The organism is uncultured Bacteroides sp. (assembly GCF_958445495.1).
In the GTDB taxonomy this organism is placed as follows: domain Bacteria; phylum Bacteroidota; class Bacteroidia; order Bacteroidales; family Bacteroidaceae; genus Bacteroides.
In genome coordinates this window covers 1-55,215 of record NZ_CAUCSQ010000029.1, presented here as the reverse complement: position 1 = coordinate 55,215, position 55,215 = coordinate 1, and the positions used below count along the sequence as shown (strand labels likewise).

42 protein-coding genes and 1 pseudogene are annotated in these 55,215 nt (G+C 44.6%); 29 read left to right on the top strand and 14 right to left on the bottom strand.

What is annotated here, in order from left to right:
* Positions 1 to 806 precede the first annotated feature (806 nt).
* Together nagA (Q5076_RS11205) and nagA (Q5076_RS11200) are read left to right on the top strand one after the other, a co-directional pair.
* Complete coding sequence (gene nagA, locus Q5076_RS11205) at positions 807 to 1,973, top strand: N-acetylglucosamine-6-phosphate deacetylase (RefSeq protein ID WP_303013262.1); 1,167 nt, start codon at positions 807 to 809, stop codon at positions 1,971 to 1,973.
* Positions 1,974 to 1,993: 20 nt separating this feature from the next.
* Positions 1,994 to 3,166 carry an N-acetylglucosamine-6-phosphate deacetylase gene (gene nagA / locus Q5076_RS11200; RefSeq protein WP_303013259.1) on the top strand — a complete coding sequence of 391 codons (1,173 nt, stop codon included), beginning with the start codon at positions 1,994 to 1,996 and terminating at the stop codon, positions 3,164 to 3,166.
* A gap of 140 nt (positions 3,167 to 3,306) precedes the next feature.
* Here nagA (Q5076_RS11200) and Q5076_RS11195 read toward each other — a convergent pair whose 3' ends face one another.
* A complete protein-coding gene (locus Q5076_RS11195; protein WP_303013253.1) occupies positions 3,307 to 3,672 on the bottom strand; it encodes a co-chaperone YbbN in 366 nt (121 codons plus the stop codon).
* Between the two features lie 262 nt (positions 3,673 to 3,934).
* On the opposite strand from Q5076_RS11195, the gene Q5076_RS11190 reads away from it, so the two are divergent.
* The 7 genes from Q5076_RS11190 to Q5076_RS11160 all read left to right on the top strand — a co-directional run bounded on the left by Q5076_RS11190 (position 3,935) and on the right by Q5076_RS11160 (position 13,687).
* Positions 3,935 to 5,224 carry a TolC family protein gene (locus tag Q5076_RS11190; RefSeq protein WP_303013252.1) on the top strand — a complete coding sequence of 430 codons (1,290 nt, stop codon included), beginning with the start codon at positions 3,935 to 3,937 and terminating at the stop codon, positions 5,222 to 5,224.
* A 7-nt stretch (positions 5,225 to 5,231) separates the two neighbouring features.
* Positions 5,232 to 6,314 (top strand): efflux RND transporter periplasmic adaptor subunit, encoded by a 1,083-nt coding sequence (locus tag Q5076_RS11185; RefSeq protein WP_303013250.1) that lies wholly within the window; start codon positions 5,232 to 5,234, stop codon positions 6,312 to 6,314.
* A gap of 56 nt (positions 6,315 to 6,370) precedes the next feature.
* Positions 6,371 to 9,175, top strand: coding sequence for an efflux RND transporter permease subunit (locus tag Q5076_RS11180; RefSeq protein WP_303013249.1), 2,805 nt, complete (start codon positions 6,371 to 6,373; stop codon positions 9,173 to 9,175).
* Positions 9,060 to 9,470 (top strand): efflux RND transporter permease subunit, encoded by a 411-nt coding sequence (locus Q5076_RS11175; RefSeq protein WP_303013246.1) that lies wholly within the window; start codon positions 9,060 to 9,062, stop codon positions 9,468 to 9,470. Before Q5076_RS11180 ends, Q5076_RS11175 begins: the two co-directional genes overlap by 116 nt.
* A 44-nt stretch (positions 9,471 to 9,514) precedes the next feature.
* The gene (locus tag Q5076_RS11170) at positions 9,515 to 10,198 is read left to right on the top strand and encodes a response regulator transcription factor (protein ID WP_303013243.1); all 684 of its coding nucleotides are present in this window, start codon (positions 9,515 to 9,517) and stop codon (positions 10,196 to 10,198) included.
* A gap of 8 nt (positions 10,199 to 10,206) precedes the next feature.
* Complete coding sequence (locus Q5076_RS11165) at positions 10,207 to 11,559, top strand: HAMP domain-containing sensor histidine kinase (RefSeq protein ID WP_303013241.1); 1,353 nt, start codon at positions 10,207 to 10,209, stop codon at positions 11,557 to 11,559.
* Between the two features lie 118 nt (positions 11,560 to 11,677).
* Positions 11,678 to 13,687 (top strand): glycoside hydrolase family 97 protein, encoded by a 2,010-nt coding sequence (locus Q5076_RS11160; RefSeq protein ID WP_303013239.1) that lies wholly within the window; start codon positions 11,678 to 11,680, stop codon positions 13,685 to 13,687.
* Positions 13,688 to 14,052: 365 nt separating this feature from the next.
* Here the strand turns inward: Q5076_RS11160 and Q5076_RS11155 are convergent, their stop codons facing one another.
* From Q5076_RS11155 to Q5076_RS11120, 8 genes are all read right to left on the bottom strand, one after another.
* Positions 14,053 to 15,717, bottom strand: a complete 1,665-nt coding sequence (locus Q5076_RS11155; protein ID WP_303013236.1) for a long-chain fatty acid--CoA ligase — start codon at positions 15,715 to 15,717, stop codon at positions 14,053 to 14,055.
* Positions 15,718 to 16,153: 436 nt separating this feature from the next.
* Positions 16,154 to 17,659: a potassium/proton antiporter gene (locus Q5076_RS11150; RefSeq protein ID WP_303013234.1), complete on the bottom strand. Its 1,506-nt coding sequence runs from the start codon at positions 17,657 to 17,659 to the stop codon at positions 16,154 to 16,156.
* A 341-nt stretch (positions 17,660 to 18,000) separates the two neighbouring features.
* Positions 18,001 to 19,632, bottom strand: coding sequence for a hydroxylamine reductase (gene hcp, locus Q5076_RS11145; protein WP_303013232.1), 1,632 nt, complete (start codon positions 19,630 to 19,632; stop codon positions 18,001 to 18,003).
* Positions 19,633 to 19,785: 153 nt separating this feature from the next.
* The gene (locus tag Q5076_RS11140; protein WP_303013224.1) at positions 19,786 to 20,454 is read right to left on the bottom strand and encodes a Crp/Fnr family transcriptional regulator; all 669 of its coding nucleotides are present in this window, start codon (positions 20,452 to 20,454) and stop codon (positions 19,786 to 19,788) included.
* A gap of 10 nt (positions 20,455 to 20,464) precedes the next feature.
* Positions 20,465 to 21,781, bottom strand: a complete 1,317-nt coding sequence (locus tag Q5076_RS11135) for a PAS domain-containing sensor histidine kinase (RefSeq protein ID WP_303013193.1) — start codon at positions 21,779 to 21,781, stop codon at positions 20,465 to 20,467.
* Complete coding sequence (locus Q5076_RS11130; RefSeq protein WP_303013190.1) at positions 21,778 to 23,121, bottom strand: sigma-54 dependent transcriptional regulator; 1,344 nt, start codon at positions 23,119 to 23,121, stop codon at positions 21,778 to 21,780. Before Q5076_RS11130 ends, Q5076_RS11135 begins: the two co-directional genes overlap by 4 nt.
* A gap of 68 nt (positions 23,122 to 23,189) precedes the next feature.
* Positions 23,190 to 23,915 carry a hypothetical protein gene (locus tag Q5076_RS11125; protein WP_303013188.1) on the bottom strand — a complete coding sequence of 242 codons (726 nt, stop codon included), beginning with the start codon at positions 23,913 to 23,915 and terminating at the stop codon, positions 23,190 to 23,192.
* Positions 23,896 to 24,699 carry a metallophosphoesterase gene (locus Q5076_RS11120; RefSeq protein WP_303013185.1) on the bottom strand — a complete coding sequence of 268 codons (804 nt, stop codon included), beginning with the start codon at positions 24,697 to 24,699 and terminating at the stop codon, positions 23,896 to 23,898. Before Q5076_RS11120 ends, Q5076_RS11125 begins: the two co-directional genes overlap by 20 nt.
* Before the next feature lie 404 nt (positions 24,700 to 25,103).
* On the opposite strand from Q5076_RS11120, the gene Q5076_RS11115 reads away from it, so the two are divergent.
* Positions 25,104 to 25,778 (top strand): ABC transporter ATP-binding protein, encoded by a 675-nt coding sequence (locus Q5076_RS11115; RefSeq protein WP_303013183.1) that lies wholly within the window; start codon positions 25,104 to 25,106, stop codon positions 25,776 to 25,778.
* Between the two features lie 12 nt (positions 25,779 to 25,790).
* Entirely contained in the window at positions 25,791 to 28,115 is a 2,325-nt protein-coding gene (locus tag Q5076_RS11110; RefSeq protein ID WP_303013181.1) for an ABC transporter permease, read from the top strand.
* Positions 28,116 to 28,231: 116 nt separating this feature from the next.
* Here Q5076_RS11110 and Q5076_RS11105 read toward each other — a convergent pair whose 3' ends face one another.
* Positions 28,232 to 29,614 carry an MATE family efflux transporter gene (locus Q5076_RS11105; RefSeq protein WP_303013180.1) on the bottom strand — a complete coding sequence of 461 codons (1,383 nt, stop codon included), beginning with the start codon at positions 29,612 to 29,614 and terminating at the stop codon, positions 28,232 to 28,234.
* 156 nt (positions 29,615 to 29,770) lie between these two features.
* On the opposite strand from Q5076_RS11105, the gene Q5076_RS11100 reads away from it, so the two are divergent.
* The 3 genes from Q5076_RS11100 to Q5076_RS11090 all read left to right on the top strand — a co-directional run bounded on the left by Q5076_RS11100 (position 29,771) and on the right by Q5076_RS11090 (position 32,637).
* A complete protein-coding gene (locus Q5076_RS11100) occupies positions 29,771 to 30,418 on the top strand; it encodes an HAD family phosphatase (RefSeq protein ID WP_303013178.1) in 648 nt (215 codons plus the stop codon).
* 219 nt (positions 30,419 to 30,637) lie between these two features.
* The gene (gene panB, locus Q5076_RS11095) at positions 30,638 to 31,459 is read left to right on the top strand and encodes a 3-methyl-2-oxobutanoate hydroxymethyltransferase (RefSeq protein WP_303013177.1); all 822 of its coding nucleotides are present in this window, start codon (positions 30,638 to 30,640) and stop codon (positions 31,457 to 31,459) included.
* An 8-nt stretch (positions 31,460 to 31,467) separates the two neighbouring features.
* The gene (locus Q5076_RS11090; protein ID WP_303013175.1) at positions 31,468 to 32,637 is read left to right on the top strand and encodes an MFS transporter; all 1,170 of its coding nucleotides are present in this window, start codon (positions 31,468 to 31,470) and stop codon (positions 32,635 to 32,637) included.
* A 143-nt stretch (positions 32,638 to 32,780) separates the two neighbouring features.
* Here Q5076_RS11090 and Q5076_RS11085 read toward each other — a convergent pair whose 3' ends face one another.
* The gene (locus Q5076_RS11085; RefSeq protein WP_303013173.1) at positions 32,781 to 34,997 is read right to left on the bottom strand and encodes a bifunctional (p)ppGpp synthetase/guanosine-3',5'-bis(diphosphate) 3'-pyrophosphohydrolase; all 2,217 of its coding nucleotides are present in this window, start codon (positions 34,995 to 34,997) and stop codon (positions 32,781 to 32,783) included.
* A 106-nt stretch (positions 34,998 to 35,103) separates the two neighbouring features.
* On the opposite strand from Q5076_RS11085, the gene Q5076_RS11080 reads away from it, so the two are divergent.
* The 15 genes and pseudogenes from Q5076_RS11080 to Q5076_RS11010 all read left to right on the top strand — a co-directional run bounded on the left by Q5076_RS11080 (position 35,104) and on the right by Q5076_RS11010 (position 52,590).
* Positions 35,104 to 36,621, top strand: coding sequence for a DUF4301 family protein (locus Q5076_RS11080; RefSeq protein WP_303013171.1), 1,518 nt, complete (start codon positions 35,104 to 35,106; stop codon positions 36,619 to 36,621).
* Between the two features lie 187 nt (positions 36,622 to 36,808).
* Positions 36,809 to 37,432 carry a chloramphenicol acetyltransferase gene (locus Q5076_RS11075; RefSeq protein WP_303013266.1) on the top strand — a complete coding sequence of 208 codons (624 nt, stop codon included), beginning with the start codon at positions 36,809 to 36,811 and terminating at the stop codon, positions 37,430 to 37,432.
* A 117-nt stretch (positions 37,433 to 37,549) separates the two neighbouring features.
* Positions 37,550 to 38,950 carry an acyloxyacyl hydrolase gene (locus Q5076_RS11070; protein WP_303013167.1) on the top strand — a complete coding sequence of 467 codons (1,401 nt, stop codon included), beginning with the start codon at positions 37,550 to 37,552 and terminating at the stop codon, positions 38,948 to 38,950.
* A 61-nt stretch (positions 38,951 to 39,011) separates the two neighbouring features.
* Positions 39,012 to 40,178, top strand: a complete 1,167-nt coding sequence (gene purT / locus Q5076_RS11065) for a formate-dependent phosphoribosylglycinamide formyltransferase (RefSeq protein ID WP_303013165.1) — start codon at positions 39,012 to 39,014, stop codon at positions 40,176 to 40,178.
* A 71-nt stretch (positions 40,179 to 40,249) separates the two neighbouring features.
* Positions 40,250 to 41,188 carry a hypothetical protein gene (locus Q5076_RS11060; RefSeq protein ID WP_303013162.1) on the top strand — a complete coding sequence of 313 codons (939 nt, stop codon included), beginning with the start codon at positions 40,250 to 40,252 and terminating at the stop codon, positions 41,186 to 41,188.
* 888 nt (positions 41,189 to 42,076) lie between these two features.
* Positions 42,077 to 43,594, top strand: coding sequence for a F0F1 ATP synthase subunit beta (gene atpD, locus Q5076_RS11055; RefSeq protein WP_303013161.1), 1,518 nt, complete (start codon positions 42,077 to 42,079; stop codon positions 43,592 to 43,594).
* A 12-nt stretch (positions 43,595 to 43,606) separates the two neighbouring features.
* Positions 43,607 to 43,852: an ATP synthase F1 subunit epsilon gene (atpC, locus tag Q5076_RS11050; protein ID WP_303013160.1), complete on the top strand. Its 246-nt coding sequence runs from the start codon at positions 43,607 to 43,609 to the stop codon at positions 43,850 to 43,852.
* A 67-nt stretch (positions 43,853 to 43,919) separates the two neighbouring features.
* Positions 43,920 to 44,354 (top strand): hypothetical protein, encoded by a 435-nt coding sequence (locus Q5076_RS11045; protein ID WP_303013159.1) that lies wholly within the window; start codon positions 43,920 to 43,922, stop codon positions 44,352 to 44,354.
* Complete coding sequence (gene atpB, locus Q5076_RS11040; RefSeq protein ID WP_303013157.1) at positions 44,338 to 45,513, top strand: F0F1 ATP synthase subunit A; 1,176 nt, start codon at positions 44,338 to 44,340, stop codon at positions 45,511 to 45,513. The genes Q5076_RS11045 and atpB overlap by 17 nt, the downstream gene beginning before the upstream one ends.
* 64 nt (positions 45,514 to 45,577) lie before the next feature.
* A complete protein-coding gene (gene atpE / locus Q5076_RS11035; RefSeq protein ID WP_004295758.1) occupies positions 45,578 to 45,835 on the top strand; it encodes an ATP synthase F0 subunit C in 258 nt (85 codons plus the stop codon).
* 102 nt (positions 45,836 to 45,937) lie between these two features.
* Positions 45,938 to 46,441: a F0F1 ATP synthase subunit B gene (gene atpF / locus Q5076_RS11030; RefSeq protein WP_004295759.1), complete on the top strand. Its 504-nt coding sequence runs from the start codon at positions 45,938 to 45,940 to the stop codon at positions 46,439 to 46,441.
* Positions 46,442 to 46,446: 5 nt separating this feature from the next.
* The gene (locus Q5076_RS11025; RefSeq protein ID WP_004295760.1) at positions 46,447 to 47,007 is read left to right on the top strand and encodes a F0F1 ATP synthase subunit delta; all 561 of its coding nucleotides are present in this window, start codon (positions 46,447 to 46,449) and stop codon (positions 47,005 to 47,007) included.
* Positions 47,007 to 48,590 (top strand): F0F1 ATP synthase subunit alpha, encoded by a 1,584-nt coding sequence (atpA, locus tag Q5076_RS11020; protein ID WP_303013154.1) that lies wholly within the window; start codon positions 47,007 to 47,009, stop codon positions 48,588 to 48,590. Before Q5076_RS11025 ends, atpA begins: the two co-directional genes overlap by 1 nt.
* A 191-nt stretch (positions 48,591 to 48,781) precedes the next feature.
* Complete coding sequence (locus Q5076_RS11015; protein WP_303013152.1) at positions 48,782 to 49,678, top strand: F0F1 ATP synthase subunit gamma; 897 nt, start codon at positions 48,782 to 48,784, stop codon at positions 49,676 to 49,678.
* Between the two features lie 351 nt (positions 49,679 to 50,029).
* Positions 50,030 to 52,590: pseudogene (locus Q5076_RS11010) on the top strand (helix-turn-helix domain-containing protein).
* Here Q5076_RS11010 and Q5076_RS11005 read toward each other — a convergent pair.
* The 3 genes from Q5076_RS11005 to Q5076_RS10995 form a co-directional block, all read right to left on the bottom strand.
* Entirely contained in the window at positions 52,587 to 53,207 is a 621-nt protein-coding gene (locus Q5076_RS11005; RefSeq protein WP_303013150.1) for a lysine exporter LysO family protein, read from the bottom strand. The pseudogene Q5076_RS11010 and the gene Q5076_RS11005 sit on opposite strands and share 4 nt — an antisense overlap.
* A 1-nt stretch (position 53,208) precedes the next feature.
* Complete coding sequence (locus Q5076_RS11000; RefSeq protein ID WP_303013149.1) at positions 53,209 to 53,484, bottom strand: LysO family transporter; 276 nt, start codon at positions 53,482 to 53,484, stop codon at positions 53,209 to 53,211.
* Positions 53,485 to 54,168: 684 nt separating this feature from the next.
* Positions 54,169 to 55,077 carry an SDR family oxidoreductase gene (locus Q5076_RS10995; RefSeq protein WP_303013146.1) on the bottom strand — a complete coding sequence of 303 codons (909 nt, stop codon included), beginning with the start codon at positions 55,075 to 55,077 and terminating at the stop codon, positions 54,169 to 54,171.
* Positions 55,078 to 55,215 lie beyond the last annotated feature (138 nt).

Genomic DNA, 55,215 nt, shown 5'->3' with positions numbered 1-55,215 from the left:
AGAGCATAACCTTGCCAAGGTTAGGGTCGCGAGTTCGAGTCTCGTTTTCCGCTCGAAAAGTGAAAAGGCTGTCTCAATTTTTATTTTGAGACAGCCTTTTTTGTATTTGTTCCCTTTCGGAAAAATAAGGGCGGGGCCAGAACGAGTCGCCCGTGAACCGGTTCACCCATGAAACTTTATAGGGCTGTGCATATATTTTCGTTAACGGGTCAACGAAAATCTGCGGGATTCTTACTTTATGCATCAATTTTAGTTAGCCTAAATAAAAAGATTTTCGGGTCAATGCAAAAATATGGCAATGCAAAAACGGGTCAACGTAAAAATAGAACAACGTAAATACTTATCTTGGTTGTATAAAGGAAATCAATCTCTCCGCAGGGCAATCCGATTGTTTTGACTAGTCCTTGAGCTTTTGGTAAGTCATGGGTACATTCTCATTTTTATTTGTAAACGGTAGACGTAGCCGGATAAGGCGGCCGATGACCGATAAGCAAACAATACCGGATAAGCTGCCGATAATCGGATAAAACGACGGTTGCCGGATGAACAGACATTTATTGAATTAGAATAATAATTACCGGATAAAATAAACAGTTGCCGCGTAGGACAAACAATAACCGGATTAAATTTGTCGGTATAAAATGCTTCTTTGTCCCGATATTGGATTTTATTGGAGTTTTACCGGACGTTTTTGTCAATAGATTGGATGGAAAAACGTACCTTTGCAAAGTAGAAATCAATGGACTTCCCCCAAAAAGAGTGGCATTGGTTTACATGGACCTATAATTAATTTAATTACTGATGATATGTTAACACAAATCGTTAATGCACGCATCCTGACGCCTCAGGGTTGGCTCAAGGATGGGTCGGTTCTTATTCGTGACAATAAAATTCTGGAAGTAACCAATTGTGACCTTGCAATTATCGGGGCAAAACTTATTGACGCCAAAGGGATGTATATCGTTCCGGGAGGAGTGGAGATACATGTTCACGGCGGAGGCGGAAGAGATTTTATGGAGGGGACGGAAGAGGCTTTCCGCACGGCAATCGACGCTCATATCCAACATGGCACTACCAGTATCTTTCCTACGCTTTCATCTTCTACCATTCCTATGATTCGTGCCGCCGCGGAAACTACCGAGAAATTGATGGCGGAACCGGACAGTCCTGTATTGGGGCTTCATCTGGAGGGGCATTATTTCAATATGGCAATGGCGGGAGGACAGATTCCGGAGAATATAAAAGACCCGGACCCCGAAGAATATATTCCTTTACTGGAAGAGACTCATTGCATCAAACGCTGGGATGCCGCGCCGGAACTTCCGGGGGCGATGCAGTTCGGCAAGTATATTACGGCAAAGGGAATCTTGGCTTCTGTGGGGCATACGCAAGCGGAGTTTGAGGACATACAGACGGCTTATGAGGCCGGATATACGCATGCCACTCATTTTTATAATGCGATGCCGGGATTCCATAAAAGGAGGGAATACAAGTATGAAGGCACGGTGGAGAGTATTTACCTGATTGACGATATGACGGTGGAAGTCGTGGCTGACGGGATTCATGTGCCTCCTACGATTCTGCGCCTTGTCTATAAGATAAAAGGAGTGGAGCGCACTTGTCTGATAACGGATGCGCTGGCTTGCGCCGCCAGTGACAGCCAGGTGGCTTTTGACCCGCGCGTGATTATCGAGGACGGGGTATGTAAGCTGGCAGACCATTCCGCACTGGCGGGAAGCATAGCGACTATGGACCGCTTGATTCGCACAATGGTGCAGAAAGCTGAGATTCCTCTGGAAGATGCCGTAAGGATGGCGTCGGAAACTCCTGCACGCATTATGGGAGTGCTTGACCGTAAAGGAACGCTGGAACGGGGTAAGGATGCCGATATCATCGCCTTGGACAAGGAATTGAATGTGAGGGCCGTATGGGCGATGGGGAAATTGGTGGAAGGCACTAATAAATTGTTTTAACTCTGTAATTAAGGAAGACTATGTTAACTCAGATAATCAACGGTAGAATACTTACGCCTCAGGGGTGGTTGAAGGATGGTTCGGTACTGATTTGTGACGGTAAAATATTGGAAGTGACTAACAGTGATTTGGCGGTGATAGGTGCAACGGTCGTGGATGCCCGCGGCATGACGATTGTGCCGGGTTTTGTCAGCATGCATGCGCACGGAGGCGGAGGGCATGACTTCACCGAGGCTACGGAAGAGGCGTTCCGTACGGCGGTTACCGCGCATTTGAAGCATGGCGCTACGAGCATGTTTCCTACTTTATCGTCTACTTCGTTCGAGAAGATTTATCAGGCTGTCGATGTTTGCGAGCAGTTGATGAAGGAAGAGGATTCTTCTATTCTCGGCTTGCATCTGGAGGGGCCTTATCTGAACCCGAAGATGGCAGGCAGCCAGTATGACGGTTTTCTGAAAACTCCGGATGCGGAGGAATATGTTCCGCTGCTGGAACGCACATCTTGTATCAAGCGCTGGGATATCAGTCCTGAATTGGACGGCGCGCATGATTTTGCGAAATATACCCGTTCGAAAGGGATTATGACAGCCGTCACGCATACGGAGGCTGAATATGATGAGATAAAGGCGGCGTACGCGGTCGGATTTTCGCATGCGGCCCATTTCTACAATGCGATGCCCGGTTTTCATAAGCGCCGTGAATATAAATACGAGGGCACTGTAGAGAGTGTGTATCTGACGGACGGAATGACCGTAGAGGTCATTGCAGACGGCATTCACTTGCCCGCTACCATTTTGAAACTGGTTTATAAGCTGAAAGGGGTGGAGAATACCTGTCTGGTGACTGATGCATTGGCATACGCCGCTTATGAAGGGAATGAACCGATTGACCCGCGTTATATTATTGAGGACGGGGTTTGCAAGATGGCAGACCATTCCGCATTGGCGGGAAGCCTGGCTACGATGGACGTATTGGTGCGTACCATGGTGAAGAAGGCGAATATTCCTTTGGAGGATGCTGTACGGATGGCGTCGGAGACTCCTGCCCGTCTGATTGGCGTGGACGGACGGAAGGGTACGTTGTCGAAAGGGAAGGATGCCGATATCGTGATATTGGACAAGGAGTTGAATGTGCGTTGCGTATGGTCGATGGGAAGGATTGTTCCCGGAACGGATAATTTATTGCACAAATAGCCGTCCGGCGTTTCGAATACATAAAGAGGCTGTCTCATATTGAAGTGCACCCTGGAAGTTTTTTGTCTGACTTTTAGGGTGCACTTCATTTTCTGTTCGGGGCAGCCTCTTTTTTGAGTGATGGTAGTAAAGTGTTTGTTTTATCGGGAGAATAAAGTCGTTTCAATCAGTTCTTTCAACTGCATTTTATTCATCGTGCCCAGTTTCATTGTGGGCATGCCGCTGCCGGCGGGGCAAAGCAGTAGGTTCGGGATGGTACGGATGTTGAATGCGCTTTCCAATTCCGGCTCTTGGTCTACGTCTACTTTATAGATATCCAGTTTTCCGGCGTATTCTTCCGCCAGTTGGTCGAGTATGGGCGACAGGGCTTTGCAATAGCCGCACCAAGGGGCATGAAAGTCTATCAAACAAGGTTTGTCACCTTTAAAATCCCATTGTGCCGGGTAGGTCCGGTAGTCCGCTACTTTTTCAACAAAGCTGTCTTTTGTCAGGTCTATTATTCCCATATTTTCTTATTTTGAGTGTTAATACTTTCTTTTGTTTACAAAGGTAGGGATGTTTACGGAAGAATGTGATGGCTATTTTTCCTGTTGTATTTACAATACTTCCTTTTTTGTCGTTTGGGGGAAGGTATCGGGGAAAGGGCGGGCTTTGCCCGGCGGGTATTCTAATCTATTTCTAATCTGGTTATAATGTTCATTTAATCTACTTCCAATCAGCTTTTAATCTTTATACAATACCTTTGCAGCGTCACTAAATGAATGTTATATGAGGATATATTTCTTGTTTATATTTCTGTTTTCCAGTGTTTTGCCGATGTATTCCCAGGAGCCGGGCGAGCAGTGCCGGAAATTGACCGGGGAGGAGGTTGAGGCATTGTTTCTTAAAAATAATCTGGAGCTGATTGCGGAGAGATATCAGGTGGACATTGCTGATGCGGCAGTGGTGCAGGCGAAGTTGTGGGATAATCCGAGCTTGTCGGTGGGTAGCGTGAATCTGTGGAGTACGGATAAGCAACGTTCCGAGATTCGGGAGCTTGCTACGTCTTCGTTTGCCGGTAATACGCAGTTTAGCGTCGAGCTTGAGCAGTTGGTTCAGACTGCCGGTAAGAGGAGGAAGCTGGTACAGCGGGAAAAGGTCTCGAAAGAAATAGCTTTGCAGGAGTTTGAGGAGGTTTTGCGAGGACTTAAAGCGGAATTGAGGAAGTCGGTTTGTGAGGTCCGGTATTATCAGGCTTATTTGTCGGTGTTGTTGAAGCAGCGGCAGTCTGTCAGCCGGCTGATTGAATCGTACAGGAAGCAGGTGGAGCAGGCGAATATCGGAAAGAGCGAATTGTTGCGTCTGCAGTCGTCTCTTTTGGATTTGGAGAATGAAATAAACGGTGTCCGGATTGAGTGGGCGGAGCGGCAGAAAACGTTGAAGGTTCTTTTGAATACCGGGCCGGATGTCCGGATTGAGATAGAGGATGATTATGCACCCGGAAAGGCTCCTGAAAGCATGGTGCTTTCCGATTTGTTGCAGGCGGCTTATGAGTCCAGGCCTGACATGAAGCAACGGAGGTTGCAGAGCAAGTATTTCCGGAAGTCATTGGGGTATGAGAAGGCGTTGAGGATACCGGATGTCACTCTTGGGGCGAGTTACGACCGTTATGGAGGAATCTGGAAGAATTTCGTGGGGTTCGGTATCAGTGTCGATTTGCCGCTTTTTAACAGGAATCAGGGGAATATAAGGGCGGCGAAGTTGGGGATGGAGCAGAGCGGTTATCTGGAACGGTTGCAGCAAAATAGGATTCTCCATGAGGTTGTTACGGCTTATAACAGTTATGCGTGTACTTACGATTTCTATAAAAAGACTATGGGCAACAGTTTGCTTCCCGAATTGGACGCTATGCTGGATATATATACCCGGAACCTTCTGGACAGGAATATCAGCATGCTTGAATATGTGGATTTTATGGATACGTATAAGGTGAACAAGCAAATACTGCTTGAAACAAGGAAGAATGTGTCCGTGCAGTTTGAAGAATTGCAATATATAGTAGGAACCGATATAAAATAAGAGTAGAATGAACAGGTTGGTTTATTTAATGGGAATTGCCGGTATCGCTTCGCTGGTATCATGTTCGGGAGGAAGCGGGGAAAAGGAGACAGGCGGTTCGGGCGGGATAAGTTCGGAATGTGTGAAACAGGTGAGGACTGTCAAGGTTGAGTGGAAGGCTCTGGAGGGGGAGCTGACTTTGACGGGGAAGGTGGAGTATAATCCTGATAAGATTATCAGGTATGTGCCGCTGACAAGCGGCGTAATTGACCGGATTTATTTCTCTACCGGCGATAAGGTGCAGGAGGGGCAGGTTTTGTTCGATTTGCGGAGTACGGAGTTGAGCCGGTTGTCGGCTGAGGAGGTAAGCCTGGAATCCGAAGCGGGGATTGCGGAACGTGAGATGAAGACGGTCCGGTCGCTTTATGAGGATGACATGACTTCTGAAAAGGACTTGCTTGAGGCACGCGCTAAGCTGGACCAGGTGAACGCTTCGTTGAAACGTATCAGGACGGATATGTCTTTTTACAGGCATAATGCGGAGAAAGGGACTTTTTCGGTGATTGCTCCTATGAGCGGATATATCGTCGAACGTAACGTTTCGTCCGGCAGCACTGTTTCGAGCGGCGGGGAGCCTGTCTTTACCATTGCCGATTTGAGTACTGTTTGGATTATGGCGAATGTGTATGCCAAAGACCTTCTTTCGGTAAAGGAGGGGATGGAGGTGGAAATCGAGCTGCTTTCTTATCCTGACCGTGTGTTTAACGGGAAAATCAGCAAACTGTCTAATGTGTTTGATTCGGAAGAGCATACTCTGAAAGCGCGTATTCTGATGGATAACAGCGCGTTGCTGTTCAAACCGGAGATGTCGGCGGTAATCAGGCTAAAGAACAGGACTGCCCGGAAGATGCTTGCGGTTCCGTCGGAGGCTTTGATTTTTGACAATAATTGCCATTATGTCGTTGTCGGGAAATCCGATGATGATTACGAAATCCGCAAAGTGACGGTTGGCAGGCAGAATAATGGAGTTACGTATGTTCATTCCGGATTGAAGGAGGGAGAGGATATTCTGGTAAGAAACCAGTTGCTTGTTTATTCGCAACTTAAATGATTGGGGAGGAAATTTGAACTGAATAAACGTCGTCGTATAATCTGAAAACAATACTCATGCATAAATTCGTTGAAAAAATAATAGCGTTCTCATTGCAGAATCATGTCCTGATACTTTTCCTGACCGTAATTTTACTGGTGACGGGAATCGTATGTTTCAAGACTACGCCGATTGAGGCATATCCGGACGTAACCAATACGAGGGTGAAAATTATAGCGCAGTGGCCGGGAAGGAGCGCTGAAGAGGTGGAGAAGTTTATCACGTTGCCTGTCATGCAGCAGTTGAATACGATTCCCAGAAAGACTGACGTGCGTTCTACGTCATTGTTCGGTTTATCGGTGCTTACCGTGTTGTTTGAGGACGGGGTGGATGATTTTTATGCCCAACAGTATGCGTCGAACCGTATGCAGGACATTGATTTGCCGGAGGGGGCGGAGCTTTCGATTGAACCTCCTTCCGGGGCGACGGGCGAAATATTCCGCTATGTGTTGCGCAGTGACTTGCCGGTCCGGGAGGTTTCGGCGATAAACGAGTGGGTGATTCAGCGTGAATTGCTTTCCGTTCCGGGGGTTGCGACAATCGCTACTTTCGGGGGTGAGGAAAAGATTTATGAGATAAAGGTCAATCCTGCCGAACTGCAAAGTTACAACCTGTCGCCGTTGCAGGTGTATGAGGCTGTTTCGAACAGTAATATCAATGTGGGGGGCGATATGATTCAGAAAGGCAGCCAGGCTTATGTGGTGCGGGGGCTGGGGTTGTTGGAAAGCGTTGAGGACATTGAGAATATACTGATTGAGGTCAAAGGCAGTACTCCCATCCGCATCAAACAGGTTGCCGATGTCAGTATTTCGTCGAAACCGAGGCTGGGACAGGTGGGGTTGAATGACGAGGAGGATGTGGTTCAGGGGATTGTGATAATGTTGCGCGGGCAAAATCCGAGTGAGGTTATCCGTAACCTGAAGGCTAAGATTGAGGAACTCAACGAACATACTTTGCCTGGGAATATAAGGATAGAGCCGTTTATGGACCGTGAGAAACTGGTGAATAATACGCTCCATACCGTAATGAAAAATATGCTCGAAGGGATTTTGCTCGTTTCGTTCATTGTTTTCATTTTTCTTTATAACTGGCGTACTACGCTCATTGTCGCGTCGGTAATCCCGCTTTCTTTCTTGTTTGCCGTTATCATGTTGAAGATTCAGGGGTTGCCGATGAACCTGATATCGATGGGGGCTCTTGACTTCGGATTGTTGCTGGAAGGGACACTGGTGATTGTGGAGGCTGTCTATGTAGCCATGCAGAAGAAATCCCGGCAGTTGGGCGACGGGTTTGCATATATAAGTAAGGGCGGGCTGATTAAAAGGAGCGCGGGCAGCGTGGCGACTCATATTTTCTTTGCGCAAATCATTCTGGTGGTGGCGCTGATTCCTATTTTCTCATTTGAGAAGGTGGAGGGGAAGATGTTTAAACCGCTTGCTTTTACGTTGTCGTATGCATTGCTGGGGTCGCTTATCCTGTCTTTGACGTATGTGCCTGTAATGTGCAAGATGTTGTTGACGAAACCTATAAAGGCGTGGAAGAACCGTGTCAGCGATTTTTTCATTTCAAGAATCTATAATTTGTATAGCTTTTCTTCGCGTCACCGGAGAAGCGTTATCTTTTCATTTTTTATCCTTGTTGCGGTTTGCCTGGTCCGCATCTGTTTTTGGGGGACCGAGTTTATTCCGAGCATGAATGAGGGAGCGATTTACATCAGGGCGACTTTGCCCAACAGTATTAATCTTGAAGAATCTGTCCGGCTGACGAAGGAGATGAAGGAAAAGCTCCGGAAATTTGACGAGGTGGATTTTATTCTGACGCAGACCGGACGCCCTAATGACGGGACCGATGCTACGGGATTCTTTAATATTGAGTTTCATGTGGAGTTGAAACCGGAAGGCATGTGGAAAAGAAAGATTTCCAAGAAGGAAATCATCGGGGAGATGCAGGAGATGTTCGGCGTTTATCCGGGAATCATCTTTGCTTTCAGCCAGCCGATTCAGGACAATGTGGAGGAGTATGTGGCGGGTGTTAAAAGTTCGTTGGTTATAAAGATTTTCGGTGATGATTTATATCGCCTGGAGGAATTGGCGGACCGGACGGCGGAGGTAATCAGGGATGTCAGGGGGATAGAGGATGTCAATGTGTTCCGCAGCATAGGATTGCCGGAACTTCAGTTAAAGCTGGAGGAGTCGAAGATGGCGCGTTATGCCGTTTCCATGCAGGATGCGCAAGCGGTGGTGGAGATGGCGATAGGGGGAAAGGCGGCTACCAGCTTTTATGAGAATGAGCGTACTTTTGACGTGATTATCCGGTTTCAGAAGGAGGCCAGGGATAATGAAGAGAAAATCGGCAATATATTGATTCCTACGATGGACGGGAAGTATGTCCCGCTGAAGGAGATAGCGGATATTAAATTTATTACGGGTCCGGCTTTTATCTACCGGGAAGGAAGCAGCCGGTATGTGAGTGTGGGGTTCAGCATCCGTGGCCGTGACTTGGGGTCTACGATTGCCGAGGCGCAACGGAAGGTGGGCGAGAATGTAAAGCTGGAGGCGAAGAACAGGATGGTATGGGCCGGTGAATTCGAGAGCCAGCAACGTGCGACGAGGAATCTGATGGTGATTATTCCCGCTGTCCTGGCGCTCATCCTGTTTCTTCTTTATCTGCATTTCAGCACGGTCAAGGATACGTTGATTGCTTCATGTGCGATGCTTTTTCGCTTTTGTCGGAGGGTTTATATCCCTGTGGGTAACCGGGACGGTTTTCGGCATCTCGGCGGGAATCGGATTCATTATCCTTCTGGGAATCGTTTCGATTGACAGTATTTTGCTTATTACTTTGATGAAAGAGTATTTTCTGCAGACGCGCAATATCGGTCTTTCTATAGGAAAGGCTGTGCGGCGCCGCATCCGCCCTGTATTGATGATTGCGCTGATGGGGTCATTCGGGCTTTTGCCGGCGGCTCTTTCCAACGGAATGGGGGCGGAGGTGCAGAAGTCGTTTGCCATTATGATTGTGGGCGGGATACCGGTTTGCATGATTTTATCGTTTACCGTGCTTCCACAAATATTTTATTTGGCTTACAGGAAAGATAAACTGTTGATAAATAGGTGAAATAGTTATATCTTTGCTTTTAGGATTATAAGTTTATATTGTTTATGGAATTATTGTTGGTGGAGGATAATAGCCGTATCAGCGAGTTTATTGTAAAAGGGCTTGAGGAAAGCGGTTTTTCCGTTATTCTGGCGGAAAACGGCATACAGGCCCGGAAGCTTGTCCGGGAGAAGGAATGGGACTTGATACTTCTGGATATTATGTTGCCTGATATGGACGGCATCGAATTGTTGCAGTATATCCGCTATAAGAAAATACATACTCCGATACTTGTCATCAGCGCTTTGGGGGATGCCGAGGATAAGATAAAGGCTCTCGATTGCGGTGCTGACGGTTATTTGACCAAGCCGTTTCTTTTCAGGGAATTGCTGTCTCACATTAACGCCCTTACTCGTAGGGCTAGATTGAGTTATGATGGTTCTTCCGATGTCCTGGAATGTGCAGGCTTGAAAGTTTATCTGGGCAAGCAGAAGGTGGAGAGGAACGGGCAGGAGATAAAACTGACCTTGCAAGAGTTCAAGCTGCTTAAATTGCTGATGGAGAATCAGAATGTGGTGTTGTCGCGGACGGAAATCCTGAATACGGTGTGGGGAGTGAATTACGATACCAATACCAATGTGGTGGATGTGTATATTTCGTATTTGCGGAATAAGATAGATAGGGAGGGGTGCCCTAAGCTCATAAAGACATTGAAAGGGAGGGGATATATGATAGAGTCTGACAATTGATTCCGGTCATGAAAATAAAGAACCGTCTTAGCCTGTATTGCTCATTGATATACGGGATTGTTTTTGCCGTGACTTCCGTTCTTATTTACAGCTTGTATTATAAGAATACGGAGAAGGCCATTTTTAATAATCTGAATAAGGTGGCTTATATATCCGCCCTTTTTTATCTGGAGGAGGATGAACTGAATACTAAGGAGTTTGATAAGATAAGAAAGCGGTTTGACGAGGTTGTGTCCAATTCTTATTATCAGATTTATGATGAGGGCAACCGGATAGCTTACGGGTATAAGACTTTTGAAACGCCTGTTTCCGTATTGGACAGGATACGCAGTGTGAAGCAGTTGTCTTTCAGGGTAGATGATTTTCTGTGTTACGGGTTGTTTTATGAAGATAATCAGGGTGATTTTGTCGTTATCGCCAAAGAGAACAGGGCGGTCTTGGAAAGCCAGACGGGTTTGTTGCTGTGGATATTGATTCCTTTGTTTGTCCTTGGGGCGGTTGCCATTATCTTTTTGAGCAGGTGGGTCGCCAATATCGCATACCGGCCTTTCAGCGAAGCGGTAAAGGAGGTGAAAAACATATCTACCAATAATTTGAACGTGAGAATCAGGTGTCCGCAGACTGAAGATGAACTCCGGGAGCTTATTGATACTTTCAATGAGTTGTTGACTAAAATATCGAAGACGGTGATTATCCAGAAGAATTTCGTGAAGTATGTTTCCCATGAGTTTAAGACGCCGCTTGCTTCTATGGTAGGGAACCTGGATTTGTTCTCTTTAAAGGACCGGACGCCGGAGGAGTACCGGCGATTGTCGGAGATGCTTATACAGCAGATTTTTCAGATGGAGGAAATTTTGAATACGCTGATTATCATCTCTGAGCTCAAGACGGATGAGAGGGCTCTCACCCGGACTCGTGTGGACGAGTTGATTTGGGAAATAATCAATAAGATAAAAACCGTTTATCTTTCTTCGCAGATTTTGGTAAATATCGGTATAGCTCCGGAAGATGAGGCTTTGATGATGGTGAATGTGAACCGCACCGAATTATTGATTGCCTTGTATAATCTGATTGAAAATGCGGTTAAGTATTCCAAGGAGGACGGGAAGGTGGAGATTCATATTGCCAAGGAGGACGGGCAACTTTGCTTGTCGATTTCGGATACGGGAATAGGAATTCCGGAAGAGGAGTTACCGCTTATCAGCGAGCCGTTTTACCGTGCGGATAATGCGAACCGGAAACAGGGCAGCGGCATTGGGCTTTCTCTGGCTTTACGGATTTTCGAGAGGAATAAAATTGATTACAACATAGAGTCGGCGATTGATGCGGGGACTCGGATAACGGTTCGTTTCATTCAATGACAGGGCGTGTGTGACGATAGTCTGGCATTTGTTTTTTATTGCCGGGGAAAAGAAATGTGCCGCACAGCTAAGTATTTTTGCTTTATGAATTGTATTATATATAAACAGATATCATACTATGAAAGTAAAGCATTTAGTTGGAGCTTTTCTGTGCGCGCTGGGGTGTTATGCTTGTAGCAGCCCGAAAACAGAAGTTGAGTCGCCGGACGGTCGCATCAGGATGACGCTGACTGTGGATGAAAACGGTGTTCCGTTTTATAATGTATCGGTGGATGATTCGTTGCTGATAGAAAATTCAAGGATGGGATTTACGGAAGGGAATGGAGTTGTCCTGGGAGAAGGCTTCCGGATTGAGAACACGACTTTCGACAGTAAGGATGAGGTATGGACGCAGCCGTGGGGCGAGAACAAGACTAACCGGAATCATTATAATGAGATGGCCGTGTGCCTGACGAATGAGGACCGGGTGCAACTTACGCTTCGTTTCCGGGTATTTGATGACGGGGTGGGCTTTCGTTACGAGTATAATGTTCCTACGGTGGACTCTCTGATGATAACGGATGAGCTGACTGCTTTCTGTTTCCATCGGGACGGTACATCGTGGTCGATTCCCGCCAGTGCCGAGACGTACGAACTTCTTTATAAGCAACAGCCAATCTCGGAAGTGGAAACGGCTAATACTCCTTTCACGTTTAAGACTGCCGATGGCATTTACGGGAGTATTCACGAGGCTGCTCTCTACGATTTCTCTGAAATGACGTTGAAGCAGACGGGGAATTATACGTTGAAGGCGGAGCTGGCTCCGTGGCCTGACGGCATTAAAGTACGCAAGGGCAATCATTTCACGACTTCCTGGCGTACTATACAGATTGCTTCGGAAGCGGTCGGCCTGATTAATTCTTCTTTGATTCTGAATCTGAATGAGCCTTGCGCGCTGGAGACTACCGACTGGATTCGTCCGTTGAAATATGTCGGGGTGTGGTGGGGCATGCATCTCGGAGTGGAAACGTGGAAGATGGACGAACGTCATGGAGCTACTACGGCTAATGCCAAGAGGTATATTGATTTTGCCGCATCCAACCATATAGAAGCTGTCTTGTTTGAAGGCTGGAATGAAGGATGGGAGAGCTGGGGCGGTATACAGAATTTTGATTTTACGAAGCCTTATGCTGATTTTGATATTGATGAAATAGTGCGTTATGCTAAGGAGAAGGGAGTGGAAATCATAGGGCATCATGAGACAGGGGGGAATATTCCCAATTATGAACGCCAGATGGATAGTGCGATGCGGTGGTACACCGGACATGGCATTCATATCCTGAAAACCGGTTATGCAGGGGCTTTCCCGGACGGACTGTCACATCACGGACAGTATGGGGTCAACCATTATCAGAAGGTGGTGGAGACTGCTGCCCGTCATAAAATGACATTGGATGCGCATGAACCGATTAAAGATACCGGTATCCGTCGCACATGGCCTAACATGATGACACGTGAGGGAGCTAGGGGTATGGAATGGAATGCGTGGAGTGAGGGGAACCCGCCGTCCCATCATGTGGTTTTGCCGTTTACCCGTTTGCTGTCCGGACCGATGGATTATACTCCGGGTACTTTCGATATTTTGTTTTTAAAGACTAAGGATTCGCCCCGTCGCCGGAAGTGGAACGAGCAGGATAAGGGAAACAGCCGCGTAAATACTACTTTGGCGAAACAGATTGCCAACTGGGTAATTTTGTATTCTCCTTTACAGATGGCTTCCGATATGATTGAGCATTATGAGGGTCATCCCGCTTTCCAGTTCTTCCGTGATTTTGACCCGGATTGCGACGAGTCCGAAGCTCTGGCGGGAGAACCGGGGGAATTTGTCGCTATTGTGCGTAAGGCGAAAAACAATTATTTCCTGGGTGCGGCTACCAATGAGACGCCTCGCACATTGGAAATAAAACTGGATTTTCTGGAACCGGGAAAGCAATACAAGGCTGTTATTTATGCGGACGGAGAGAAAGCGGACTGGAAAACGAACCCGACTGATTATCAGATTACGGAACAAATCGTGACTTCTGAAAATACGCTGACTGTACGGATGGCGGCCGGAGGCGGACAGGCTGTTTCGTTCATGCAGCAATGATGCCTGGAATGAGATAAAACTGGCAGGAATAAAAAAATACTTCCATGAACAATAGCCGGGACTCGAATACGGGCAGAAAAAGGATGGAGGTTTTACAGAGGTTTGCAATCGGAGTGAGGCGGGAGTTTTTTTAGTGAGATGGGATGCGACGGCCTTACTCTTGATTTATGCGGGTTGAATTGTAATGGTTTCCTTGTTTCACTCTGTGTCATGATGCGGAGTGGAACAAGGAAATTTATTTTTTAGGGGGCAGTTTATGAGTTTCTCGGTTTCCGGAGTCTTTTTCTGTATTTGCCCGTTACTGTCCGCCGTTTTTAGAGCGGATGCTTTATTGCCGGCTTTTATTTTTTATCCGGATGTTTGTCTTATCCTTTTGCTTCCTGGTACATGAAGCGTTTGATTGATTTCTTGGCGGTTTTTTCAAACTCTTCGAAATGGATTTTGATTTTGCTGATTTGGCAGTAACCCGGAAGTTGCTGGTTTAACTCAACCCGGTTGGCTTCCATCACTTTCTGGATGTCCGTTTGCTGTAGTCCGTGGGCGAAGGCGTCATCGAAGTCCGGATAGATGAGCGCCACCAGTTTGTCATGCTGTAAAACAATCAGTGATTCCGCCACATACGGCATGTTGTTCAGCTTGCTTTCTATCTCTTCCGGGTAGATGTTTTGTCCGCTGGAGGTGAGAAGCATATTCTTGCTGCGTCCGCGGACGGTTACATAGCCTTCTTCGTCCATGACGCCGAGGTCGCCTGTATGCAGCCATCCGTTCACGTCGATAATTTGTGCGGTAGCTTCCGGATTTTTATAGTATCCCAGCATCATGTTTGTTCCTCTGCATATAATTTCTCCCGCATGGTTTCTGGGGTCCGGAGAGTCGATGCGCACTTCCATACGGGTAGCCGCTTTTCCGCAAGAGGCGAGTTTCAGCGTTTCCCAACGGCTGGAGCAGATGATTGGCCCGCATTCGGTCATGCCGTAGGCAATGGAATAGGGGAAGCCTATCTTTTTCAGGAAAGCCTCTACTTCTGCATTGAAGGGAGCTCCGCCGATAATGATTTCATCGAAGTTGCCGCCGAAGATTTCCATGGCCGCCTGGCGCGCCGAGGACTTGATTTTATCATTGATAATTGGCACTTTAAGTAATAGTTTGCCGATTTTGCTGTCTACCTTGGGCAGGATGTCTTTCTTTATAATTTTTTCTATAATCAGCGGCACGCAGGAAATTACTCTCGGTTTGATTTCCGAGAAAGACTGTGAAATGATTTTCGGAGACGGCATGCGCGTCAGGAAATAGATGTGTGCTCCTGCCGAGAATCCGTATAGGAAATCATACACCATGCCGAATACGTGTCCCATGGGAAGCATGGAAACAATGTGGTCGCCCGGACGGACGGGGAGCATTTCAAAACAGTACGCTACGTTGGACCAAATGCTGCGGTAGGGCAACATGACTCCTTTGGAATAGCCGGTGGTTCCGGATGTGTAGTTGATGATAGCCAGTTCTTCGGGCTTGTCTTTTCGGTAACAGATGTGTTCCGGACGGAAATTCCTGGGATAACGCTGTCCGTAGATTGCGTTCCGGTGTTCGAAAGCGTATGTCAGCTTCTCATTGCGCGATACCAGTGACGAGAAGTCATTAAGCAACGCGATGCCTTCCAGTAAAGGCATTGCATCTTCATTCAGGTTTTCCCATGCCTGGTCGCCGACAAAGAGTAGTTTCGCTTCGGAATGGTTGACGATATTGTGGATGTTGTCTGCCTTAAACTCATGTAAAATCGGAACAATGACGGCCCCGTAAGTGATGGTAGCCAGAAAAGTAACTGCCCAATGGGCGCTATTGCGTCCGCAAACTGCTATTTTGTCTCCGGGCCGGATGCCGGCGCTCTCCAGTACAATATGAAATTTAGCTATTTTGCGAGCCACGTCTTTATATTGGAGGGTGATTCCTTTATAGTCAGTTAAGGCATCTTTATCCCAGTTTTTGATAATGCTTTGTTCAATATAATCAATGAACTGATGTTCTTGTTTCATTCAGATTTTGCACATTTAGTTTAAAACTGCGCAAAATTAATACTTCATTAACATAAACCGAATTTTATATTCAAGTTTTACGGTTAATTAACGGGGTGAGTTTGAACAAACTTTTCACTTCTCTCACAGGTCACTTTTGTAAAGAGTGGTTCCGTCTATGTGTAAAATTGGAGGTGTGTCGAAATTCAATTTTAGAGGAAATGAACTTTTCATCTGAAACCTGGCATTCTTCATTTGAAACTCGACACTTTTCATCGGCAATAAAAAGGCCGTACCAACTCTATTTTGAAGTGCCTCCCAAAAGTTAGACACAAAACTTTTGGGGGGCACTTCATTTTGAGTAATGATATGGCTATTTTTATGTTTATCAGTTAGAATCTGTAACTGTTCGAGTGTTCATCTTCGTTTTGACACATTTCTAATTTTATGGGGTGAGCTATTCTTTTTTATCCGCTGTTTTCTCTCGGATATTCAGTGGTTCGGGCTCGTTCGTTTCTGTTCTGGACTTTTCGGAAATGAGGAGCAGTTTGTCTCCGATATGAAGTTTCAGGGTTCCGTTGGGGATGAGGAATTCATCGCCTCGTTTGACTATCATTACCAATGTGCCTTTAGGCAGGTTCATGTCTTTCAGCGTATCGGCTTCTTCCAACATTTCCGGGGTGACGGTCATGTCTCTGAGGTCGGTGTCGATTTCTTCGGGCAGTTCTACTCCGAAATCGTTTCCGGTCTTTTCCAGAGGTTTGGAGAGGTGCAGTAAACGGGCTACGAAGGAGATGGTAGTTCCTTGCACGACCAAGGAAACGATGGTGATGAAGAATACGATGTTGAAAATGATGTTCGAGCCTTCTATTCCCGCCACTACGGGGTAGGTGGCAAAGATAATGGGGACTGCCCCGCGCAACCCTACCCATGATACGAACAGTCGCGATTTTGCGGTTATTTTCCCGAATGGCAGCAGGCAGAGGAATACGCTTAACGGGCGGCCTACCACAATCATGAAGACGCCAATCAATAAGGCTACCGCCGCAACTTCCAGCATTTCGTGCGGATTGACGAGAAGACCGAGGCAAAGGAACATTATGATTTGAAACAGCCATGTGAGCCCGTCCATAAATGTATAGATGTCTTTACGATGCATGATTTTGTTGTTGCCTACCATGATGCCTGCAATGTAGACGGCCAGGTAGCCGTTGCCTTTCAGCAGGTCGGTGATGGAGAACGTGAAGAAAACGAAAGCCAGCAATAAGATTGGATACAATGCCTGGTTGTCGATGTTGAGCTTGTTCAGCATGTGAATGGCTAGTTTTCCGAGTATGTATCCGGCTGCCGCACCTACGATAAACTGGATGGCGAATGAACCGATGATTGCACCGGTTCCCATACCTGCCGATTGGATGAATTGTATCAGGACGATGGTAAGCATGTATGCCATAGGGTCGTTGCTTCCGCTTTCCAATTCGAGCATGGGGCGAAGGTTGTGTTTCAGGTTCATTTTCTGTGAACGCAGGATGGCGAATACCGATGCCGAGTCTGTGGATGACATGGTGGCCGCTAACAGCAGTGAGGTGGTAATGGGCAGGTAGATATTGGTCCAGCTCATGCCGGACAACCACCAGATGAATAGTCCGGTGAAGAGGGCGGTTAATAAGACTCCGACAGTGGAAAGTACAATGCCTGGGATTAAAATGGGTTTGATTTCTTTGAATTTGGTGTCCATACCTCCTGAAAACAGGATGATGCTTAATGCGACCATTCCGATGAATTGCGCCTCTTTGGCATTGTGAAACTGTAGTCCGAGTCCGTCGCTTCCGAATAACATTCCCACTACAAGGAATAGCAATAAAGTGGGTACTCCGAAGCGATAGCCTGTTTTCCCGACAACGATACTGACGAAAAGTAAGATGGAACCGATAAGTAGGGTGTTTTCTGCTGTAAATACCATAAACAATCTGTTGTTAAGTTATAAAACTGTCGTATTACTTCTCACTGTGCGAAGTTACATATAATTAACAACAATTTAAAGGTGGTATTGGATGTATTTATGTGAAAAAAGATGGTTAATTTGTCTTAAAAGGGAGGCTTTGCAGAGAACTGCCGAATAAAAATGGGAGGGGGATAAAAATAATTCCCTTGTTTTAGTTCCGGTTTGCAGTATTGACGTCGGGACTAAACAGGGGAATTTATTTTTTAAGGGACTATACTCCGTCGTTTTTTCCGGACGGATGTTTCTGGCTTTGACAGTTGCTCGACGGGCGCCGATGTTACCATGTCCGTGTCAAAGGGTTATGCCAGGAATTTCATTATGTCTTCGTCTACCGTGCCGATGCCGCCGATTCCGAATTGTTCAATCAGTACGTTTTTTACATTCGGGGACAGGAAGGCGGGCAAAGTGGGGCCCAGATGAATATTTTTCACTCCTAAAGCCAATAGGGCTAATAATACGATAACGGCCTTTTGTTCATACCAGGCGATGTTATATACGATGGGGAGTTTGTTGACATCGTCCAATCCGAAGATTTCTTTTAGTTTCAGGGCAATAACCGCCAAGGAATAGCTGTCGTTGCATTGTCCTGCATCCAATACGCGGGGAATGCCGTTGATATCTCCCAACGGTAGCTTGTTGTATCTGTATTTGGCGCATCCGGCGGTGAGGATAATTGTATCTTTCGGGAGCTTTCGGGCAAATTCCGTATAGTATTCACGGCTTTTCATACGTCCGTCGCATCCTGCCATGACGAAAAATTTGCGGATAGCGCCGCTTTTGACGGCTTCTACGATTTTATCTGCCAGGGCGGTTACTTGGGCATGGGCGAATCCTCCGGTGATGGTCCCGTTTTCTATGGCTACCGGTGGCTGGCATTGTTTGGCATGGGCAATCAGTGCGGAGAAGTCTTTCGGTTTTCCGTCTTTCCGTTCGGGAATGTAGTGCGCTCCTTCCAGTCCGCAGGCGCCGGTGACATAGATACGGTCTTTGTAGCTGGCATTGGGGCGCGGAGGGACGATGCAGTTGCTCGTAAACAATATGGGGCCGTTAAAGCTCTCGAATTCTTCTTTTTGCTTCCACCAGGCATTTCCGTAATTTCCTGCCAGGTGTTTGTATTTCTTTAATTGGGGATAATAGTGTGCAGGAAGCATTTCGCTGTGGGTGTATATGTCTATTCCTGTACCTTCGGTTTGCTTTAGCAGTTCTTCCAGGTCTTTCAGGTCGTGGCCGCTAATGAGGATACCCGGATGATTGCGGACTCCCAGGTTTACTTCTGAGATTTCCGGATTCCCGTAGCTGCCGGTATTTGCCTTGTCCAGTTGCGCCATGGCAGATATTCCGTGTTTGCCGGTTTCCAGGGTGAGTTGCACCAGTTCTTCCATTGTGATGTCGTTGCGGGTTAACTGCGCTAGGGCATGTTGCATGAAAGCGAATATCTCCGGTGACCGGTAGCCCAGGTTGTGGGCGTGTTCCACATAAGCGGCCATTCCTTTCAGCCCGTAGTGTACCAGTTCTTTTAGGGAACGGATGTCTTCGTTGGGAGTGCGGAGTACTCCTACCGTTTGAGCTTTTTCTTCAAATTCTTTTTCTTCTCCATCCCAAAGGCATTCGTCGGGAGCGTCTTTGACAATGACTGTGTTGCCGAGTTCTTTCTTCAGCCGCAGTCCTTCTTTTATCTTTTCGGTAATAGCCGTTTTATCAAAATTAGCGTTGGTGATGGTTATGAAAAGGGCATCATAGATGAATTTATCCGCTTTGTCGGAAGGATGGCCTTCTTTTCGCAGGTGTTCGTTGTACACGGCGATTCCGCGCACTACGAAAAGTAACAGGTCTTGCAGGTTAGCCACTTCGGATGTTTTACCGCATACTCCTTTCAGGGTGCAGCCCGTACCCATTGCGGTTTCTTGACATTGATAACAGAACATACTCATAATTTATACGTTTTTAATTAGTCTTTTTGTTTATTGAACGCAAAAGTAGAGGAAAGGTTTCAGGTGATTCTGTAACCAATGTTACAACCTGTAGCATTTTTCATGAAGAATGCTACAGGTTTGAAAAATGTGTTTTCCGCCTGTTCCGGATAGTTACCGGATTAGACGTGCCAATTCTTCTTTTTGGAGGATGGTGATGTGTTTCCGGTCGACTGCCAGTAACCCGTCTTCCTGCATATGTGACAGTTCGCGTGCCAGAGAAGGACGGGATACGCCGAAATAGTCGCTCAATTCTTGTTGGGAACGGTCGAGGGTGATGTGTGTCTGTTGTTGTTGGCTGTATAGTCGAAGCAGGTAAGAGGCAATCTTCTGCCGGATAGTCTTGAAGGACATGAAAAAAAGCTTGTCGGACAGGGTACGCGCGTAGTTGGCTGAGAGGTTCATGTAGTTTTCCAGGAATTGTTCATTTTTACGGAACAGCTCCAGTACGCTTATTCTGGGGATTTCAATTACTTCGGTCGCCTCATTGGCTGTCACTTCTACCGGATACCGGTTGTTTTCACCGAACAGGAAAAGGGGGGCGATGGCTCTTGGGGAGGCGATATCTTCCACTTTAATCAGTCTTCCTGAGTAATCTATCATTTCTCCCCGTACACTTCCTTTTGTCAGAATGACTAGGCGGTTGCAGACGTCTCCCTGTTTTGCCAGGATTTCTCCTTTTTTATAGAAACGGGTATGAAAACTGATTTTCTCAAAGTCAGAGGATAGCCTTTCCGGGCTGATTCCCCGAAACAACGGGTTGTTGGCAAGTATGGAAAGCATAGGTTAATTGTTATTTGAATTTTAATATGAATTTTGTCTCTTTCTCATCCGGGAATAAGGTCAGGCTGCCGCCTGAGAGCCGCATAATCTGGCGGGAGATGCTTAACCCGATTCCGCTGCCTCCTTCTTTTGTGGTGAAGAAGGGAATAAATATGTGTTCCGCTATTTCCGGTGGAATAGCGGGGCCGTTATTTTTTATTTCAATCCATATTTCTTCTGTTTCGTTGCAATAGGCAAGAATGTCTATTTGCCCGTCTGCCTGATTGCCGATGGCTTGGATTGCATTTTTCAGAAGGTTGATAACCACTTGCGAGACAAGGTTTTCGTCTGCATATAAAAGCAGGTCGGCAGGGACGATTTCAGTCCGGAAGGCAATTTGTTCGCAGGGGTTCTGGTGCCGGGTGAGTTCGACCATTCGTTCGATGAATGTTTTTACGTAGAAGAGTGAGGGTACGGGAGTCGGTATGCGCGTGAACTTCCGGTAGGAATCTACGAAAGCGAGCAGTCCTTTTCCGGTTGTACTGATGGTTTGCAATCCGTGGCTTATTTCTTCGTCTTTTCCTTCCGTCATTGAAAGAAGCGTATCGCTTAGTGAGGTGATGGGGGTGACGGAATTCATTATTTCATGGGTGAGTACACGGGTCAGCCGAATCCACGAGTCTATCTCTTTTTCATCCAGTTCGGTATTAATATCGTTCAATGCGAGAATGCGCAGATGTTCTTCGTGTATGTTAATTTCCGAGACGTGTATAGATAGGTTGACCGTTCCCCGTTCATTGTGGAACATAGCTTGCAGTTTGTCTCCCGGACAGCAGTTTTTTATTTTTTTCATGAGTGCGGGGTCTATCCTGCTTAGCTGGTGGACGTGGGTGAATACGTTTAATCCCAGGAGGTGCAACGCTTCTTTGTTTTTCTGGTACACGGCTCCGTTGTCATTGAGGACTAAAAGGCCGGTACTGACAAAATCCAGAATCAGTTCGTAATATTTTTCCTGTTGCGCGGTTTCCGCTTTTACATCATATAAGATGCGGCTGACCCGGTTGAGCGCCCGGTTGATTTGTATGTTCTCGCGCGTGTCCGTATCTTCGGAGAAATGGAAGGAGTTGTCATTATTCTCCAATGCGTCAATCATGAAAAGTGCTTGTTTGACGTGGTGGCGGTAAAGCCGTATCTGCCATAGTATGCTCAGGACTGACAGGCTGCAACAGATTCCGGACCAGATGTAGAATTGGAGAAAGCCGAAGCAGACCGTAATCGCACTGAGAAGTGCGGTCAATGTTGCCCTGAACCAGCATTGACGGGTTATATATCGGAAATTTATCCTCATAATCCGAATTTTTTCATTTTGTTGTAAAGTGTCTGCCGGGTGATACCTAATTGGACAGCTACGGCCGACAGGTTTCCGGTACAGGTGTCCAGCGCTTTCCGTATCATTTGTTTTTCCATTTCCTCTAAAGTGGAAACTTGTTTTTCTTCGTTTTCTGTTTTTCTGGAAGGCAACTGGAACATTTCGGCGGGGATTTGCGGGACATCGTTCATGATAACCGCTTTTTCAATGACGTGTTCCAGTTCCCGGATATTACCGTACCAGGGATGTGCAATCAGTTTCTCTTTGGCTGCCGGGGTGAGCTCCATCGGTTCTTTTCCATATTGTTTGCAAAAACGTATGATGAATTTTCCTGCCAGCGGAATGATGTCTTCCTTCCGTTTTCTAAGGGGAGGTATTTCAATGTGGATGGTATTGATGCGGTATAATAAATCTTCCCTGAATTCTTCCCGGTCGGCCATTTCCTGCAAGTTCTGGTTGGTGGCGCATATCAGCCGGATATCGATGGGTATCGGGGTGTTGCTTCCTACCCGTACGATTTGCCTCCGTTGGAGCGCTGTCAGTAGTTTGGCTTGCAGGTGATAGGGAAGGTTTCCTATTTCATCCAGAAATAAGGTGCTTTTGTCTGCTGCCTCAAATTTTCCTGTCCGGTCGGCATAGGCATCTGTAAAGGACCCTTTTGTATGGCCGAAGAGTTCGCTTTCGAATAGGGACTCGGTAATGGCTCCCATGTCTACGGCAATCATTTCCTGATGTTTCCGGTTGGAAAGGGCATGGATTTCCCGTGCGAGTACTTCTTTACCTGTTCCGTTTTCACCTGTAATCAGGATGTTGGCGTCTGTGGCGGCTACTTTTTCAATTAGCATCCGGAGCTGTCGCATCGTTTGGCTTTCTCCCCAATAGATAGGCGGATTGTCGGCAGGTTCTTTCTGTATTTTTCCTTTCTTTCCATTCCGTAGGGGTTGGACGGCATTTGTCAGGGTTTCTATTAATTTCCGGTTGTCCCACGGTTTGACGATGAAATCGGTGGCTCCTTCTTTGATTCCCCGGATGGCGAGGTCGATATCCGCATAAGCGGTAAAGAGTACGACGGGAAGCTCCGGTTGTACTTTCTTTATTTCGTGTAGCCAGAACAACCCTTCATTACCGGTGTTGATACCTGCCGTGAAGTTCATGTCCAACAACACTGCTTCCGGCATTTCTTCCCGTATTACGGAAATGAGGGCGGCCGGTGAGGCAAGTATGACAACTTTTGAAAAGTAGTTTTTCAAAAGGAGCTGTACGGCGGCCAGCACTCCTTTGTTATCGTCTACAATGATAATTGTTCCAGATTTATTCATATTCGATTCTGTTTGCACGCCGCAAACTTACGAAAAAGTAATTCATAATTCAAGATTCGTCATTGAAATTACAACCACTGGAATTTTACTCCGAACGATAGGCTGAGATAATCACGGGGTCTGAGGTAGCTATTGTTTACAGCGCTAATCAGGTAAAGGTCACATGTACTTATTTCATAGAAGAAAGTGACGGATTTTGCCAGAAACCGGTATTTCGGGGCGATGTCATACGTCAGCCGTTGTCCCAGGTAGACATGGATACGTATTTTGCTGGAAAAACCGTAATAACCTTTCGGATAGCGGTCGGGCTCGTTTACCCAGAACTGGTCGCCGAATACGGTGTTCAGATAAAGCCCGCAAGCCAACGGTTCCGTAGAGAAACCTTTGCCTATGTGAATGCTCCAGGGCATGTAGTTCTGTTTCAGCGTCATGGTTATTTTCGCTTTTTTGGATGAATATTTCGGAATGAAACCGAATAACAGGTCGGTCTCCCACTGGTTATGTTTTCCGTAGTCCCATCCCGGTCCGAGAGAAAGCAGCCCCATGTTTCCGGCATATTGAATTTTTGAATGGGTAGGTATGATTCGTTCCCAATGCCTGCGGAAGCGGTGGATACGTTTGTCGTAACGGGTTGTTTTCGTCTGGCTGGGTGTAGCAGGCAATACGGTGTCCGGATTGGCGACGGCAAATGATGAGTCACGCTTGCAGATAGCTGATACCGGACGGGAGAAAAGCAGGAAAGTCATCAGCAGTCCCGCCATCCGTACTGTATATTTAATATTTAACCAGTTCATATGTATATTTTTCCGGGGTTATGGTAAATACCAGGTAACTGCGGTAATCCATGCAATCACTGGTTATGTAGTGTATTCCGTCGTCAAAAATCACATCGTCCCGATAGTGGTGGGTGTGTGCGGCAGTACAGAATTGAATGCCGGGGTATTGTTTTACGTAATGTTGGAAGACTTTCGCCACATTGTCATTGAACACGTCCGTGTAGGGACGCGCATGCATGCATACCACGGTTTTTGAGAATTCACCGGCTCTGGCCGTTATTTCGTTTTCCATAAAAGTAAAGTCCGGAACCGGTTCTGAATAATCGTATTCCAACGCATTGGTGTTGAGGCAGACGAATTTTGTATCTCCGGCGATAAAAGAGAAGTTGGTTGTTCCGAAGATGGTTTTAAAAGTCTCTTCTCCCGTACCTAGGCAGTCGTGGTTTCCGATAAGGGCTACATAAGGGACTTTCAGCCCGTTCATGATGTCTCGTTGCCAGATAAATTCTTTGGTAACTCCGAAATCGCTCATGTCTCCGCCATGAATGACGAAGTCAATGTCGTTTCTTTTATTGATTTCATTTACAAAATCGGCGGTTTCGTCATACCAGCGTTGGGAATCGCCCATAGTGACGAAGCGGATGGTTGTTTTACCTTTGCAGCCGGTCTCTATTTGTTCGATGTTGCGTGCGTTTATATTCGTCTCTCCACTGATTCGCACATCATAGGGGTGATAGTCAATCATGTCACATCCCGCCCAAAGCAGGCAAGACAAGAGGATGCATAATTTTTTGTTTGGCATAATTTAAATATCGGTTTGTTGAAAACTTTATGCGAAGGTAAAGTTTTTGAATGATATATTGATAGTCGGCGATATGAAATAGGAAAAAGGGAACAATAAATAGGTAGAAGTATCTATTCTCCGGGCAGGTTGGAGCCGTTGGGCGATTTGTCTAATAATTGGACGTCATTGTCTAATTATTAGACAATGAAGGATGGAATCGGTAAGGCTTAAATAATTGATTATTAATAAATTTTTGATTTTGGCATACTTCCTGTATTATAATTAAGGCATCTTTCATAACAGAATGATTATGAAAGGTATGGGCAAGTTGTCCTGTATGGGATTTTTCGGAAGAATGCGAAAGATGAGATAAACGGATTGTCGGGACATGGTAAGTATGAAACATCATAAATTTGAATAAAATGATACAAATTACAGACATTAGTAAAGTATTCCGTACTTCTGAAGTGGAGACGGTTGCATTAAATCACGTGAGTCTTGAGGTGAAGGAAGGGGAGTTTGTCGCCATCATGGGCCCTTCGGGGTGCGGCAAATCCACCTTGCTGAATATTCTCGGTTTGCTGGACAATCCTACCGAGGGTTCGTATCGGTTGATGGGGGAAGAGATGGCCGGGTTGAAAGAGAAAGAGCGTACGTATGCCCGCAAAGGTAAGCTCGGTTTTGTTTTTCAGAGTTTCAATCTGATAGATGAGTTGAATGTTTATGAGAATGTGGAGTTGCCGCTAACTTACCTGGGATTCAAATCATCGGAACGCCGGCGGATGGTGGAAGATATTTTAAAAAGAATGAACATCAGCCATCGTGCCAAGCATTTTCCGCAACAGCTTTCCGGGGGACAACAGCAACGGGTTGCCATAGCGCGTGCTGTGGTGACTGCTCCCAGGTTGATACTTGCCGACGAACCTACGGGTAATCTGGACTCGAAAAACGGGGCGGAGGTGATGAACCTGCTTACGGAACTGAACAGGGAAGGGACTACTATTGTCATGGTGACGCATTCACAGCATGATGCGAGTTTCGCTCACCGTACCGTTCATTTATTTGACGGAAGTGTTGTGGCAAGTGTGACGGCTTAAACAGGACAGGTTATGAGACAATTTTATTATAGCATACGGACTTTGAAACGTGAATGGGGTTCGAATATCATAAGGGTGATTTCTCTTTCTTTAGGGCTTACCATCGGTATCCTGCTTTTCTCGCAGATTGTGTTTGAGTTGAGTTATGAGCGTTGTTATTCGGAAGCGGAACGTTTGGCGCTTGTACGTTGCCGGATTACCAATCCCGGTACGGGTGAGGTGATAAGGGATGATGAAAGACAAAATTACGATTATACGGTTTATGATGTAACGGCTGCTACGCTAGCACAAGAAATGCCGGAAGAAATCGAGTTTGCCAGTTGTGTCCTTCCTCTGACGAGTTTTAGCATATACTATGAGGACAAATTGCTGTCTGATGTGGATTATATATATGTGGATACCTGTTTTTTTCAGACTTTCGACATACCGGTGTTGAAAGGGAATCCCAAGGATATGATTATGCCTGGAAGTGTTTTTGTTTCGGAGCATTTCGCCCGTGAGACTTTCGGAAGCGAGGACCCGATTGGCAAGACGCTTTCTGCCGACAAGCAGAAAGACTTTACCATCCGCGGCGTATATAAGGATGTACCGGAGAATACGATGCTGACTCACGATTTTGTAGTTTCCATCCATCGTGACGGAGGTTATCAGGCCGGGGCCGGTTGGAAAGGGAACGACGTGTTTTATGCGTTTCTCCGTTTGCGTAATGCTTCGGATATTGATAAAGTGAATGATAATATTCAGAGGGTGATAGGAAAATACACTTCTTTGGAGCTTGACGGTTGGAAGATGGATTATAGTGTCATTCCGTTGGTGAAATTTCATTTGTCGTTTTTCGATGTGCAGAAACGGCTGGTTATCTATGGATTTCTGGGGTTTGCCATTTTCTTCGTGGCTATCATGAACTATATGCTGGTTTCTATTGCTACTTTGAACCGTCGTGCGAAAGGGATAGGAGTGCATAAGTGTAACGGGGCCAGTTCGGCGAATATTTTCGGTATGTTTCTGATGGAGACGGGGATTCTTGTCATTGTGTCTGTACTGCTTAGTTTCCTGTTGATATTTAATATGGACGGTTTGATTGAGGATTTGCTTTCTGTCCGTCTTTCTTCATTGTTTACTTGGGAAACGTTATGGGTTCCGTTGCTTACCGTTATCGTGCTTTTTGTATTGGCGGGTTGCATCCCCGGACGCCTTTTCTCACACATACCTGTTACGCAGGTGTTCCGTCGTTATACCGACGGAAAGAAAGGATGGAAGCGTTCATTGTTGTTCGTGCAGTTTACCGGGGTTTCATTTGTCTTAGGGCTGTTGTTGGTTACTTTGTTGCAATACAGTCATTTGATGAGCCGGGATATGGGCATTGTCATTCCTGGATTGACTCAAGCCCAGACGTGGCTTCCTAAGGAATCTGTCGAGTATGTGAAGGATGAACTGCGACGCCAGCCGATGGTAGCCGGGGTGACTGCTGCTGTGAATGGAGTACTTGGAGAGTATTGGACACGCGGGTTGATCGGAAATGACGGCAAGCGGATTGCCACGCTTAATTTTAATTATTGCCATTACAATTATCCGGAGGTAATGGGGATTAAACTCATAGAGGGGACTACTCTGAAAAAACAGGGAGATTTGCTGGTTAACGAGGAGTTGGTGCGCTTGATGAAATGGACGGATGGTGCGGTAGGGAAGAAAGTAAACGGTTTCCAAGGAACAGTTGTCGGTGTTTTCCGTGATGTCCGGAATTACAGTTTTTATTCTTCTCAGGCTCCTATCGTTTTGATAGGTGATGAACAGGCACAAAGTAGTCATACATTTAATGTACGTTTGAAACAGCCTTATGACGAAAACTTGAAACGCTTGAATGAGTTTGTGGAGAAAACATTCCCGAACATGTCTCTGCAATTTGTTTCGGTCGACCGGATGGTGAAGGATGTGTATAAGAATGTGTACCGGTTCCGCAACGCTGTTTGGATTACTTCGGGTTTTATCCTGCTGATTGTTATCATGGGATTGATTGGTTATGTCAATGACGAGACTCAACGCCGGAGCAAGGAAATTGCTATCCGGAAGGTGAATGGAGCTGAGGCATCGCATATATTGAGATTGTTGACATGTGATATTCTGTACGTTTCCGTGGTTTCTATTTTGATAGGGACAGTGGTCGCTTATTTTGCAGGGCGGGCTTGGCTTGACCAGTTTGCCGAGCAGATAGGCCTGAATCCTTTGCTTTTTGTAGGTACTGCTTTGTTCGTACAGGTATTGATTATAGTTTGCGTGGTGTTAAAGGCATGGTATATTGCCAATGAAAATCCGGTGAACAGCATTAAGGCTGAATAAACGGATTATTGGTTTCAAAAAAATAAATCCGGTCTGTCGTTTTTTTCTTTTTCTCCTTATTATATACAGGGAAACTGATTGGACGGCAGGCTGGATTTGTATTTTATTTTTTTATGCTACGACAGGGTATTTACATCCGGTCCCGCGTTGACGGTTTCTTGTCCGGATACCTTTTTGATATAGGCTACCAGGCTAATGACAGCGGTTATGAATGCGAATGCGTCGGATACGGGCATACTGAACCAGATGCCTTTCAGTCCCCACCAATGGGGAAAAAGCAGCAGACACGGCAATAGGTAGAGCAGTTGCCGTGTCAATGACAGGAAGATGCTGATTTTGGCTTTGCCGATGCTTTGGAAGAAGTTGCCGATTACGATTTGAGCTCCGACAAACGGAAACATGAGTACTGCTATCCGAAGCCCTTCTACGGCAAGCCCTATCAGATGGTCGCTATCTGTAAAAATTGCGGAAACCGCATGTGGAAAAAGCTCGCAGATAAGGAAACCGCTACTGGTGATAACCACTCCTGAAATAATGCCTAGCCGCAAGGTTTGTTTTACCCGGTCTATTTTTTGTGCTCCGAAGTTATAGCCGACGATGGGTTGCATTCCCATAGTCAGTCCCAGTACGACCATAACATAGAGCGTCAGTAGCCGGTTGATAATGCCGTAAGCGCCGATAGCCATGTCACCTCCGTGATTTTGCAGGCTATTGTTGATAATGATGACTATGACGCAGGCGCATACGTTCATCAGGAACGGTGACATGCCGATGGCAAAGATGTTTCCTATAATCCGTTGTTTCATTTTCCATACTTTCCCTTCAAAATGTACAGTACTGTCTTGTCTGAGAAAGTGGTTTACAACCCATACCATGCCGATTAATTGCGATATGACGGTTGCTGTGGCGGCTCCCCGCATTCCCCATTCAAAATGGAAGATGAAGATAGGAGCGAGGACTATATTTGCCACTACCGTCACCATCGAAGTCAGCATCGCTTTCTTGGGGTATCCGGTGGCTCGCATCACATTGTTTAATCCAATCATGGTGTAGGTGACGGGGGTTCCCAGCAGGATTACCTGCATAAAACTGCGTGCATAGGGAAGTGTGTCCGGGCTTGCGCCGAAGAAAATCAATATATCGTCGAGAAAAATGAAGGATAGTACGCCGAAAAACACGGAGTTGGTGATGCAGAGCATCAGCGTGTGGGACAGGATTTCCGTAGCTCCTTTCATGTCTTTTTGTCCGAGCCGGATGGAGGCGAGGGTGGAACCGCCGGCGGAGACCAGTGTACAAAAAGCGACGACAAGGTTCATCAGGGGAAAACTGATTGCCAGTCCGGCAATAGCCATGGCGCCTACGCCATGCCCGATAAATATACTGTCTATAATGTTATAGATAGAAGTGATTGTCATTCCGATAATGGCGGGAATGGAATATTGCAGCAACAGTTTGCCGATACTTTCTTTACCTAATATATGCGGGTCGTTTTTGCTCATGCGGCCGGATGTTTTTTTGATTGGACGAAGTGTGTGTTACGTTTTTTTAAGTGGGACAAAGGTACGAATAATTTGTCTGATTCGATGATTATTCGGAACTTTGCACAAGTCAATACACAAGGTTTAACGTTTAAGGTAGAAAGGATGTTTAGTTATATGGATACAACGAAAACAATTGCGGCATTGTTTGATTTTGACGGTGTCGTTATGGATACGGAAACCCAATACACCGTTTTTTGGGATGCTCAGGGACGTCGGTATCTGGGAGAAAAAGATTTCGGGCGCCATATTAAAGGACAAACGCTGAATCAGATTTATGAGAAGTATTTTTCTGATCGGCCGGATGTTCAACAGGAGATTACTGCAGAACTGAATGTTTTTGAAAAGGAAATGTCTTATGAATACATTCCCGGTGTGGAGGCTTTTATTGCCGGGCTTCGTCATCATGGCGTAAAGGTAGCCATAGTCACCAGTTCTAATGAGGAAAAAATGCAGAATGTTTATAATGCTCATCCTGAGTTTAAGGGAATGGTAGACCGCATCTTGACCGGTGAAATGTTTGCCCGTTCCAAACCTGCTCCGGATTGCTTTCTTCTGGGGATGGAGATATTCGGTGCCGCTCCTGAAAATACGTATGTGTTTGAAGACTCTTTTCATGGTTTGCAAGCCGGAATGGCTTCCGGTGCTACCGTAGTCGGGCTTGCTACTACTAACACACGTGAGGCTATCGCCGGGAAGGCGCATTATATCATAGATGATTTTACCGGAATGACGTGCGATAAACTGTTGGAAATGCATCGTTAGTTTCATATTCACGGTAGTTTATCCTGTTCTTTCCATCGTTTGTCCGGCCTGTCTTTCCGGTTGTTTTCCGGCTGGCTTCGACAAGTGATGGAAAGGATTTTTTGTTTTTCTTTCTCTGTTATGAATTAAATGTTATAACTTTGCCCCCGATTTTTGAGGGTATTCGATGCCTTCAAGACTGACAAAACTTATATTAAGAATCCTAAATTAAAAGAAGACATGGCTGGTTATATATCAGATGATACAAGAAAGGTGACTACTCATCGCCTGATTGAAATGAAACAGAGAGGTGAAAAGATTTCTATGCTTACATCGTATGACTACACGATGGCGCAGATTGTTGACGGTGCCGGAATGGATGTGATTCTGGTTGGTGATTCCGCTTCTAATGTAATGGCGGGGAATGTGACGACATTGCCTATCACTCTCGACCAGATGATTTATCATGCCAAGTCCGTAGTGCGTGGCGTGAAACGTGCCATGGTAGTCGTTGATATGCCTTTCGGCTCTTATCAGGGAAATGAAATGGAGGGGCTTGCATCTGCTATCCGTATAATGAAGGAGAGCCATGCCGATGCTTTGAAATTGGAAGGTGGAGAAGAAATTATCGGTACGGTGAAGCGTATCATTAGCGCGGGTATTCCGGTGATGGGGCATCTGGGATTAATGCCTCAGTCTATCAATAAATACGGGACATATACGGTACGCGCCAAGGATGATGCCGAGGCGAATAAGCTGATTCGTGACGCTCATTTGCTTGAGGAAGCCGGTTGTTTTGCGATTGTTCTTGAAAAGATTCCGGCTGCCCTTGCAGAGCGTGTGGCTTCGGAATTGACGATACCTATGATTGGTATAGGCGCCGGCGGGCATGTAGACGGTCAGGTGTTGGTTGTCCAAGATATGCTGGGAATGAATAATGGGTTCCGTCCCCGTTTCCTGCGACGTTATGCCGATTTGTACACCGTAATGACCGATGCCATCAGCCGTTATATCTCTGACGTGAAGAATTGCGACTTCCCCAATGAGAAGGAACAATATTAAAATGATATATGGCAGTTAGGTTGTGGACAGTACATTTTATACGGATATGTATAGCTAATTTGTTGTTGTTCGTATCCGTGTATATGTTGTTTCCGGTTCTTCCCGTCGAGATGGCGGGACGTCTGGGAGTACCGGTTGCACAAATAGGAACGGCTTTCCTTTTTTTTACGGTGGGGATGTTTCTGATTGGCCCCTTTCATGCTTATCTGGTCGATGCTTACAAGCGTAAGAATGTGTGTATGTTCTCTTTTGCCCTGATGGTGGTGGCGACGGCCGGATACGGTTTTGTGACGAACCTCACGGAACTGTTTTTGTTGAGTACCGTGCAGGGGGTGGCATTCGGAATTGCCGCTACCGCCGGAATTACACTGGCTATTGATATTACGAATTCTACGCTTCGCAGTGCCGGGAATGTAAGTTTTTCCTGGATGGCGCGTTTGGGAATGATTCTGGGAATTGTTCTGGGAGTATGGATTTATCAGCATTACGCATTCAAGACCGTATGGACGGTTTCCGTTATAGCCGGAGCGGCGGGTATCCTGGCCGTATGCGGGGTATATGTTCCTTTCCGTGCGCCGATAGTCACCAGGTTGTATTCTTTCGACCGTTTTTTGTTGCTCCGCGGATGGGTTCCTGCCATAAATATGATTCTGATAACTTTTGTGCCGGGGTTGCTGATTCCTCTTATTCATCCTTTGCTCAATGATTTTGTATGGGAAGGTGTATCCGTTCCTTTTTTTGCAGGGGCGGGAGCTGGTTATCTGGTTTCTATATTATTGACCCGTTTATTTTGCCTTCCGTCTTTGTCTTTTCTAAAAGAGAAAACGATGCGGGTGGTAATTATAGGGCTCGGATTGGAAATTCTGGCTGTTTCTTTATTGAGGATGGATTGTTCCGTATGGGTGGTTTCTGTCCTTCTCGGACTCGGATTGGGATTTGTCATGCCGGAGTTTTTGATGATGTTCGTGAAGTTGTCCCATCATTGTCAGCGGGGAACGGCCAATACTACGCAATTGTTGGCTTGTGAGGCTGGAATCGCATCGGGGATTGTTACGGCTTGCAATATGGAAGTGGACGCGGGCAGGATGCTTTATTTCGGACAGATAGTTGTTTTAATCGCATTGATTTTTTTTGTACTGGTGACTTATCCTTATTATATAAGAAAGAAAGTGAGATGAGACAGGACAGTAGGCTGGAATGTAGATGAAAGAAAAGAATTGTATCGTTATTTCATATTGACCCCCGAAAGTTTTGCAAAACTTTCGGGGGTCAGTGTATCGGGAGGTTTGATATAGCTCTTTTAGTTGGTAAAGATAGGCAGTTAGTTTCTACTTACTTGTTTTACTCCCTTTACTGTCCGCAGTTTTTTGATAAGGGTTTCCAGACGTCCGGTGTCGCCTACCATGACGGTAAGGGTTCCTGAAAATAAACCGTCATTGGAGTCAATGCCGATGGAACGTAACGTGATGCCGTTCTCTTTGGATATTATGGAGGTTATATTTGTAACAATGCCGATATCGTCATGTCCTACTACACGTAGCGTAATAGGATATTGGGTTCCTTCCGATTTCCCTGCCCAGCGTGCTTTCACGATTCGGTAACCGAAACGTTCACGCATTTGCGCTGCGTTCGGACAGTCTGCCCGGTGTATCTTGATGCCTCCGCTCACTGTGACGAATCCGAATACGTCATCTCCGTAAATCGGGTTGCAGCATTTTGCCAGTTTGAATTCCAGGCCTTTCAGGTTTTGGTCGATGACGAGCACGTCTTCTTTGGAGAAGGTCTCTTCTTGTGCCGTTTGCAGGTTGTAACCCTCGGCACTGCGGTAACTGATTTCGTCATGTACGTCATTGTCTCGTTTTTGTTGTTCGATATATTTATCCAACGTTTCGTTGACGTCCAAAGCTCCGTCGGCAATGCTTTGGTAGAATTCCGTTACGTTCTTGAATCCTAAACGTTTAATAAGGCGCATCATTGTCGCTTCATCGTATTCCAATTTACGGTTCTTGAATTTTCTCTCCAGAGTTTCTTTGGCAAAATCGTGCTGGCGGGCTACCATTTCTTTGAGAGCCTGCCGTATTTTGGTACGGGCTTTGGAGGTGGTTACGATATTCAACCAGTCTTGTTTGGGGGTCTGGGTGTTTGACGTCATGATTTCCACTTGGTCGCCGCTGTTCAGCTTCTGTTTTAACTGGACGTTCTTGCCGTTGACTTTCGCCCCGATACATTTACATCCCAGTTTACTGTGGATATGGAAAGCAAAATCGAGTACTGTAGCGCCTTTGGGCAGTTTAAACAGGTCACCTTTGGGAGTGAACACGAATACTTCGTCTTCGTAAAGGTCCATCTTAAACTGATCCATCACTTTCATTGAGTCGTTGTCAGCATTTTCCAGCGCTTCCCTTACGGAAGTCAGCCATTCGTCGAGTCCTGTTTCTCCTTTGATGCCTTTATATCTCCAATGGGCAGCCAGACCCCGTTCGGCAATTTCATCCATCCGGCGGGTACGGATTTGCACTTCTACCCATTTCCCTTCCGGTCCCATGACGGTGATGTGCAGGGATTCGTAACCGTTGCTCTTCGGAATCGAAAGCCAGTCGCGCAGACGTTTCGGGTTCGGCTGATACATGTCTGTAACAATGGAATATACTTGCCAGCATTCTTGCTTCTCTTTGGCCGGGTCCGGTTCGGAATCCAGAATGATACGGATTGCGAACAGGTCGTAAATACCTTCAAAGGAAGTTTTCTGCTTTTGTATCTTGTTCCAGATGGAATGTATTGATTTGGTACGTCCTTTAATGTCGAACTTCAATCCGGTTTCCGCTACTTTCTTTTTGATTGGTTCGATGAAAGCTGCGATATATTTGTCTCGGGAGGCTTTTGTCGCATTCAGCTTTTCCTTGATATAATAGTAGGTTTCCCGTTGGGTATATTTCAAGGACAGGTCTTCCAACTCGGATTTCAGCTTATACAATCCCAGTTTATGTGCCAGCGGGGCATATAAGTATGCGGCTTCGTTGGCTACCTTGATACGGTCTTCTTCATTTTCGGCATTTTTTATCTGGCGCATGATGTTCACGCGGTCGGCAATCATTATCAGGATTACACGCATATCCTCGGCAAAGGAGAGGAGGAGGTTACGGAAATTTTCCGATTCGATAGCCGGACTTTTGGAATATAGCTCGTTCGTCTTGACGAGTCCCTTGATGATGCTGGCCACGTCTTCCCCGTATTCGGCATTTACGTCCTCGAGAGTCAGGGTGTGCGCCTTCACAATCTCATGGAGCATAATTCCTATAAGGCACGAGCCTTTCATTCCTATCTCTTCGGCTACGATAACAGCCGTTTGCAAGTCTCTGATGACGGGATTCATCCCGAAATTATTTCGTTGCAGCCCGTTACATTGGGCGGCTTTGATAAGATGTCTCTTCAGTTGTCGGCAATCTTTCCGGGAAATACTGTCTCCGGCCGACTGCAATAAGTGGCGGTAGAGTGAAAAAAGCTCCTTTTTTTCCTCTGATGTAAAAAAGTCGTCCATATTCATTCTTGTTAATTCGACGTAAAATTACTTTTTTTCTCCGTTATTCGGCAAGAAGTAAATAACATTTTGTATTTTTGGGCATCAATTAATTAAAATGAATATTATGATAACGACACAGGACAAAGAGTTGCTTGCCAAGAAAGGCATCACGGAAGAGCAAATAGCAGAACAACTGGCGTGTTTCCAGACGGGTTTTCCTTTTTTGAAATTAGATGCGGCCGCTTCTATAGAAAAGGGCATATTGGCTCCCGGTACGGAAGAACAAACAGCCTATCTGGCTGCGTGGGATGCATATAAAAATACGGATAAAACAATCGTAAAATTCGTTCCGGCTTCGGGTGCTGCAAGTCGTATGTTTAAGAACTTGTTCGAGTTCTTGTCTGCGGAATATGACTGTCCTACTACTAAATTTGAACAGGCGTTTTTTGACGGTATCAAGAATTTTGCATTTTATGATGATTTGAATGTGGCGTGCCGGCGCATAGCCGGGAAAGAGATTCCGGAGTTGACGGAAGAAGGTAATTACAAAGCTGTGGTGTCTGCTTTGCTCGAAACTGCGGGGTTGAATTACGGGTCGCTTCCGAAAGGGTTACTCAAATTCCATAAGTATCCGGAGGGTTCCCGGACTCCGCTTGAGGAGCATTTGGCGGAAGGGGCTATGTATGCGGCAGGGAAGAGCGGCAAGGTTAATGTACATTTCACTGTGTCTGCCGAACATCGCGAACTGTTTAAAAAACTGGTGGAAGAGAAAGCGGATGAATTTGCCAAACGTTATGGTGTGGATTATTGCATCACTTTCTCCGAGCAGAAGCCGAGCACGGACACCATCGCTGCCGATATGGATAACCAGCCGTTCCGTGACAACGGTAAGTTATTGTTCCGTCCGGGAGGTCATGGCGCCCTTATTGAAAATTTGAATGACCTCGATGCCGATATCATCTTTATTAAAAATATAGATAATGTGGTTCCCGATAAGCTGAAAGCCGACACTGTGACTTATAAAAAACTGATTGCCGGCGTGCTTGTTACACTGCAGGAAAAGACATTTGAATATCTGAACCTGCTGGATAGCGGTAAATACACTCATGAGCAGATAATGGAGATTCTCCAGTTCCTGCAGAAACAACTGTTTTGTAAAAATCCCGAAGTTAAGAATCTGGAGGATGCCGAATTGATAATTTACCTGAAAAAGAAGTTGAATCGTCCGATGCGTGTCTGCGGTATGGTGAAGAATGTAGGTGAACCGGGCGGTGGTCCGTTCCTCGCATATAACAGTGACGGGACTATTTCCCTGCAGATTTTGGAGAGTTCCCAGATTGACATGAATGATTCTGCCAAAAAAGAAATGTTTGAGAAGGGAACTCATTTCAATCCGGTAGATTTGGTTTGTGCTGTGCGTGACTATAAAGGACATAAGTTTGATTTGGTGAAATATGTAGATAAGGCGACAGGTTTTATCTCCTACAAGTCAAAGAACGGTAAAGACCTGAAAGCTCTCGAATTGCCCGGATTGTGGAACGGTGCGATGAGCGACTGGAATACCGTATTTGTGGAGGTTCCTCTTTCTACTTTTAACCCGGTGAAGACCGTGAATGATTTATTGCGGGAACAACACCAATAATCGAAAGAACGGATATTTGAATCTTTTCACCACAGATTTATACAGATTCTCACAGATATTAATAGATGTCTTTTTTGAATTCAACCTGTGCGGATTTGTGTGGGCCTGTGGTGAATTTATTATATATAATTGCATACAACAGAATAAATATAATTATTCAGATTAAAAAAAGAGTGTTTGGATGAAGATGAATCGGATAGAAAAAGTAATTGATATTTCCACCTGGAACAGAAGAGAACATTTTGAACATTTCAGTGCTTTTGACGACCCTTTTTTCGGAGTGACGGTTCACGTGGACTGCACTCGCTCTTATCGGGAAGCAAAAGCTAAGGGAATCTCTTTTTCACTTTTGGTTTTACATCGTATCATTACGGCTGCTTGTAAAGTGGAAGAGTTTCGCTATCGCATTGAAGACGGTAAGGTCGTGTGTTATGACAGTCTTGTGCCAGAAGCGACCGTAGGGCGGGCGAATCATACGTTTTCTTTTGCCTCGTTTGAATATGATAAGGATGAAATGGCTTTTATCCGTAAGGCGAAAGCGGAAATGGAACGTCTGCAGGACACTGACGGTTTGAATAAGACAGGCGTTTTCCATCCGAATGCCATTCATTATTCGGCTGTTCCGTGGCTTGCTTTTACGGATATGAAACATCCTGTAAATATGCGTTCGGGGGATAGTGTTCCCAAAATTTCTACCGGAAAGTATTTCCATGAGGGAGAGAAGTTGATGTTGCCTGTTTCCGTTACCTGTCACCACGGACTGATGGACGGTTATCATGTGGCAAAGTTTATCGAAATACTCGATTTATAACTCTATCCTGAGAAGGCTGTTGAGTTTACATAGATAATTAGACTGTATAAAAGACTGACTGAACTATATAAAAAGATTAACTGGATTGTATAAGGAATTATTAACCGGACTCATATTATGATACTAAAAATGTCAAGATGGATAATCATCGCTTTCTGTTTGGGAGTATTTTTACCGAATACTTTTTCGTATGCACAAGGGGTTGTGAAGGATGTTCCGGAGATACGGCGGGACACGGGAGAAGTGCGACGGGATATCAGGCAACTGCAACAGGATGTCTTCATGCTCCGGCAAGAAGTCCGGGAGTTGCGGGAAGAAATTCGTATGCTTCGGCAGGATGTTTTTTCTGGGTACGAAGCAGATACGGTATGGGGATATGTCCCTCACCGTTTTATCCATCGTTTAGGGATAGAAGGACGTCCGCAATATGTGTTTCCTACCAATCCTTTTCTACAAGGGGAGAATGAACGTTGGGAACCTATTCGTTCCTCTTTTGCAGCTCATCTGAAGTATTCTTTCCAATTCCGTCCCAACACTTGTGCCGACCGTATTTATGGAGGGGCTTATCAGGGTTTCGGGTTGGCAGCGACTACTTTTGGAGACAAGAAACAGTTGGGAGATCCGATTTCATTTTATATGTTTCAGGGGGCTCGAATCGTTCGTTTTATTCCTTCCCTGTCACTTAATTACGAATGGAATTTCGGACTGTCCGTAGGGTGGAAACCTTATGACAATGATTATAATTCGTACAATGGGGCGGTCGGTTCCCGTATGAATGCTTATATTAATGCCGGTATTTACCTGAACTGGACGTTTTCACGTTATTTTGATTTGATAATCGGAGGAGATTTTACGCATTTCTCTAATGGAAATACGAAATTCCCGAATGCCGGGATAAATACCGCCGGTGCTAAAATCGGGCTGGTTTATAATATGAATAGGGATGCAAAAGATGTTGCCGGAGCATTATTCCGTCCGGTTGTTCCCCGGTTTCCGCGCCATATCAGTTATGACTTGGTTTTGTTCGGTTCATGGCGACGCAAAGGTGTGTATTGGGGAGAAAAGCAAATCGCTTCGCCGGGCAGTTATCCGGTGGCGGGATTTAATTTTGCACCGATGTATAATCTGGGTTATAAGATTCGGGTCGGTGCGTCTCTGGATGGTGTGTATGACGGTAGTGCCAATGTGTATACCGAAGACCGGATTGTGGAGTATGGCGGTAGTTCTTCGAACTGTGAGTTTCTGCGGCCGGGAATTCAGCATCAGTTGGCTTTGGGAGTCTCCGGACGCGCGGAATATGTAATGCCTTATTTTACTATCGGGGTCGGTATAGGGGCTAATGTGGTCGGGCGGGGTGATTTGAGAGGACTCTATCAGATATTGGCTTTAAAAATCGGAGTGACACGGAACTCATTCCTTCATATCGGTTACAATTTACAGAACTTCCAGACTCCCAACTACCTGATGCTTGGGTTAGGTTTTCGTTTTCATAATAAATATCCAAAAGTACGTCATTGAAAAGTCATATTTCATTGAAATGTACTACCTTTGCATGGTTAACGTAAAAACACTCAAAATAATGAAGAAGATACTATTGCTCGGTTCCGGAGAGTTAGGAAAAGAATTTGTAATTTCCGCGCAACGTAAAGGCCAATACATCATTGCGTGCGATTCATATGTGGGAGCGCCTGCTATGCAGGTAGCTGACGAATATGAGGTGTTCGACATGTTGAATGGTGAGGAGTTGGAACAGGTGGTTAAGAAACACCGGCCGGATATTATCGTTCCGGAAATTGAAGCTATTCGTACCGAGCGCTTGTACGATTTTGAAAGGGAGGGTATCCAGGTAGTGCCCAGTGCCCGTGCTGTAAATTTCACGATGAACCGGAAAGCTATCCGTGACCTTGCAGCCAAGGAACTCGGATTGAAAACTGCCAGATATTACTACGCTAAGAGTTTGGACGAACTGAAAGAGGCTGCTGTAAAAATCGGTTTTCCATGTGTGGTAAAGCCGTTGATGTCTTCTTCCGGTAAAGGCCAGTCATTGGTAAAAAGTGCCGATGAATTGGAACATGCCTGGGAATACGGATGTAGTGGAAGCCGTGGTGACATCCGTGAGCTCATTATAGAAGAGTTTATAAAATTTGACAGTGAAATTACTTTGTTGACTGTTACGCAAAAAAATGGTCCTACTTTGTTTTGTCCGCCTATCGGACATGTGCAGAAGGGAGGCGATTATCGGGAAAGTTTCCAGCCTGCACATATAGAACCGGCCCATCTGAGAGAGGCGGAAGAGATGGCGGAGAAAGTCACTCAGGCTTTGACGGGTGCAGGATTGTGGGGAGTAGAGTTCTTTTTGAGCCATGAGAACGGTGTTTATTTTTCAGAACTTTCTCCTCGTCCGCATGACACCGGTATGGTGACATTGGCAGGAACCCAGAACTTGAATGAATTTGAACTTCATCTGCGTGCCGTGCTCGGTCTTCCTATTCCCGGTATCAAACAAGAACGGATGGGAGCGAGTGCCGTAATCCTTTCTCCGATTGCCAGCCAGGAACGTCCTCGATACCGGGGATTGGAAGAGGTAACAAAAGAAGAGGATACTTATCTCCGTATTTTCGGTAAACCGTTTACTCGTGTCAACCGCCGTATGGGAGTCGTTCTTTGTTATGCTCCGTTGGGTTCTGAGTTGGAAACCTTACGTGATAAGGCGAAGAGGATTGCGGAAAAGGTGGAAGTGTATTGAAATAGGATTTTATTGTTATGCCGAATGGTATAGTAAACCTGTATTGTTTGGCATAACTTAATATGAAAAACATGAAGAATGTAAATCTGTTTGCTGTTGCGGTCTTACTGCTGATGACTTCTTGTTCGCCCAAAGTTGTAACTCATCTGACAAAAACTTATCCTGACATCATTCCCGCCGATTCGGTTTATGTGATTGGATTGGGGGAAACAGTGCCTAATACGGCAGAAACAATTGGTCGTGTTTCGGTGGTGGACCGAGGAATGTCCGCTAATTGTAATTATGACCGGGTGTTGTATCTTGCACAAGAAGTGACGGGAAAAAACGGAGGAAACGGTCTTGTCATCACCAATCATCTGAGACCTTCTTTTTGGGGAAGTTCCTGTCATCAGATTTCCGGTCTGATGCTTCGTCTGACAGATAAAGGAGTAGATACTTTAAAAGCTAATCCGTTGCAGGATATGATTGACCTGGAGTTGCTGGTAGTCAAAGAGCGCGAGCAGAGCAGAAGAGTGCCGGCCAGTACATTTGAGGCGAGTATCGGGTATGGTTGGGTGACAAGTACGTTGTATGATATTACGGGTGCTGTTTGGGGAAATAATGGCGGTTTGGAGTGGAAGCTTTCTTATGAATATGCTTGGAATAGTGGTTGGGGAATCGGGGTGCAATATTCCGGTTATAGAACCGGTTTCCGCGGAGGAGATAATATGTTGCTTTCTTATATTGCTCCTGAGTGGGTGGTACGTACCAAATTTGACAGATGGATATTGAAATGTGGTTTGGGTATAGGTCTTTTTCTTTATCATGAGCCTTTTTACAATGCTTGTGGAATGGGAGTACACGCAACGGTAGGTATCGAATATATGCTTTCCGCTCATTGGGGATTGGGCTTTTCATTAAATACGATTAATGGTAGTTTACCGGACCGAAGCGAAATAAAATTGAAAAATAATGAACGTAGCGGGATTACCCGTTTTAACCTTCTTGGAGGATTACGTTATTATTTCTGACCGTATCGAAAACAGAAGTTGGAAGGTATTTATGCTCCAATTGAAGAAACATACTTTTCTCATTTAAAATTTGTAAGTGTTCAATCTATGAGAGTATATTGTCGATACACTCAAATGAGAAATCGCTGACAATATGGTATTTATTTAGCGGATGGATGAAGCCTGCTTCCGATTCCTGTAAACCTATATTTTCTTTTGTTCTTTTTGAATCTTTCGTGTTCGATTTTGCTCCATCACTTTAATTCGTGATATATTATGAAAATGCTTAATTTTAAAATGTTCAGGGGGTACCTGATAGCTATTTTGTTGGAAAGGAAAATGTTCTGAGGTCGTATAAATATAAATTTTATAAATAATCACTTTCTTTTTGTGCTCGAACACAGTACTAGTTGTTTCTGCCACTGTTTTTATCGCCGTTACTATAGTGATTGTCATAACTTCCGCATTCGGTTATCGTGATTTTCTATTTCATATTGACAGTTTTATGATGGTTACGGTAAGGGAACTACGATTTACGGCATAGTTCTTTTATTTTGTCATTTTATCGCTTAAATCGTTTGATGGAAATAAAAGCGTTCCCAAATTGTCCCGTTTGTAGTCTTTGTTGGCCTAATAAGTGTTATTGAACGACAATTTTTGAAAAAGCGAGAACAATGTCACGGATTTGTTTCTACATTTGCGCAGTTGTTTATTTAACTATTTCTAGGAAACTGTAATCTGTTTAGAAATTGGAAATAAGAACCGAATGAACAAAACCAGAACTTAACTGTTTATAACAAATAGTGAAGCAGGTAAAACGCGAAATATTCGTTCCTTGTCATACTATTTTGAGATTCAATAGGTAAGATTCGATTAGGAAAGAGAAGAATAATATAAAAAAGATTGCTTATGTCACAGATTATCGGACATATCTCCCAGGTTATCGGCCCTGTGGTCGATGTGTATTTTGACGGTACGGACGCGGAGCTGATGCTGCCAAGCATACATGATGCACTGGAGATAAAAAGGCCAAACGGCAAAATACTGATTGTAGAAGTACAGCAACACATCGGTGAAAACACGGTTCGTACCGTGGCAATGGACAGTACCGACGGACTTCAACGGGGCATGAAGGTGCGTCCTACCGGTGGTCCGATTACAATGCCGATTGGCGAGCAGATTAAAGGACGGCTAATGAATGTCGTTGGCGATTCTATCGACGGAATGAAGGAACTTGACCGGAAAGGTGCATATTCTATTCACCGTGAACCTCCCAAATTTGAAGATTTGACTACTGTACAGGAAGTGCTTTTTACCGGTATTAAGGTTATCGATTTGCTGGAACCTTATGCTAAAGGTGGTAAAATCGGTCTGTTCGGCGGTGCGGGAGTGGGAAAGACCGTGCTGATTCAGGAACTTATCAATAATATTGCCAAGAAACATAACGGGTTTTCAGTGTTTGCCGGAGTAGGTGAACGCACACGTGAAGGTAATGATTTGCTTCGTGAGATGATTGAATCGGGTGTCATCCGTTACGGTGAGGCATTCAAGGAGAGTATGGAAAAAGGCGATTGGGATCTTTCTAAAGTTGATTATAACGAACTGGAGAAATCACAGGTGTCTTTGATATTCGGTCAGATGAATGAGCCGCCGGGTGCACGTGCTTCCGTGGCATTGTCCGGATTGACAGTTGCAGAGTCTTTTCGTGATGCCGGAAGTGAAGGTGAGAAACGTGATATCCTGTTCTTTATCGACAATATATTCCGTTTCACGCAAGCCGGTTCAGAAGTTTCGGCCTTGTTAGGACGTATGCCTTCTGCCGTCGGTTACCAGCCGACACTTGCTACAGAGATGGGAGCCATGCAGGAGCGTATCACTTCTACAAGGAAAGGTTCTATTACTTCTGTTCAGGCAGTGTATGTGCCTGCCGATGATTTGACTGACCCTGCTCCTGCTACGACTTTCAGTCATTTGGATGCCACAACTGTGCTTGACCGTAAAATTACCGAGCTGGGTATTTATCCGGCTGTCGATCCGTTGGCATCTACCTCACGTATTCTTGATCCCCATATTGTAGGACAAGAACATTATGACGTGGCGCAACGGGTGAAACAAATTTTGCAGCGTAACAAAGAATTGCAAGATATTATTTCCATTCTCGGTATGGAAGAATTGTCTGAGGAAGATAAGACGGTGGTGAACCGTGCCCGTCGTGTGCAGCGTTTTCTTTCACAGCCCTTTGCCGTTGCCGAACAGTTTACGGGTGTTCCGGGAGTAATGGTGTCCATTGAAGATACGATTAAAGGATTCAGGATGATTCTGGACGGTGAGGTGGATGAACTTCCCGAACAGGCATTCTTAAATGTTGGTACGATTGAGGAAGCCATTGAGAAAGGTAAGAAATTGCTGGAACAAGCGAAAAAATAAAAAAACATACTGATGAAAGAACTGCATTTGAGTATAGTGTCTCCCGAAAAGAGCATATTTGACGGGGATGTGAACATTGTCACGTTACCGGGGACAATCGGCTCATTTTCCATTCTGCCGGGGCATGCACCTATCGTTTCGTCGCTGAAGGCGGGAACATTGAGTTATACCACGACAGGGGGAGAGGAACATACATTGGATATTCAGGGTGGTTTTGTGGAATTGAGTGACGGGACAGCTTCTGTCTGCATTTCGTAGATAGGGGAAGATATCACGGTGATTGAAAAAAACGGAATTAAAAAATACAGTAGAAAAACACAGTGACATGATGAACATTAGTAAGACGAAACGGAACTTCATCGGCTTGAACACTTTATTTGCCATATTAAGTGCGGGAGCCGGAGCAGTAATTCTGCACGTCGTCCTGCCGGGACACTATTTTGGAGGGTATCCGTTTATTCCGGTATATTTTTATATATTCGGCATGTTCAGTATCTATATGTTTGATGCATGTCGGCGGCATGCCCCACAAAAAATGTTGCTGTTGTATCTGGCGATGAAAATGATAAAAATGATTCTTTCGTTGATTCTGATACTGATATACTGTATTGCAGTGCAAGAGGAAGCCAAAGCGTTTCTGCTGACATTTGTCTCGTTCTATCTGTTGTATCTGATATATGAAACATGGTTCTTCTTCTCGTTTGAAGTGAACCTGAAACGGAAAAAGAAAAATAAGATTAAAAATGAAACAGTTGCGTAACATAGTAACTCTATTGCTTCTATTTTGTTTCGTGTTAACGGACATACCCGTCTTTGCGCAAGAAGGGATGAACTCGGAAGAGACAATTTCGGAGGGAATAACTTCGGGGGAGGAAACTTTGTCTGGAGAAAATAAGGGAGTGACGGCGAAAGAAGAGGAGGAGAATACGGTTGATGTGAAAGAGATTGTGTTCGGACATATTGGCGATTCATACGAATGGCATATTACAACATGGGGTAAAACGCATATTACCATACCATTACCTATAATTGTTTATAGTAGTACTACAGGGTGGCACGTTTTCCTTTCTTCTCGTCTGGAAGAAAACGGGGGAACTTATGAGGGATTTTCCATCGCTCCGGAAGGGAGTAAGTATGAGGGCAAGTTAGTGGAGTATGATGCGGCAGGCAGACAGATTCGTCCATGGGATATATCTATTACAAAGGTAACATTTGCTTTGTTATTCAATAGTATCTTGTTGCTCGTAATCGTGTTGAGTGTTGCCCGTTGGTATCGCAAACGTCCTCGCGGTGCCCAGGCGCCAGGAGGTTTTGTCGGGTTTATGGAGATGTTTATCATGATGGTGAATGACGATATCATTAAAAGTTGTGTCGGTCCTAATTATAGAAAATTCGCTCCGTATTTGTTGACTGCGTTTTTCTTTATTTTTATCAATAACCTGATGGGGCTGATTCCCTTCTTTCCCGGAGGTGCGAATGTGACGGGAAATATCGCGGTTACGATGGTACTTGCGGTCTGTACATTTCTTGCAGTCAATATTTTCGGAACCAAGCATTACTGGAAAGATATTTTCTGGCCAGACGTACCCTGGTGGTTGAAAGTACCTGTACCGATGATGCCGTTCATTGAATTCTTTGGTATTTTTACGAAACCGTTTGCGTTGATGATTCGTCTTTTTGCCAACATGCTGGCAGGGCATATGGCGATGCTGGTGCTTACATGTCTGATTTTTATTTCGGCAAGCATGGGACCTGCATTGAACGGGACGTTGACTGTGGCTTCCGTATTGTTTAATATCTTTATGAATGCACTTGAATTATTGGTTGCTTTCATTCAGGCTTATGTGTTTACGATGCTTTCGGCTGTGTTTATAGGTTTAGCGCAGGAGGGGGCAAAGGTAAAGGAAAAAGGTGAGTAAAAGAGAGTTAAAAACTAAGAGAGCAAATAGAATAAAAATATAAACCATTTTAAAACTGAAAATTATGTTACTATCAGTATTGTTACAAGCCACTGCAGCAGCAGTAGGAGTTAGTAAATTAGGTGCAGCTATCGGTGCAGGTCTTGCAGTAATCGGAGCTGGTTTGGGTATTGGTAAGATTGGTGGTTCGGCAATGGAAGCTATCGCACGCCAGCCGGAAGCATCAGGGGACATCCGTATGAACATGATTATCGCCGCCGCCTTGATTGAAGGTGTGGCTCTGTTGGCGGTAGTAGTTTGTCTGTTGGTGTTCTTCCTCTAATCAGGTATATAACAAGCGAATTTCGCAGGCGTGAACCATGTTTCAAATCATGATCAGCCGCGAAATCGTAAATTGTAAATCGTAAAATCGTAAATAAAGATTATGTCATTACTATTACCTGATAGTGGCCTGCTGTTCTGGATGTTTCTCTCATTCGGGATTGTGTTCGTGATATTGGCGAAATACGGCTTTCCCGTCATCATCAAGATGGTGGAGGGTCGTAAGACCTATATCGACCAGTCTTTGGAGGTGGCGAGAGAGGCTAATGCCCAGTTGTCTAAACTGAAAGAGGAAGGCGACGCATTGGTGGCTGCCGCCAACAAAGAACAAGGACGCATCTTGAGGGAAGCAATGGAAGAACGTGACAAGATTGTTCACGAGGCCCGTAAACAAGCCGAAATTGCCGCACAAAAAGAACTGGATGCGGTGAAACAACAAATCCAGATAGAGAAAGACGAAGCCATCCGCGACATCCGTCGCCAGGTAGCCGTGCTTTCTGTGGACATCGCCGAGAAAGTGCTCCGCAAGAGTCTTGAGGACAAGGAAGCACAGATGGGCATGATCGACCGTATGCTGGATGAAGTACTAACCCCGAATAAGAACTAAGGAAGATGGAAGTCGGAATACTCTCAATGCGTTATGCAAAAGCCATCATTGAATATGCACAGGAAAAAGGTCTGGAGGACAGGTTATATCAGGAGTTCCTGACGCTGTCGCACAGTTTTTGTGAACAGCCCGGTTTGCGCGAAGCACTTGATAATCCGGTCATCACAACGAAGGAAAAGTTGGCGTTAGTCTGCACGGCTGCCGACGGTGACGGAAAATCGACCAGAGAGTTTGTCCGTTTTATCACTTTGGTACTGCGAAACAGGCGTGAAGGCTATCTGCAATTTATCAGCCTGATGTATCTGGATCTCTACCGGAAGCTGAAGCATATCGGAGTGGGTAAGCTCATTACAGCCGTTCCCGTCAATAAGGAAACGGAAAACCGGATTCGTTCCGCAGCAGAGCATATCTTGCACGCCCAGATGGAACTCGAAACGGTGATAGATCCTTCGATTGAAGGAGGATTTATCTTCGATGTCAACGACTACCGACTGGATGCAAGCGTTGCCACGCAGTTGAAGCGAGTGAAACAACAATTTATTGATAAGAATAGGAGAATTGTATAATGTCTGAAAATATAAAAGTAAGCGAGGTTTCCGATATATTGCGCAAGCAGCTCGAAGGAATAAATACCCAGGTGCAGCTTGACGAAATCGGTACTGTGCTCCAGGTAAGTGACGGGGTGGTACGTATCTATGGGCTACGGAATGCCGAAGCTAATGAGTTGCTTGAATTTGATAACGGTATCAAGGCAATCGTGATGAACCTTGAAGAGGATAATGTCGGTGCAGTGTTGTTGGGACCGACTGATAGAATTAAGGAAGGTTTTATCGTGAAACGTACCAAGCATATCGCTTCTATCCGTGTGGGGGAAGGTATGTTAGGCCGTGTCATTGATCCGTTGGGAGAGCCTCTTGACGGTAAGGGGCTGATTGGCGGTGATTTGTATGAGATGCCATTGGAACGTAAAGCGCCGGGGGTAATTTACCGTCAACCTGTGAACCAGCCATTGCAAACCGGACTGAAAGCGGTGGATGCTATGATTCCTATCGGGCGTGGTCAACGTGAGTTGATTATCGGTGACCGGCAGACAGGAAAAACGGCAATTGCTATTGATACTATTATTAATCAGCGGGCTAACTTTTTGGCAGGTGACCCTGTGTATTGTATTTATGTGGCTATTGGCCAAAAAGGGTCTACCGTGGCTTCTATCGTAAATACGCTTCGTGAATACGGAGCGATGGATTATACTATTGTGGTGGCTGCTACGGCAGGTGATCCGGCTGCATTGCAATATTATGCACCGTTTGCCGGAGCTGCTATCGGTGAGTATTTCCGGGATACGGGTCGTCATGCGCTGGTGGTTTATGACGACCTTTCCAAACAGGCGGTTGCTTATCGTGAAGTATCATTGATTCTGCGTCGTCCTTCCGGACGTGAAGCTTATCCGGGTGATATCTTCTATCTGCATTCCCGATTGCTGGAACGTGCTGCTAAGATTATCAATCAGGAAGAAGTGGCGCGTGAGATGAACGATCTTCCCGATGCTTTGAAGGGAATTGTGAAGGGAGGCGGTTCACTGACTGCTTTGCCTATCATTGAGACGCAGGCGGGAGATGTTTCCGCTTATATCCCTACGAATGTGATTTCTATTACGGACGGACAGATATTTCTTGAAACCGACCTCTTTAACCAAGGAACACGTCCGGCAATCAATGTCGGTATCTCTGTGTCTCGTGTGGGTGGTAATGCTCAAATTAAGGCGATGAAGAAGGTGGCTGGAACATTGAAGATTGATCAGGCTCAATATCGTGAGTTGGAAGCTTTTTCTAAGTTCAGTAGTGATATGGACCCGATTACGGCTCTTACTATTGATAAAGGACGCAAGAATGCCCAGTTGTTGATTCAACCTCAATACAGTCCGATGCCTGTGGAACAACAAATTGCTATTCTTTATTGTGGCACGCATGGTTTGCTTCGTGACGTACCTTTGGAAGATGTACAGGATTTTGAACGTCGTTTTATCGAATCCTTACAACTGAATCATCAACAGGATGTATTGGATGTACTGAAAACGGGTGTTATTAATGATAATGTGGCTGAAGCTATCGAAAAAACTGCTGCCATGATTGCCAAACAATACCTGTAAGCGAGAGAACGTTTTGCGGATTGCCGGTTGAAATAACGGATTTATAAGTAGTTGTAAGGAGGATTGGCAGTCCGTTACGGACTTTTGATTTCAATAATTAGTAACCTATAATTGCAGTTACTTTTGATTCGAGATATTTATGCATTGGAAATCTTAGGGTAATTTGTAATTAGTAATTTGTAATTATCATCATGGCTTCACTGAAAGAAGTAAAAACCAGAATAAATTCGGTAAAAAGTACCCGGAAAATCACTTCAGCAATGAAGATGGTGGCTTCTGCCAAGCTACATAAGGCACAAGGAGCCATTGAGAATATGTTGCCTTATCAGAAGAAATTGAGTAAAATTCTGACTAATTTCTTAAGTGCCGACCTTCCGATAGAATCTCCTTACGTGAAGATACGTGAAGTAAAACGGGTGGCAATTGTTGCTTTTTCTTCAAATACATCGCTTTGTGGTGCGTTTAATGCTAATGTCGTGAAGATGTTGTTACAGACCATAGGAGAATTCCGTACGTTGGGGCAGGATAATATATTGGTCTTTCCTGTAGGAAAAAAGGTGGAGGAGGCTGTAAAACGGATGGGGTTTTCCCCGCAACAAACGTCTCAGACATTGTCTGATAAGCCAACATATCAGGAGGCTGCTCAGTTGGCCCGTCAGTTGATGGAAATGTATATGGCGGGGGAAATTGATCGGGTGGAATTGATTTATCATCATTTCAAGTCGATGGGAGTACAGATTTTGCTTCGTGAGACTTATTTGCCTATTGACCTTATTCATACAGTGGAAGAAGGAGAATTACAGGAAAAACGAAAGGAAGAAAAGCGTGAAGTTGTGAACGATTATATTATTGAACCTTCTGCGGAACAGTTGATTGCTGATTTGATACCAACAGTGCTGAGCCAGAAATTATTTACTGCTGCTGTTGATTCCAATGCTTCCGAACATGCGGCACGTACATTGGCTATGCAGGTAGCTACGGATAATGCCAATGAACTGATTCAGGATTTGACGAAACAGTACAATAAGAGTCGTCAGCAAGCAATTACGAATGAGCTGTTGGATATTGTGGGTGGCTCGATGCAGTAAGAATGATGGTTTGTTCATGTAAATTTTCTAGGTATTTGATAATGGTATAATATACTAGTGTTTTAATTTGAACGGTTGTCCCGACTGTTTTTCTGGAAAGAAACGGTCGGGATTTTTTAGATAAGTCTGTCTTTTAACTTTTAGGACTGTTTGTAGCTTCTTTATTTTGTTCACGGCTAGTTTGTTTTTACTTTTTGAAGAGTGTTTATTTGTCCTTAGATTTTTTCTTTTCGAGTAGAATTTTATTGTGAATTTCTGTTGTTGAATGGCTATCACTAGAGAAAGTTTAATGCTTTTTGTTGCCAATCTATATATAGTTTTCCGTACCTTTGCATTAAATACTTAATATTCATGGAAAATAATCCAGAATTACAACTTGCTTGGCAATTTATTGAAAACACAGGCACACATTTATTTCTTACCGGAAAAGCCGGCACTGGAAAAACGACGTTTTTGAAACGATTGAGAGAGTGTACGCCCAAGCGTATGGTGGTATTAGCACCTACGGGTATTGCCGCGATTAATGCCGGAGGAGTAACGATTCATTCTTTTTTCCAACTATCTTTTGCACCGTTTGTTCCGGAAACTACCTTTAATTCTTCACAGATGCCTTATCGTTTCAGTAAAGAGAAGCTAAACATTATCCGTAGTATGGATTTGCTCGTCATTGATGAAATCAGTATGGTACGTGCAGATTTGTTGGATGCTGTGGATGCCGCTTTACGACGTTATCGCAATCGGGAGAAACCTTTTGGGGGAGTACAGTTGCTTATGATTGGAGATTTGCAACAGTTGGCACCTGTTGTAAAGGATAATGATTGGGCATTACTGAAGAGATATTACAAAACACCTTATTTTTTTGCCAGTCGTGCTTTGATGGAGACTTTTTATGTGACAATTGAGTTGCAAAGGGTCTACCGACAGAATGATGCTTTTTTTCTTTCGCTGTTGAATAAGATTCGGGAAAATAAGGCAGACGATGAGGTGCTGGATGAATTGAATCGAAGATATCGAAAGAATTTTCAACCTCGGAAAGAGGAAGGATATATCCGCTTGACGACACATAACAGTCAGGCACAACGAATCAATGATTATGAGTTGGCATCTTTGCCGGGACAAGCTTACAGTTTTCATGCAGAAATAACAGGAAATTTTCCCGAATATTCTTATCCGGCCGATAAAGTGTTGACTGTCAAGGAAGGGTCGCAGGTTATGTTTCTTAAGAATGATGCATCTTTTGAGAAACGGTATTATAACGGTATGATTGGTGAGGTGACTTCTGTTGATGAAACGGGCATGTCGGTCCGTGGAAAAGATAATAAGGTTGAGTTTCGACTGTTACCGGAGGAATGGGGAAATTATAAATATGTTTTGAATGAGGAGACTAAAGAGATTACAGAGGAAATAGAGGGAGTATTCCGGCAATATCCGGTACGTTTGGCATGGGCTATTACGATTCATAAAAGTCAGGGGTTGACATTTGAACATGCTATCATTGATGCCCATAATTCATTTGCACATGGGCAAACGTATGTGGCATTAAGCCGGTGTAAGACATTGGAGGGGCTAGTTCTGGAATCTCCGTTACGTAAAGAGGCTATCATTAGTGATAGTGTGGTTGATAGCTTTACGGAAGAGGTTGGACGGAATAAGCCGGGGAATAAGCAGTTGAGTGACATGCAGAGGGCTTATTTCCTTGATTTGTTGAGTGATTTGTTTAATTTTTATACTATCGAACAGACTTATAAACGGTTATTGCGTCTGATAGATGAGGAGTTATATAGGCTTTATCCTAAACAACTTGCGGAGTATAAAGCGCTTGAACCTTATATCAAAGAGAAGATTGTGGAAGTTGCCTGCCGATTTCGTAATCAGTATACACGTTTGGTTTGCGGGAGTGAGGAGTATGCGGCTGACCGGGAACTACAGGAACGTATTCATTCGGGGGCGGGTTATTTTTATGAGGCGCTGATGCCTGTGCGTGCTTTGTGTAACAGTACGGATATGCCTCTTGACAACAGAGAACTGAGCAAACGGTTGGACGAACGCTTGCAGGCATTTGATGATGCTTTGTGGATTAAGGAATCTTTATTGCAAGCCATGCGTATGGTTACTTTTACCGTTACGAATTATTTAAAGGAGAGGGCTAAGGTAATGTTGAAACTTGAGGATAATGCTTTGTCTTCAAATATGATTGCCAAGGAAGTGAAAGGGAGAAATGAACGGAAAGAGCATGCTACTCGTAAGCGTTCGGAAAAAGGGAGAAAAGAAGTCCCGATTGATATTTTGCATCCAGAACTTTATCGTGCTTTGTCGGAATGGAGAGCGGCAAAGGCGCGTGAAATTAAGCTTCCTGCTTATGTTATTATGCAGCAGAAGGCTTTAATGGGAATTGTCAACTTGTTGCCGGATACTCCGCAAGCTTTGGTATGTGTACCTTATTTCGGGGTGAAAGGGGTGGAGAAATATGGATTGGAAATTTTAAGTATCGTCCGTAGATATATGAAAGAAAATAAATTGGGGCGAGCAGAAATTTGGGATAATGTTTCTTTGGAAGAGGAAATGAAAGATGTTTCGGAAAGGGGAGAGGAGAAAGAAATGAAATGAGAGCTGGTAAAAACAACGAAACAGATTACTTATGAAATGTTTTTGCAGGGAATGAATATGGAGGAAATAGTCCAGACACGCGGTTTGACGATTGGAACAATAGTTACACATTTGGAATATTATGTCCGTTTGGGAGAGGTGAAACTGGAACAAGTAGTTGAGATAGAGAAGGTGATGAAGATACATCAGTATTTGCAAGGAAAGGAAAACCCGGGCATTGTAGAGCTCAAGGCAGCTTTAGGGATGAGATTTCTTATACTGACATTAGATTTGTTTTTGCTAGTGATGCCCGGGGATATTCTTAAATATTGCAGAAGAAGGATACGAATACAGGAACACTCATGTCAATTAGAATACCGTGAAGAATGGCGACAGGAATCATGTCTTTTCCTGAGTATCTGCTGATGGAGGGTAAGAGGACATCCATAGAATTGACTCCTGCTGCGGAAATGGGGGCTAACTTACCAAAATATTTTTTGATGAGAGGTGTGCCGAGAAGAGCCATCATTTCACGGAAAATATTGGTTAAGAGGGCGATAGTCCCCAGTTCTGTCGCTAGTTGGAGTCCTATGGAAGATTCTTTGAATTGGGTGATGAGTACGGAAGAAAGTGAATAATAGGCGAATCCGCTTCCTACTGCCATACAGTCGAATACACTCCATTGACTTAAAAGTATGCTTGCCAATGCAGAGAAGAACAGAGTTCCCACGATAGTTCCCAACGGAATCAATAGCATCTTGGGATGTAGGTGTGAGATAATGGCTTTTAAGTTTTTATTAGCTCCGATACTGATGCCTACTTGTAACATTAATGCATACAATATATACATAGAGAGATGGTGTGTGTCGAATTGGAATTGGTTAAATGCTCCTATGATGCAACCTGCACAGAAAAATAATATAACAATCAGACTTCCTTTCATATTATTTACCTCCTTTTTTGAAAAATAACTGTAATATTATTCGAGCGGCAATCAAGCTTCCTAGTACTCCGGATACGGCAAGAATGATTGCCTGTTTACCGAAATTTCCGAGATTATTCACAATTAGATTGTTGGACCCGATGGATACGCCGAGTATGAAAAGTAAAAGAAATATTGTAAAAGTAATACTCTTTTCGGTCTTTTGTAAAATGGTTCGGTGACGTAATGTATAACCGATACCGATTCCTAAAAACATGATAGATATAATAGAAAACATATTGTCATATGAGGGCTTAGAGTTAATAATTGGGTAAGTAACACAAATAATTTTCAAAAAAGATAAATTAATCTTATTGAAAATCATGAAAAAGGACTACTACATGAATTAATGAGAAAATATCAGGCAGTTCCTTTGTAATAAAAGAGAGGAAGAACTTAGATAAATCCACTGAACCAATGTACATGCACACAACACGACTTGCAGAAATTGGGGATTTCCACAAAGAACGTAGTAATTTGTATTTGTTGCATTTGGTTCATTATAAGTCTGTTTAATTTCGGTGCAAAGATATATAATAAAAATGAGAATACCAATAAAATAGCAGTAATTAGATAGTAACACTCAAGATAACAAAGGTTTATCTGTTAGGCACTGCCCATGATTTTGTGTAAATGGACAATATGGGACTCTCTTAATGAATCCCATATTTTTTATTTGTTAGATTTGTAAAGAAGATTAGGCACAGTTCATAATTTTGTGTATATATAAGTTTTCGAATAATCGGGATTTTAATAAGATTATAAAATTCATTTATTATTTATTGTTTTTTTCAGGACAGACCAATTTTATAATTGCGGATTGGTTATTTAAAATCTGATAATCGTTTATTTTTACCAATCCGATAATGTAGGTTATTCTCATTTGGTGCCATGCCATTGGGTTTCTTCTTTGTTCAATAGTTTACAGATTGTGCCAATTCGTAAGAATTTCTTTTAATTTGTGAGGATTGTATCCAAGTGTTGTCCGGGCTTTGGCAATACTCATTCCGCTGAAACGAGGGCGGGGAGTTTTTTCTTTCATTTCTTCCGTTGTGACGGGTTTGATAAGAGTAGAGTCTAAATTCATGTGCTCCGCTACTTGAAAAGCAATTTCTGCAATGCTCATGCATTCGTCACCACAAATATGGAAAATCCCTTTTATGGGTTTCTCAATCAAACGTTGTACTCCGTCTGCTACGTCTCCTACATAGGTTGGTGTACGCCACTGATCGGATACGACGCGAATTTCCTTTCCTGTTTTCAAACGGTTCATCACTAATTGGACAATGTTTCCATGTTGGCCGGGAAACGTTTTTCCATAAACAATTTCTATACGGGCAATGGCATAGTTATTACAAATTTTAATGATTTTTTCTTCTCCTTTCCATTTTGTAAATCCATAATAATTGACGGGAGCGGGGAAATGTTCTTCTGTATATAGTTGTCCTATTGTTTCATTTATTTTTCCGTCAAAAACAAAGTCTGTAGATAGATGGATAAGGCGACTTTTGTATGTTTCACAAAGGCAGGCTAGCTGTTCTACAGCTGTGACATTTGTGAGATAGGCTTCTTCGTGGTGTGTTTCGCAGTAATCGGGGACTGATAAAGCAGAACAATTGATGATTACATCGGGGCGTACCTTTTTAAAAAGTTGTTCTGTAACCGACAAATTTCGTATATCAGCTTCAATAAAATGATATTTCGGGAGGACTGGATAAATATCCGGGTGTAAAGAACAACCTGTAACGTGGTATTGGTCTTGTTTAGATAAATCATTCAGTATTTGACGTCCGGTAAATCCATTGGCACCGATAATCATTATATTTTTCATATCCCCTGAATATTAATATATAAGTAATGAATTTGTGTTTATTTCATCAGTTAATGTTCTTTTGGCCATTCATGTAGAATTAAAATAAAAAAAGGAGCAACGCCTTGCTCCAACCTTTGTTAACCTTAAATCTAATAC

What these genes read in the sequence shown, in the direction of transcription:
- nagA (WP_303013262.1), top strand. Translation starts at nt 807, where the DNA reads ATGTTAACACAAATCGTTAATGCACGCATCCTGACGCCTCAGGGTTGG.
- nagA (WP_303013259.1), top strand. Translation starts at nt 1,994, where the DNA reads ATGTTAACTCAGATAATCAACGGTAGAATACTTACGCCTCAGGGGTGG.
- Q5076_RS11195 (WP_303013253.1), bottom strand. Translation starts at nt 3,672, where the DNA reads ATGGGAATAATAGACCTGACAAAAGACAGCTTTGTTGAAAAAGTAGCG.
- Q5076_RS11190 (WP_303013252.1), top strand. Translation starts at nt 3,935, where the DNA reads ATGAGGATATATTTCTTGTTTATATTTCTGTTTTCCAGTGTTTTGCCG.
- Q5076_RS11185 (WP_303013250.1), top strand. Translation starts at nt 5,232, where the DNA reads ATGAACAGGTTGGTTTATTTAATGGGAATTGCCGGTATCGCTTCGCTG.
- Q5076_RS11180 (WP_303013249.1), top strand. Translation starts at nt 6,371, where the DNA reads ATGCATAAATTCGTTGAAAAAATAATAGCGTTCTCATTGCAGAATCAT.
- Q5076_RS11170 (WP_303013243.1), top strand. Translation starts at nt 9,515, where the DNA reads ATGGAATTATTGTTGGTGGAGGATAATAGCCGTATCAGCGAGTTTATT.
- Q5076_RS11165 (WP_303013241.1), top strand. Translation starts at nt 10,207, where the DNA reads ATGAAAATAAAGAACCGTCTTAGCCTGTATTGCTCATTGATATACGGG.
- Q5076_RS11160 (WP_303013239.1), top strand. Translation starts at nt 11,678, where the DNA reads ATGAAAGTAAAGCATTTAGTTGGAGCTTTTCTGTGCGCGCTGGGGTGT.
- Q5076_RS11155 (WP_303013236.1), bottom strand. Translation starts at nt 15,717, where the DNA reads ATGAAACAAGAACATCAGTTCATTGATTATATTGAACAAAGCATTATC.
- Q5076_RS11150 (WP_303013234.1), bottom strand. Translation starts at nt 17,659, where the DNA reads ATGGTATTTACAGCAGAAAACACCCTACTTATCGGTTCCATCTTACTT.
- hcp (WP_303013232.1), bottom strand. Translation starts at nt 19,632, where the DNA reads ATGAGTATGTTCTGTTATCAATGTCAAGAAACCGCAATGGGTACGGGC.
- Q5076_RS11140 (WP_303013224.1), bottom strand. Translation starts at nt 20,454, where the DNA reads ATGCTTTCCATACTTGCCAACAACCCGTTGTTTCGGGGAATCAGCCCG.
- Q5076_RS11135 (WP_303013193.1), bottom strand. Translation starts at nt 21,781, where the DNA reads ATGAGGATAAATTTCCGATATATAACCCGTCAATGCTGGTTCAGGGCA.
- Q5076_RS11130 (WP_303013190.1), bottom strand. Translation starts at nt 23,121, where the DNA reads ATGAATAAATCTGGAACAATTATCATTGTAGACGATAACAAAGGAGTG.
- Q5076_RS11125 (WP_303013188.1), bottom strand. Translation starts at nt 23,915, where the DNA reads ATGAACTGGTTAAATATTAAATATACAGTACGGATGGCGGGACTGCTG.
- Q5076_RS11120 (WP_303013185.1), bottom strand. Translation starts at nt 24,699, where the DNA reads ATGCCAAACAAAAAATTATGCATCCTCTTGTCTTGCCTGCTTTGGGCG.
- Q5076_RS11115 (WP_303013183.1), top strand. Translation starts at nt 25,104, where the DNA reads ATGATACAAATTACAGACATTAGTAAAGTATTCCGTACTTCTGAAGTG.
- Q5076_RS11110 (WP_303013181.1), top strand. Translation starts at nt 25,791, where the DNA reads ATGAGACAATTTTATTATAGCATACGGACTTTGAAACGTGAATGGGGT.
- Q5076_RS11105 (WP_303013180.1), bottom strand. Translation starts at nt 29,614, where the DNA reads ATGAGCAAAAACGACCCGCATATATTAGGTAAAGAAAGTATCGGCAAA.
- Q5076_RS11100 (WP_303013178.1), top strand. Translation starts at nt 29,771, where the DNA reads ATGGATACAACGAAAACAATTGCGGCATTGTTTGATTTTGACGGTGTC.
- panB (WP_303013177.1), top strand. Translation starts at nt 30,638, where the DNA reads ATGGCTGGTTATATATCAGATGATACAAGAAAGGTGACTACTCATCGC.
- Q5076_RS11090 (WP_303013175.1), top strand. Translation starts at nt 31,468, where the DNA reads ATGGCAGTTAGGTTGTGGACAGTACATTTTATACGGATATGTATAGCT.
- Q5076_RS11085 (WP_303013173.1), bottom strand. Translation starts at nt 34,997, where the DNA reads ATGGACGACTTTTTTACATCAGAGGAAAAAAAGGAGCTTTTTTCACTC.
- Q5076_RS11080 (WP_303013171.1), top strand. Translation starts at nt 35,104, where the DNA reads ATGATAACGACACAGGACAAAGAGTTGCTTGCCAAGAAAGGCATCACG.
- Q5076_RS11075 (WP_303013266.1), top strand. Translation starts at nt 36,809, where the DNA reads ATGAATCGGATAGAAAAAGTAATTGATATTTCCACCTGGAACAGAAGA.
- Q5076_RS11070 (WP_303013167.1), top strand. Translation starts at nt 37,550, where the DNA reads ATGATACTAAAAATGTCAAGATGGATAATCATCGCTTTCTGTTTGGGA.
- purT (WP_303013165.1), top strand. Translation starts at nt 39,012, where the DNA reads ATGAAGAAGATACTATTGCTCGGTTCCGGAGAGTTAGGAAAAGAATTT.
- Q5076_RS11060 (WP_303013162.1), top strand. Translation starts at nt 40,250, where the DNA reads ATGAAGAATGTAAATCTGTTTGCTGTTGCGGTCTTACTGCTGATGACT.
- atpD (WP_303013161.1), top strand. Translation starts at nt 42,077, where the DNA reads ATGTCACAGATTATCGGACATATCTCCCAGGTTATCGGCCCTGTGGTC.
- atpC (WP_303013160.1), top strand. Translation starts at nt 43,607, where the DNA reads ATGAAAGAACTGCATTTGAGTATAGTGTCTCCCGAAAAGAGCATATTT.
- Q5076_RS11045 (WP_303013159.1), top strand. Translation starts at nt 43,920, where the DNA reads ATGATGAACATTAGTAAGACGAAACGGAACTTCATCGGCTTGAACACT.
- atpB (WP_303013157.1), top strand. Translation starts at nt 44,338, where the DNA reads ATGAAACAGTTGCGTAACATAGTAACTCTATTGCTTCTATTTTGTTTC.
- atpE (WP_004295758.1), top strand. Translation starts at nt 45,578, where the DNA reads ATGTTACTATCAGTATTGTTACAAGCCACTGCAGCAGCAGTAGGAGTT.
- atpF (WP_004295759.1), top strand. Translation starts at nt 45,938, where the DNA reads ATGTCATTACTATTACCTGATAGTGGCCTGCTGTTCTGGATGTTTCTC.
- Q5076_RS11025 (WP_004295760.1), top strand. Translation starts at nt 46,447, where the DNA reads ATGGAAGTCGGAATACTCTCAATGCGTTATGCAAAAGCCATCATTGAA.
- atpA (WP_303013154.1), top strand. Translation starts at nt 47,007, where the DNA reads ATGTCTGAAAATATAAAAGTAAGCGAGGTTTCCGATATATTGCGCAAG.
- Q5076_RS11015 (WP_303013152.1), top strand. Translation starts at nt 48,782, where the DNA reads ATGGCTTCACTGAAAGAAGTAAAAACCAGAATAAATTCGGTAAAAAGT.
- Q5076_RS11005 (WP_303013150.1), bottom strand. Translation starts at nt 53,207, where the DNA reads ATGAAAGGAAGTCTGATTGTTATATTATTTTTCTGTGCAGGTTGCATC.
- Q5076_RS11000 (WP_303013149.1), bottom strand. Translation starts at nt 53,484, where the DNA reads ATGTTTTCTATTATATCTATCATGTTTTTAGGAATCGGTATCGGTTAT.
- Q5076_RS10995 (WP_303013146.1), bottom strand. Translation starts at nt 55,077, where the DNA reads ATGAAAAATATAATGATTATCGGTGCCAATGGATTTACCGGACGTCAA.